The sequence below is a fragment of the Caenimonas sedimenti genome (assembly GCF_007833165.1).
Classification (GTDB): domain Bacteria; phylum Pseudomonadota; class Gammaproteobacteria; order Burkholderiales; family Burkholderiaceae_C; genus Ramlibacter; species Ramlibacter sedimenti.
The window spans coordinates 112,805-166,570 of record NZ_VOBQ01000018.1 but is presented as its reverse complement, the minus strand read 5'-3'; the positions used below and the strand labels follow the sequence as shown (position 1 = coordinate 166,570).

Sequence of the window (53,766 nt, the reverse complement as noted above, 5' to 3'; positions counted from 1 at the left end):
GAGCCGGCGCCGGGATCGGGGCCGGTGGCGGCAGGCCCGCCGGGCCCGGCGCGACGAAGCCCGCCGCCGTGATGGGCGTGAACAGGCTCGCGGGAGGCACCGCCGCCAGCACCCAGCCCGAAGGCGTGAGGTGCAGCAGCAGCGTGCTGTGCCCGCTGGCGAGCCGCGGCACATAGCCTGGCAGGGCCAGGCAGCGCTTCTCCCACGGCACCTGCACGACGGCCACGTTGTGGCCCACCTGCGCATTCATGGCGGGTGCATGGATGCGCATGTTCTTGCACAGGTTGGCTTCCTGCGCCACGTCGTCGAGCAAACGCTGGAAGCCGATCATCGAAGGGTCGAGCAGGCGCCGCAGCACGAGTACGTCGCCGTTTTCGACCGCCCGCAGGATCAGGTCGACCGCCGCCATGGCCGCAGCCACGGCATCGGACGCCGGCAATGGCGGTTGCGTGCCGCCGATCGGGCCGCGCGTGGCCGTCGCGCGCTGCCGCTCGCGCAGCCGCTCGTCGCGCGTGCGCGCCAACATCAGCTTGTCGTGCTCGATGGCGGCTTCGTTCGCCGTCGTGCGGAACAGCGGCGGCACGTCGGGCAGCAGGCGCGGCGCCGTCCCGCGCGCACGCGGCACGAACGCCGCGCGGCCGGGGCCCACGTCGACTTTGCCGCTGTCGTTCGCGAGCACCGTCCCGCCTTCGTTGACCTTGTCGTAGGTACCGGCCTCGGCACCGCCCGGGACAAAAACCGCTTCGTGGTCGGTTCCGCGGATGCCGATGGTGGCGGTCGCGGTGCGCACCGTGTAGCGCTGCGGGTTGTTGTGGCCGATCCAGCCGGTGATGGAACGGAAGGCGCCGGTGAGCAGGCGGAAGCTGGCCTGGTCGCGCGGGGTGCCATCCGCCACGTAGGCGTCGATGCGCAGCGAGGTGGCAGGCCGCACCGCGACCAGGCCGTTGTCGTCCATGTGGATGTGCAGCTCGCCGTCGGGCCCGGTCACCAGCGATTCGCCGGCCACCACGCGTTCGCCGGGTTGCGCCACGCGCAGACGGCCGTCGGGGGAAGAGACGCTGGCGCTGCCGCTGACGCGTTCGATGCGGCCGGCCGCGTGAGCCTGCAGGCAGAGCATGCAGGCGAGCCAGACGGGCGCGAACCGGAGTTGGGGTGGTGTTGTGTTCATGGTGTTCAGAACCGCACCGCGAGCTGCAGGCCCACGGTGCGTTCCATCAGTTCGAGGACAGGGTCTGCGCCGTCGCGCGTGCTGTAGCGCAGGTAGAACTTCAGCTGCGCGGCGTCGCCGGCGATCGGAACGGTGACGTCGGCTTGCACGGAGCGCGTGCGCACCGGCGCCGCGTCGGTGGCCTGTTGCAGCGTGCCGATCGCCGCCGCGAGCGAGAGGTTCGCCACACCCGGGCGGTCGGCGGAAACTTGCACCGCCACGTCGCGCGCCTCGGAGCGCAGGCCGAGCGCCATGCGCTGCACCTGCGAACGGCCGGAGAGGCCCACGGCTGCCGTCCAGGCGCCGGCCTCGGCCGCGGCCCAGTTGCGGCGCACGTTCCCCGTCCAGCCCTCGGTGGTGGAGTTGCCGGCAGGGTAGGACGAGTTCTCCACCACGGCGCGGCTGCGTGCCAGCTGGAAATTCCAGACCGGGCCGTAGTAGGTGATGCCCGCGCTGGTGGCTTCGTTGGCCTGGCGCTGGTCGCCGGCGGAGGTGGATTCCGAAACGGCGCGCTGCAGCGTCGCGCTCCAGCCGGGCCACTCGCTGCCGAAATTCACGGTGGCGTTCAGTGCCGCGGACCGCGTGCGGCTGACCACCGCCTGCATCAGTTCGGTCGCCAGCGTGCTGTTGCGCGACGTGCGCACATCGCCGCCCAGCGTGAGCCAGCTCACGACGGGCCAATCGAGCGCGACATACGCCTCTTCCACGCCCGGCGTGGCCCCCTGCGAGAGCGACGTGTAGCCCGGATCGATGTGGTGCGCGCCGAAGCGCAGCGCGGCGGTGCCCATGCGCCACGTCCCGTCGACCACACCCGCGTGGCCTTCGCGGTCACCGTGCACGTCGTCGTCGAGGCGGCTGGTGGCGGCTTCGCCCGTGAGCGTCAAGTCGCCTTTCGCGTACTGCAGCCCCAGCGTCGAATTGCGCGACACCGCGCGCGGCGCGCCGGCGGCCGCACTGTCGTTCGGCAGGCGCTCCTGCGCGTACTGCTGCGATGTCGCATGCACCTTCAAGGTTTCGCCGAGCGGCAGCTCCAGCTTGCCGCCATGCACCGTTCGTACCGGTTGCGTGCGCAGGACGGGTCGGCCCAAAGCCTCCCAGCTCTCCGCGACCCGGCCGGTGAAGCCCGACAGGGCGACGGGCCCCAGGTTGACCTGCCCCAGGGCGCCTCGGACGCCGAGCGCCGACGACAGGCGCGAGAAGTTCGGCGCGACGTCGCCCGCAGCGAACGACCAGGCCCCGGCGGTCCGGCCGACCTGCAGGTTGCCCAGCTGGTACGCGCTGCGCGGCAGCGCCGACCGGTCGTCGGTGTGCAGCGTGCGGAAGCCGAAGGCATCCACCGTGCCGTCGCCGTGCACCCAGCGCGCGTCGCCCTGGGTGCTCGCCTTGCCGAACGTGCCGTTCGACTGCGGCGACCCGGTGTAGCCGCTGCCGGAGCGCACGCGGGTGTCGTACGCGTCCGCGGTGGCGGCACCCGTCCAGGTGAGGCGCGTGCCATCGGCCTGTGGCGTGAGCACCGGCGTGGGTGAACCGGGCATCGCCGCCTGCCAGCCGCGGATCACTTCCTCATCGGACGCCGCCACCACCAGCGGCTGCGAATGTGCGGCCACTGGCAGGAGCGAGGCGCCAACCAGGTACGGAGCGCCGCGGCGGCAGCGGCGCCATAGGACATCGGCAAGGCGGGCTCTCACTTCGGCGGCGCGAGGTTGACCGAGCAGCCGAGGCGGTTCCAGCCTTCCGCGTAGTAGCTGGTGCCCCACGGGTTCTGCGGCAGCGCGCCGGTGACGCAGGCCACCTTGGGCTGCGGCTTCGGCACGCACTTGAGCACGCCGCCGGCATAGCTGCCGTCGAAGCCGGCCGGGCACACCGGGTCCACCGCGGTCACGCATTGCAACTGGCCGGTGCCGTCGTTGAAGCTGGCCTGCTTCCAGCCCGTCGGGCACGATGGATTGGGCTGGTAGCAATGCAGCTTGCCGGTCTGCAGGTTGCGGATGTCCTCCTTGTAGGGCGCCGGCGGGCACATGGGCACCATGCCGCCGATGACCAGGTTCGGAGCCACGACCATCGGGGGCATCGCGGGCTTCTCCTTGACGACGAGCGTCATCGCGGCCTGGCCGGTGCAACCCGGGGTGAGCGTGGGGCTCCCGATCGCCTGGATCTGGTAGGTGCCGGCCTTGGCCAGGGTCTTCGCGATGCTCGCGTTGCCGACGCCGGTGAGCGTGTTGTCGGAGGGTTCGCCGTTCCCGTAGACGAGGCGGATGCCGCACTGGCTGCCGGCGGCCAGGTTGATCGTGAAGGTGACCTGCTGGCCCGCGGTGGGGTTCGCCGGGCTGGCCGAGATGCCGGTGATGGTGGCGGCGTGGGCGCCGCCGGCGAGACAGGCGGCGAAGAGCAACGCGGCAATGCGCCGGGCGAGCGGGATGCGGTTCATGTGTTTTCCTTGAAGGGTTTGCGATGGAGCGAGGCGAATCTAAATTCCGGGTCCACGCGGGTCGCATGACCTAAGTCACTCGCCGGAACTAATCGACTACCGGATTCGCGGTATTCCGCGCTTGCCCTGCCGCTGCTTCAATGCAGCCCATGGACCTCACCCTCAATCCACGCGAGCACGCGCCGATCACGTTGCATGGCGGCACGGACCGGCCGCCCCGCCGCGAGCCGGCGATGCCGACCATCCTGGTGATCGACGACCACGAGCTGTTCCGCATGGGCCTGTGCATCGTGCTGAACGACGCGCGTTCCGAACCGGCCGCGTTGCTGGAAGCCGATTGCCTGCGTGCGGGCATGGCGCTCTATGCGGAGCGGGGCGCGGGCATCGACCTCGTGGTGCTCGACCTCAACCTGCCGGACGGCAAGGGCCTCTACGCGCTGGAAACCTTCCGCCGCGCGCACCCGGCCGCGCGCATCGTGGCGCTGACCGAGACCGTCGATGCGGCGGTCGCGGAGGAAGCACGCGCCCTCGGCGCCGAGGCCGTGCTGCACAAGGCATGCGGCGCCGACGCTTTCCGCGAACTCGCGGTCGCCGCGCGCCGGCCGCTGGCCGCTGCGCAGGACGGCTGGCCCGGTGCGATGCCGCCCGTGAGCGACTGCGTCAGCGCGCAGCTGCGCCTGACGCCGCGCCAGGTGAAGATCCTCGACCTCGTGCTGCAAGGCCACCCCAACCAGGAGATCGGCGCCGTGACCGGCCTGAAAACCGGGACGGTCAAGAACCACATCTCCTGGCTGCTCGTCGTGTTCGGAGTGCCCTCGCGGTCCCGGCTGATCAGCCTGTTCCGGTGAAGCGCCTCGCTTGCCTGGCGCTGCTGGGCGCGGCAACGCTGCCGGCGGTGGCGCAGCCGGTGCCGGGCGCGCCCGTGGCGCGGGTGGTCGGCGTGCGGTTGCAGGCGCAGAACGCGCCCAGCCTGGACGCGCTGACGACCGCCAGTTCCATCGTCGTGCTGGTCGACGGCATGCCGGGGGCTGACTGCGCGCTGGCCATCTCCAGCACCGCCGCGGTGGTGCAGCCCGCGCCGTTCCAGATCGGCAGCCAGGGCGGCTTCCCGGCGAGCCGCAAGCTCGGCACCTACCTCCGCGGCACGCACGAAGTGGTGGTGGCGCCGGCGCAGATCGGCGCGGTCCCGGCGTGCGCCGGGCTGCCGCGTTCGGTGACCATCAAGGTGCAGTAGCGCTCTCGGCCTCGGCTTCAGGCGCGCGCGCCTGGCCGGCGCGGACCGCCTGCAACGACGCGCGCGCGCGCCCATCCGGGGTGACGAAGGCGAACGCTCCGCCGAGCTGCCGCGCGCGGCTGTCGAGACTCGCCAGGCCCCGGTGTGCCAGCTGCAGGCCGGGCAGCGCGCCCTGGCCCGTGGCGACTGCGTCCGCGAGCCCGTTCTCCACGCACAGCTCGACGGCATCCGCATCGCAGCGCGTGCCCACGCGCAAGTGGCCCTTGTCGCCATGCTTCATCGCGTTGCCCAGCATCTCCTGCAGCGAGCGCAGCACGGCGAGGTTGCCCTTGGGCCCCAACCAGTGGCAATCGGCCAGGCCATCCACCGGCCAGTGCACGTCGCTGAAGATCGCCCGCAGGCTGGGCATGCTCTTGGCGCGGAAGTCGCCGAGCATGGCGTCCAGGCTCGCGGCATGCGGGTCGAACGAATCGATCACCAGCCGCAGGTCCGCCAGGCACTCGTCGAGCACGCGGCGAAGGTCATCGTGCCCGACGCCCGGTTTGAGCATCGCCGCGCGCGCGGCGATCAGGCGCGAGCCGATGCCGTCGTGGATGTCGCGCGTGAAGCGGTCGCGCTCCGCCAGCAGCGTCAGCTCCAGCTCGCGCGCGCGGCTGCGGCGGTACTGGTCTTCCAGCTCCAGCGTCTTCGCCGCGATGCGGTCGCCGAGTTCGGTGTTGAGCTTCTCCACCCGCTTCAGGCTGGCCACGTAGCGTTGCACCAGCAGCCCCGCGAGCGCCAGGATCATCAGCGGGCCGCCGAAGCGCAGCCAGAAGATGCCGTCGAAAGCCAGCACCCCCGCCACGACCAGGAAGTCGTGCAGCCCGAAGCACATCGCCGTCATGATGAGGGCGGCGAACAGGAACAGCGGCCGGTTGCCGTTGCGCCAGGCTTCGATGCCCAGGCGGATGTTGAAGTAGAACGCCGCGACAGTGAGCGGCAGGTAGATCCAGCGCAGCAGCGCCGCGGTGGAATCGGCCGGCGCCAACAGCAGCACGATGGCGCCCAGGCCGAAGTGCGCCAGCATCAGGTTCTCCAGCCGGCGCAGCCGCAAACCGCGCAGGCGCAAGGTGGCGATCACCTCGGCCAGCTGCGACCCATGCACCGACACGGCGGACAGCACCTCCGACTGGTAGAGCGTGAGGCCCAGCTCCGGCAGGAACAACTGGTGCACGCGCACGCTCCACATCCAGGCACACACGGCGAACCAGCCGATGAAGGCTTCGTTGCGCTTCATGAACCACATCCACGTGATCGCCATGGCGACCACCAGCACCAGCATCTCGAAGAAGCGCGGCAGCGAGGTCTGCCAGAACGTCCGGCGTTCGTACTTCTGCCGCGTCACTTCGCGCGGGCCGACGAACACGGCGGAAAGGCCGGCGCGCGAACGCGGCTCCGCGGTGAGGCGGAAGGTCACGGTGTTCGCGCCTTCGGCGAGCATCAGCGCGGGGATGGTGAAGAACTGCGGCTCGTTCCAGGTAGGCAGCACGGGCGTTTCCTTGCGGCCGATGGTGGTGGCCGGGATGCCGTTGACCATCACGTCGGCCACTCGGGAGAGGCGAGGAACGAAGACGCCGACGTCACCCTCGGACCGCGGCCAGTCGAAGCGCAGGTGGTAATCGGCCACGCCGCCGCGGCCCTGCGCGCGGCGGTTCCAGTTGTCGGGGAGCGGGACCTGGATGGGAGCGCCGGCTTCAACGAGTTCGGCGCCCCGGATCCAGACGCCCGGCCACGGTCCCGGCAGTTCGACTTGCGCAGCCGTGGACTGCGCCCAGCACAAAGCCAGAATGGTCAGTAGCGCGCGAAGGAAGCGCACGCCGCCCAGGTCAGAGGGCCAGCAGGCCCAGGCGGCCGGCTTCGTACACGGCTTCGGCGCGCGAGTTCACCGCGAGTTTGCGATAGATGTTCTTGACGTGCGTGCCCACGGTCATGGGCGACAGCGCCAGGATGTCGGCGGCTTCCTTCACCGAAAGGCCTTTCGCCACCACCTGCAGCACTTCGATCTCGCGGGTGGAGAGCACGGCTTTGGCCAGCGGCGCTTCCGGCACGGGCGCGGGCCGGAAGCGCTTCAGCAGGTGGCGCGCCATCAACGGGCTGATCGGCGAACCGCCGGCCACGATTTCCAGCACGGCCTGCCGGATCTCCTGCGCCGTGGCGTCCTTCAGCAGGTAGCCGGTGGCGCCGGCTTCGAGACTCTGCAGCACATGGCGTTCATCCGTGAACACCGTCACCACCATCACGTCCGTCGCCGGGCAATGGGCGCGCACATGGCGGATCACTTCCAGCCCGCTGCGGTCCGGCAGGCCCAGGTCGACCAGCAGGACGTCCACGCATTGCTGCTGCATGAGCACGAGGGCGCTGGCCGCGTCGTCCGCCGCGCCGACCAGCCGCAGTTCCGGCGAGGCAGTGACTGCGGCGCAGAGGTGCTCGCGATGAAACGCGTTATCGTCCACCACCGCGACAGTGATCGGTCCGTCGGCTTTGATCTTGGGCCCCTTGCAAGGTCATCGAATTCTAGGCAAAACGGTGGTTTATCTCCGTTTCGCAGGTATATTAATTGCAATGGACCAGATTGACAAGCAAATTGCCGCCCTGGTGCAGGCGGATGCCCGGCTCTCCAGTGCCCAGATCGGGGCCCAGACGGGCCTGTCGGTCTCGGCCGCCGGCGAGCGCCTGCGGCGCCTGGGCGCCTCCGGCGTGATCAAGGGGTGGCGCGCCGTGATCGACCCGGTGGCGGTGGACCTGCGCCTGTGCGCCTTCGTGCTGGTCGACGTGAAGTACGACGGCGAAACAGAAGCCAAGCTGGCCATCGCCGCGCTGCCCGAGGTGCAGGAGATCCATCACATCAGCGGTGCCCACTCCTACCTGGTGAAGATCCGCGTGACCGACACCGCGGCCCTGCAGCAACTGCTGCAGGACAAGATCAAGCCGCTGGGCGCGGTCATCCGGACGGAGAGCCTGATCGTGCTGGAGACGGTGAAAGAGACCAGCGAGATCGCGATCGCGAAGGAGTGATTGCGGCGGCGGCCTACCGCCAGGCCGCCCGCGCCCGCTGCCGCACCTGCAGCACCGGTGCCTGCGGCTGCGGTTGCCCCGCCGGCGACGCCACCGCCTCCGGCCACACGACCTGCTCGAACTGCGCCAGCATCGCATCGCTCACGAAGCGCGTGCGGCCGGCATACATGTGGCGGTCACCGCCGCCGGACTGCTGCGTGACGTAGAAGCGCTGCGGCACCATCAGGTGCAGGTGCTCCTTGGCGCGCGTCATCGCGACGTAGAGCAGGCGGCGCTCCTCCTCGATCTCGTCGGTGGTGCCGGTCGCCATGTCGCTGGGGATGCAGCCGTCCACGCAGTTGAGCACATGCACCGATTTCCACTCCTGGCCCTTGGCGCTGTGGATGGTGGAGAGGATCAGGTAGTCCTCGTCGCGCAGCGGCGGGCCGCTCTGGTCGCTGGTCACTTCGGGCGGGTCCAGCGTGAGTTCGGTGAGGAAACGTTCGCGCGAGCCGTAGGAAGCAGCCAGCCGGGCCAGTTGTTCGATGTCCATCTTGCGCACCTGCGCGTCGTCGTGCATGCGTTCGAGCTGCGGCAGGTACCAGCTCTTGGCGAGCTCCATGTCGGCCGGCCAGGCGAGTTCGCTGTCGTCCAGCTTGGCGAAGAGAGCGGCCAGTTCGCTCCAGCCGTCCTTCGCCTGCGCGGGCGGCTCGAACGATTGCAGCGCGGCCTGCGGGTCCGGCGCTTCGGCCATCGCGTCGAGCAGGCGCGTGGCCGTCGCCGCGCCGATGCCCGGCACGAGCTGGACGACCCGGAACCCGGCCATGCGGCCGCGCGGGTTCTGCGCGAAGCGCAGCACGGCCATCACGTCCTTCACATGCGCCGCCTCCAGGAACTTCAAGCCACCGAACTTGACGAAGGGGATGTTGCGCCGCGCGAGTTCGAGTTCGAGCCCGGCGCTGTGATGGCTGGCGCGGAACAGCACAGCCTGCTGCTTGAGCACGGTCCCGCCCTCGCGGCAGCGCAGCACTTCGTCGGCCACCCAGCGCGCCTGCTGCGCCTCGTCGGGCACCAGCACCAGTTGCGCCTGCTGGCTGGACGCCTTCTCGGTGTAGAGATTCTTGGCATGGCGTTCGCGCGCCGCGGCGATCACCGCGTTGCTCGCGTCCAGGATCGGTTGCGTGCTGCGGTAGTTGCGCTCCAGCGTGACCACGCGCGCCGGCTGCGCGAACTGGTGCGGGAAGTCGAGGATGTTGCGCACCGTGGCGCCGCGGAAGCTGTAGATGCTCTGCGCGTCGTCACCGACCACGGTCACCCCTTCGCCGGTCGGCTTGAGGCCCAGGATGATCTCCGCCTGCAGCTTGTTGGTGTCCTGGTATTCGTCCACCAGCAGGTGGTCGAAACGTGCGCCGATCTCGGCGGCCAGCGTGGGCTCGGCCATCATGTCGGCCCAGTACGCGAGCAGGTCATCGTAGTCCAGCACGTTCTGCTGCTCCTTCGCCTCGACGTAGGCGCCGAACAGCTTCTTCAGTTCGTCCTCCCACTGGCTGCACCAGGGGTAGACCTGCTGCAGCACCAGCGCCAGCGGGTCGCGCGTGTTCAGCACGCGCGAGTAGATGCCCAGGCAGGTGCCCTTGAGCGGAAAGCGCTTCTTCGTCTCCGAGAACCCGATATCGTGCCGCACCATCCCCATCAGGTCCTCGGCGTCGCCGCGATCGTGGATGGTGAAGTTGTCGTCGAGGCCGATGCGCGGCGCGTATTCGCGCAGCAGGCGCGCGCCGAGGCTGTGGAAGGTGCCGCTCCACGGCAGGTTGGGCAACGCGTTGCTGCCTTGCAGGCCCAGCGCCTGCTGGAGCACGCCGCCGACACGGCGCTCCATCTCCTGCGCGGCGCGGCGGCTGAAGGTGAGCAGCATCATCCGCTGCGCGTCCGCGCCGTGGCGGATCAGCGTGGCCACGCGGTGCGCCAGCGTGTTCGTCTTGCCCGAGCCCGCGCCCGCGATCACGAGCAGGGGGCGTTTGTCGCCCGCCGTGTCCCCGGTGCCGTGGGTGGCGGCTTCCCGCTGCTGCGGGTTGAGCGATGCGAGGGGGTCGGGGTGCTGCATGACTGTATATTAGTACAGTGGCCGAGAACATCCTCACCGGGTCCGCCTCCTGGACGGACAAGTCGCTCATCGCCTGTGGCCGCTTCTACCCGCCCGGCTGCAACACGGCCGAGGCGCGGCTGAAGTTCTACGCCACGCAGTTCCCGCTGGTGGAGGTGGACTCCAGCTTCTACGGGATGCCGACACCGGGCAATTCGCAGCTGTGGGTGGCGCGCACGCCGGACGACTTCACTTTCAACGTCAAGGCATTCCGCCTGTTCACCGGGCACACCGCCGCGCCGTCGGCCTTGCATCGCGACCTCCAGGATGCGCTGGGGCCGCAAGCGCCTGCGTCCCTGCGCTACCCGGATCTGCCAGCGGAAATCCGCGACGAACTGTGGCGCCGCTTCATCGAAGCGCTGGCTCCGCTACGCTCCGCCGGCAAGCTGGGCGCGGTGCACTTCCAGTTCTCGCCTTCGGTGACGCAGAGCGCTGCTGGCCACGGCCTCATCGAGCACTGCGCCGAACGCATGGCAGGGCACTTGCTGTCCGTGGAGTTCCGGCACCGGAGCTGGTTCAGCGACGAGGACAAGACCGACGCCACGCTGGCTCTCCTGCGCCGGTTGCAGCTGGTGCACACCGTCGTCGACGCGCCGCAGGGCTTCGCCAACACCGTGCCCGGCGTCTGGGACGTCACCAACCCCAACCTCGCGTTGGTGCGCCTGCACGGTCGCAACGCCGCGAAGTGGAACCACCGCGGCCCGGCGTCCTCCGGCCGCTTCGACTACTGGTATTCCGCCGACGAACTCGCCGCGATGGTCCCGGAAATCGAACACCTGGCGACCCAGGCGCGGCAGGTGCACGTGGTCTTCAACACCAACAACGAGAACCAGGGGCAGCTGCACGCCCGCATGTTGCGGGAACTGCTGCGGCATGGCCGCGGTCACACCGGCTAGACTGCCCCAACCCTGGAGTTTCCAACCCATGCAGAAGCGACGTTTCCTCTTCGCCGCGGCCGCCACGGCGCTGGTCGCCGGCGCCGTCCACGCGCAATTGAAGCCTTCTCCCGCCATCGCGCCGCGCGCCTCGCAGCCCGCCGCGCCGGCCGCTCCGTCCGCCGCTGCCGACGTGAAGAAGGATCCCGACAAGGAAAAAGCCGGCCAGAACGCAGCGCACGCCTGGCTGCTGCTGCTCGACCGGCGAGACTGGGGCACGGCCTGGGATTCGTCCAGCGCCGTGTTCCGCCAGAACGTGCCCTTGTCTTCGTGGATGGACAACATCCCGAAGGCGCGAGCCCCTTTCGGCAACCTCGTCGAGCGTGAGCCCGCCGAGGCGATCTACAAGACGACGCTGCCCGGCCGCCCCAACGGCGACTACGTCAGCGTCCTGTTCCAGAGCAAGTTCGACAAGAAGCCGGGCGTGCAGGAAACGGTGACGACGGTCCTCGAGCCGGACGGCCGCTGGCGCGTCACGGGGTACACCTATACGGAGAAGTAGTCACCGGAAATTGCCGCGATCCGTCATTCCCGCGCAGGCGGGAATGACGTGTTCCAACAGAGAAGAATCAGCTCTTGCCGGCGCCCATGGCGGCGGAGTTCTTGCCGGACTGCGGCAGCTTCTGCGCCTGCGCCAGGTGCTCGCGCAGCGTCGGCAGCGTCTTGTCGACGAAGGCCTTCAGCTGGGCGTCCTTCACATCCTTGCTGGCCTTCTCGAACAGCTTGATGTCCTTCTCGTGGGCCTTGATGCCCACTTCGCGCATGAACTCCTTGTCGAATTCGGCGCCGTTCTTCTTGCCGAGGTCCTCGACGTCCTTGCGCTTGCCGCGGGGCGGCGCGGCGGGCAGCTCGACGCCCTTGGCGTTCGCGATCTGCATCAGCTCGTTGTTCGCGGCCGTGTGGTGATCGACCAGCATGCTGGCGAAGCTCTTCACCTGGGCGTCGGTCGCCTTCGATGCCGCGAGCTGCGCGGCCTGCACCTCGAACATCCCGCTTTCCGCCGCGTTTTCGATGAACTTGCGGTCGCCGCGGGCGATCTTGTCGTCCTTGCGCGTCTCCGCATTGCGGGTGCCCGCGCCCGGCTGCGCCATGGGCGCGGACTGGCCGCCCGTCGCCGACGTGCCGGTGCCGGGTGTGGCGGTCTGGGCCTGGGCGCCAAGCGCGAGCGCGAAGGCCGAAAGAATCAATGCTTTTTTCATGAGATCACTCCCTTTGTTGTGATGGATGGAAATTGGGGCCGGCGGCCCATGCGGCGCCGCCGGCCGGAACGCTATTTCTTCGTGCTGGACGACGAAGCGCTGCTGCCCGTGCCCGAGCTGCCGCTGGCTCCCGAACTGCCGGTGCCGCTGCTGCCGCCCGTTCCACTGGAGCCGCCCATGCCCGAGCTTCCGCTGCTGGAGCCCCCGCTCATGGTGCTGCCGGCGCTGCCCATGCCGCTCGACCCGGCCAGGCTGCTGGATCCGCTCTGGCCGGTGCTGCCGTAATTGCCCGAAGACGACGAGTCGCTGTTCTGGCCCTGGCCGCCGCTGCGGCTGCTGCGCCAGCTGGTGAAATCGTCGCTGAACTTGCGGAACCGTTCCTGCCGCCACGACTGGTAGTCGTTGTCCAGGTTGCGGATCTGCTCTTCGCGCCACTGGTGGTAGTCGGGGTCGTGGTGGCCCTGCTGGCCATGGCTGCCGCCGCTCGAACCATAGCCCTGGTTCTGCTGGCCGCCGCCGAAGTTGCCTTGCGGGCTGCCGTAGCCGTAACCACCACCTTGCTGGCCATAGCCGCCGCCGTAGCCCTGGCCACCCGAGCCGTAACCCTGGCTGCCGTAGCTCTGGCCATGACCCTGGTTCTGCTGCGAACCGTAGCCTTGGCCGTAGCCGCCTTGGCCGCCTTGACCGCCTTGGCCATAGCCCCCTTGGCCGCCCTGGCCGTACCCTTGGCTCCCGCCGTAGCCCTGGCTGCCGCCACCGAACGACTGGCCGTAGCTCTGGCCGCCCTGGCTGCCGTAGCTGCCGCTGCCGTAGCTCCCGCCCTGGCCTCCCTGGCCTCCCTGGCCACTCTGGCCGCCATACCGGCTCCAGTCGCCCTGGGACGATGGGCCGCCCCAGCTGCCCTGGCCGCCCTGGCCACCGTAGCCCTGGCCACCATAGCCCTGCCCGCCGCTGACGTAGCCCTGCTGGCCGTAGCCCTGCCCGCCGCCGCCGAAGCCGGACGACTGCATGCCGCCGGCATTGCGGCCCTGGCCGCCGAACTCGCCGCCGCCCCAGTCCGAACCGCCACCGCTGCCGCCCCGGCCATAGCCGTGGCTTTCACCGCCGTAGCCGCCAAAGCCCGAGGATTGCTGCGAGCCGAACTCCGAGCCGGAGCGTTGCCCGTAGCCCTGGCCCGAACCGCCGCCCTGGGAACTGCTGCCCCAGTTGCCGCCTTGCTGGCCGCCGCCGCGCGATTCGCCGCCGACGCCCTGGCCACGATCCTGCTGCTGCTGTTCGCCGCCCCAGCGTCCTTGCTGACGTTCGCGGTCTTCGTCGTCTCGAGATGCCATGTGCTGTTCTCCTTGGTGAAAAGTCTCTCAATCGAAACGACCTTAGGAGTGCACCGTGTAGGTGGTTGTCAGACAAAAACCACTCGCATGTAGGACTACCCGTCCGTTTCGAAACGAATCGCTTCCAGGGTTCACCTGTGCTTTGCATGCAGCACCGCTGCACTTCACGTTGCACGCACACCATGGACCAGTCCCCCAAGCAAAAGGAGAGAAGCATGAGCAGGAACAAGAGCTGGTTCATCGGTGCGGCGGGTGCCGTCGCCGCAGCTGCCGCGTTGCTGAGTACGCCGGCGGTGGCTGGCACGTCCGTCTATGTGCAGATCGCGCCGGCGCAGTACGGGCATGGCTATTACGGCCACAGTGGTGGTTATGGCGGGGGCCAGTGGGTCCCGCAATCCGTCTGGTCGGGCCACCCCGGCTACCAGGGGTCATACGGCTACCAGGGCCGGCGCGGCCGTGACCAGGACCGCGACGGCATTCCCGACCGCTATGACCGCGACCGCGACAACGACGGCCGAGTCAACTGGCACGATCGCGACCGTGACGGCGACGGTGTGCCGAACCACCGCGACCGCGCCCCGGACAACCGCCGCCGCTACTGACCGGCTGGCCGCGCGGCGGACGCGATGCTAATGCGACGGGTGGGCGAGCCCGCTGACGAGCGAGACCAGGGCAATGCCCACCAGCAGCCAGGCGACCTGCGCCACGGTCTCGCGCGCCCCGAGCCGCTTCTGCAGCTGCGGGATCAGGTCGGCCAGCGCGACATAGATGAAGCTGCTGCTGGCGGCGACCAGGAAATACGGCAGGTAGTCGACCAGTTCAGCGACCAGCCACCAGCCGGCCAGGCCGCCCAGCGGCGTGACGGCACCGGCGAGCGACACCTTGACCAGCGCGGCGCGGCGGCTGCGGCTGGTCTGGCGCAGCACCACGAGATCGCCGATGTGGTGCGGCACTTCGTGGGCGAGCACGGCCAGCGCTGCGACGGCGCCCAGCCGCCAGTCGGCGGTGAAGGCCGACGCGATCAGGATGCCGTCGCCGAAGCAGTGCACGCTGTCGCCGGTGAGCACGGCCCAGCCGCCGGAGCGGGGCCCCTCGTCAGCGTGGTGGTGGTGATGGCCCTCGACGTGATCGTGCGCATGTGTGTCTTCATGCGCCCCGTGGTGATGCTCGTGCCCGTGGTGCCAGAGTTCGGCCTTGTCGAGCAGGAAGAAGAACACGAGCCCGACCAGGAGGGCGATGAACAGGGGCTTGGCACCGGCCTGGCTCTCCATGGCCTCTGGCAGCAGATGCATGAAGGCGGTGGCGAGCAGCGCCCCCGCGGCCAGGCTCAATAGGTGCTGCTCGCCCGGCCCGCGGCCCGACGCCGGGTCGGCGCGCAGCCAGCCGACGCGCATGAGGCCGGCCGCCAGCCACACGCTGCCGATGCCGGCGGCGAACGTGGCGAACAGGATGCTGAGCAGGGTCACCAACAGCGACTTCAGGCGGCGCCGTTCGCCTTGAACCAGGCCAGCGCGCGTTTCCACCCGTCTTCGGCCGGGCCTTGGCGGAAGGTGGGGCGGTAATCCGCATGGAAGGCGTGCGGGGCGTCCGGATAGATCACGAATTGCGATGCCCGGGCGGCAGGTGAACCGCTCGCCAGGGCCGCCTTCATCTTGTCGACAGTGTCCAGGGGGATGCCGGTATCGGCCGAGCCGTAAAGGCCGAGCACCGGTGCCTTGAGACTGCCCGCGATGTCCACGGGATGGCGCGGCGTCAGGTCGGAGGCCGCGCCCACCAGGCGGCCATACCAGGCCACGCCGGCCTTCACCGGGCCATGCGCCGCATAGAGCCAGGTGATGCGGCCGCCCCAGCAGAATCCGGTGATGGCCGACTTGCGGACATTGCCGCCATTGGCGGCCGCCCATTTCAGGGCACCGTCCAGGTCGGCCATCACTTGCGCGTCCGGCACGCGGGACACCACTTCCGCCATCAGCCGCGCCATCTCGCCGTAGGAGCTGGGATCGCCCTGGCGGGCGTACAGCTCGGGCGCGATCGCCAGGTACCCCGCCTTGGCGAAGCGCCGCGCCGTGTCGGCGATGTATTCATGGACGCCGAAGATCTCCTGGATGACCAGCACCACCGGCAGGCCCGTCCTGCCAGCCGGCGCGGCGCGGTAGGCCGGCACCTTGAAGCCGTTCACCTCGTAGGTGAACTCACCCACCGTCAGGCCGTCGGCCGGGGTGCGGATGGCCGTCTGCGCCAAGGCCGTGCCGGCCGCGGCGGTGTAGCCGGCGCCCAGGGCGGCTTTCAGCGCGGTGCGGCGCGTGGCGCCGCCCGAGGTGGAGGCGCCCGGCAGCAGCGAGTCGAATTCGGTCCTCAGGTCGTCGCGAAGCATGTGGATCTCTTTGGCGTGAAAGAAACAGGAACGGCGGAGTCTAGGACAATCCGCTTTTCCATACCCGAAGCCACCCAAGGAGCGTCCATGCCCACCATCCGTGTCGACATGTTCGAAGGCCGCACGCCGGAACAGAAACGCAATCTCGTCAAGGCCCTCACGCAGGCCTGCGTGGACACGCTCGGCAGCAAGCCGGAGTCGGTCGACGTCCTGCTGTTCGACGTGAAGCCCGGCGACTGGGCCACCGGGGGCGAACTGTGGTCCGAGAAGAAGAAGGCCGGATGATGCGCGGCGCCCTGCTTCTCGCATCGACCCTGGCACTGGCGCTCTCAGCCTGTGCGCCGCCGCCGCGGCAGCAGCAGGAGCAATTCAGCCAGGTGCCGCCACCGCCCGCCGCGCCGGGCGGTTGCAACGCCGAAGGCGCCCAGTTCGCCGTCGGCCAGCCGTACGGCGAAGCGCTCGCCGACCAGGTGCGCCGCCGCAGCGGTGCCACCGTGCTGCGCACGATCCGGCCGGGGCAGATCGTCACCATGGAATTCAGCAGCGAGCGGGTGACGCTGGACCTGGATGGCGGCGGGCGGGTGACGCGGGTGCGCTGCGGCTGAAGTCCCCCTTTCCAAGCTGGATCACGTTCCAGGTGATTTCCATCCGATGAGCATCCCGTTGACATCTGCTTACATGCGTGGCATCGTCAAACACGATCAACAGCGGAACGGAGCGTCGTCTGGAGAGTGCACGCATCTCGACGGAGGGACTGCGCGGCTCGAGTCGCATCGCCCTCGTGCGTGACGCGGCGTACGACCTGTTCAACCTGGAGGCCGATCTCGACGGCGCCGAGCCGGAACGGGTTTACGCCGACCTGCGCCTGCGCCGTGGCCCGGCCGTGAGCATGGTGGAAGTCTGCACGTCGTGGAGCATCGTCCGGCGCACGCGCGCGCGCGCTTCGGCCTCGCCCACCGACCACCTCCTCCTCTATCGCATCGCAGAGGGCGGCAGTACGTTCCGCAACGCGCGGGGGGAACAGTTCCTCACCCGGCCCGGCAGCATCGTCGTGGGGTCCCAGGCCTCGGCCTATACGGCCGCACCAGCGCCCGGCCGCCACTGGAAGTTCCGCACCTTGCGGATCGATGCCGGCCGCCTGCCCCAGGTGGTCGACCGGGTGCGGCGCACCGGCTTCCAGCTGTTACCGGAGGCCGGGCAGATCGCGGCGCTCGCCTCCGAATACCTGGCAGGGCTCGAGGGGCGACTGGCGGCGATGTCGCCAGACGAGCTCGATCCGGCGCTGCAGGCGCTCGACACGCTGCTCGCGGCGTCGCTGGGCGCGCCGGCGGACGTCCTGGAAGACGCGGGCCGGGCCGTACACGCCGCTCGTATCGCCTCGGCGCGCGGCTACATCGAACGCCTGGTCTCGAATCCGCACCTCACGCCCGAGCACGTGGGGCGCCATCTCGGTATTTCGGCGCGGCAGGTGCACCGCATCTTCGCGCGCGAGGGGCTGAGCGTCACGCTGGAAATCCGGCGGCTGCGGGTGGCGCGCGCGCAGGCGATGCTGATGCGCGAGCCCGCCCGTTCGGTGACGGACATCGCGTTGGCCTGTGGCTTCGATTCGCTCGCCACGTTCTATCGCTCGTTCCGCGCCGTGGCCGGCATGACGGCCACGGAGTGGCGCTGCGAAGGCACGGCTTGAACGATCGGGGTCGCGTCGCGCGACATCCGTCCTCTCAGATCCGGACATCTCCACCTGCGAGCTGGCACCCGGGCCGGCGCACGGCAAGAATGGGATCGCCTTCGCTCCGGAGGCGACGCACAAGGAGAGCCATGATCCATTTCACCCGCACCTCGTCCATCGCACCCGGCAAGATGGCCGACGCGATGACCTTCGCCGCGGAAATGGTCGAGTACATCGGCACCGCCCACGGCCAGAAGATGACATTGATGGTCCCGGTGGGAGGCAATCCGCACCGGGTCTGCTGGTACAGCGCCTACGACAACCTGGGCGAGATGGAGAAAAGCCAGGTGAAGCTGCTGGCCGATCCCAAGTACCTCGCGCTGCTGGGCAAGGCGGCCACGCTGTTCATCGCCGGCTCCGCGAACGACGAAATGTGGCGCGACCTGTGAGCCGCATGCGCCGTACCGCCGCCCGCGTGCTGCTCGCGGGCTGCGCCGGCCTGCTGGCACTGCCCGCCACCACGCAGGAATCCGACTTCCCCGCGTGGGCCTATCCGCTGACGCCGCTGCCGTTGCCGCAACGCGTGGCGGACGACGGCACGGTGTTCCGGGTACCGGGCAGCGACAAGGGCTTCACGCGCGACCAGTCGCGCGACCCTTTCGCGCCGCCGGACTGGCACCCCGCCGACCACCCCGCGATGCCTCCCATCGTGGCGCAGGGTCGCAAGCCGGCACTGTGGGCCTGCGGCATGTGCCACCGGCCCAACGGCGGCGGCGGCCCGGAGAACGCCAACATCTCCGGCCTCCCGGCCGACTACATCGTGCAGCAGATCCAGGAGATGGCGAGCGGCGCGCGGAGCAGCGCCGTGCCCACCAACCGGCTGGCGCACACGCTGAAGCAGAACGTGGTGAAGAACGTCACGCCTGAGGAGCTGAAGGCGGCCGCGGCGTACTTCGAAAAGACCAGGCCGGCCCAAGTGATGGTGGTGGCCGAAACCGCCATGATCCCGAAGCTGAAGGCGACGCCCTTTTTTCTCACCTCGGCGGGCGACGGCACGCAGGAGCCGCTGGGCAACCGCATCATCGAGTACCCCGAAGACTACGAACGCTTCTCGGTCCTGCGCGACGAGCGCGTGAAGTTCGTCGTGCACGTGCCGCCGGGCAGCATCCAGAAGGGTGAAGAGCTGGTGCGCGGCATGAAGGGCAACAAGGCGTTGGCCTGCATGAATTGCCATGGCGAAAAGCTGCAGGGCATGGCCGCCTTCCCGCCCATCGCGGGCCGCTCGCCGGCCTACATGGTCCGGCAGATGTGGGATTTCAAGCAGGGCGCGCGCAATGGTGCGATGGCTGCGGTGATGAAGCCCGTGGTGGCGGAGTTGAGCGGGACGGACATGCTGAACATCGCGGCGTATCTGGCGACATTGAAACCGTGAATGCGTCCAGTAGCTCTACTGGGTCCTGTTGCGCCACGGTTTAGCGCGGCTGTTGCCCCGTCACGAAGTCGTTCCCCCCATGGCGGTCGACCCCGCTCACCAGCCACAGCGGCCGCCGCGCGAAGTTCACCGCCACGCCGGTCTTGCCGTCCACCGGGCGCAGTGAGCGGTCGAAGAGGGACGTCGAAGGCATGTAGCGCAGCGCGACGCCGGTGCGGCGGCGGCTCGAGGTGTTCGGCCGCGCGCCGTGGATCATGTACACGTCGTGCAGCGACATCTCGCCAGCTTCGAGTTCGACGTCGGCGGCCTGGTATTCGTCGAACGTGCCGGGCGCCAGCCGCTGCTGCAGCGTGAGGTCGGCGCGGTCCTCGTGCAGGTGCTCGTGCAGCAACTTCGCGCGATGCGACCCGGGGATCACCCGCAGGCAGCCGTTGTCGATTTTCGAGTCTTCCAGCGCCACCCACACCGTGCAGGTGGCCAGCGGGCGGATCGGCCAGTAGTGCCCGTCCTGGTGCCAGGGCGTCTCGTAGCCTTCCAGCGGCGGCTTGCAGAACACGTGGCAACCCCAGAGGATGACGTCGGGGCCGAGAATGCCGCCGACCAGTTCGACGATCCCGGGGTCGCGTGCGAGTTCGAGGAAGGCCGCGCTGCCATGCACGCCCTCCCCGTTGTCGCCTTCGATGTGGGCCGAGACCAGTTTCTCGGGGCGCACGCCGGGGTTGCGGCGGATCAGTTCGTCGAGCGCGTCGCGCATTTCGTCCACGCGCTCCGGCGGCAGGCGCCAGGCCGGCTTCACCCAGCCTTCGGCCGCGTACCGTTCGATCTCTGCTTGGGCCAGCACAGCCATGCTCAAGCCATCCAGTGCGTGTGGAACTTGCCGGCGCGATCGATGCGCTGGTACTTGTGCGCGCCGAAGTAGTCGCGCTGCGCCTGCAGCAGGTTGGCCGGCAGGCGCGCCGACCGGTAGCCGTCGTAGTACGACAGCGCGCTCATGAAAGCGGGCACGGCCACCCCGTTGCGGGCCGCCTCGGCCACGACCTCGCGCAGGTCCTGCTGGCAGCCGGCCATCAGTGCCGCGAAGTGCGGAGCGACCAGCAGGTTGGCCGGTACATCGTCGCCGGCGTAGGCCGAACGGATGTCCTCCAGCAGGCGTGCCCGGATGATGCAGCCCGCGCGCCAGACCGACGCAATGCTGCCCAGGGACAGCGACCACTGGTGTTCGCGGTCACCGGCCTGCAGCAGCGCGAAGCCCTGCGCATAGGCGCACACCTTGGCCGCCAGGAGCGCGCGACGGATCTGTTCGACCACCGCGGCGCGCTCGCCGGCGGCGCGCACCGCCGGGCCGGTGAGCACCTGCGCCGCGATGATCCGCTCCTCCTTGACGGCGCTCACCGTGCGGGCGAACACGGCGTCCGCGATCGTGGGCGCCGTCACGCCCAGGTCCAGCGCCGCCTGGCTGGCCCACTTGCCGGTGCCCTTCTGTTCCGCCGTGTCCAGGATCAGGTCGACCAGCGGCAACCCCGACTCATCGTCGATGCGCGCCAGGATGTCGGCCGTGATGGCGATCAGGTAGCTGCCCAGTTCGCCGCGGTTCCATTCCGCGAAGACCGCGCTCATCTCCGCGGGCGTCATTCCGAGCAGCTCCCGCATCAGCCAGTAGGCCTCGCAGATCGTCTGCATGTCGGCGTATTCGATGCCGTTGTGGACCATCTTGACGAAGTGGCCGGCGCCGCCCGGGCCCATCCATTCGCAGCAGGGTTGGCCGTCGTCGGCCTTCGCGGCGATCGATTGCAGCAGGGGCCGGATCAGCGGCCAGGCCTGCGCGTCGCCGCCGGGCATGAGCGCCGGACCGCGCAGGGCGCCCTCTTCGCCGCCGCTGACGCCTGTTCCCACGTACAGGATGCCGGAGCCTTGCAGCGCCAGCATCCGCCGCTGCGTGTCGGTGAACAAGGTGTTGCCACCGTCGATGACGACGTCGCCCGGCGCGAGCAGCGGCCGCAGGTCGGCCAGCACGGCGTCGATGGCGTTGCCGGCGGGCACCATCACGAGGATGCGTCGCGGCAGCTTCAACTGCCCGGCCAGCTCCGCGAGCGACCCCGCCGTGACCGCCCGCTTGCCCTCCGTGCGGCGCGCGAAGCTGGCCCGCTTGTTCTCGTCGAGGTCGAAGCCGCAGACCGAATGGCCGTTGCGCTCGAAGTTGAGGGCGAGGTTCTCGCCCATGACGCCGAGGCCGATGATGGCGATGTCGTGGGATGGCATGGCTTGTCTTCCTGCTTTAGCGACGGATTGTGAACCGGGGCGGCCGCACCGCGCACTCGTGACGGCCCGCCGACCTCCCGTACAGTGGAAGCCATGCCCGAAACGACGATCACCACCAAGGCCTACAAGCTCTTCCCGTCCCCGCGCAACCGCGACCGGGAAATCTTCGCGCACCAGGAGTTCGTGCTGCATCCGTAGGCGCTCATCGATCCGCCCAGCTATGGTCCGAAGGGCAGGTGGAGCCTGTTCGCCGCGCACCGCCTGGCGGACGGCAGGAACGGCCAGCTGGTGACGTTCGAGCTGGAGGCGGACGCGGCGAATTTCAGGGCGCGCTTCGTCCCCGACTGAAGCGTAGACTGCCGCCATGCAAGCAGCCTTCTACGAAAAGGTGGGCCCGGCCCGCGAGGTCCTGCAGCTCGGCGCCCTGCCCGAGCCGCAGCCCGGCGCCGGTGAAGTTCGCGTGCGGATCGAGTGGTCGGGCGTCAATCCGTCGGACGTGAAATCGCGCCTGGGCCTGCGCAGCAAGGAGCTGCCTTTCCCGCGGATCATCCCGCACAGCGACGGGGCCGGCGTGATCGACGCGGTGGGCGATGGGGTTGCCAAGGTGCGGATCGGCCAACGCGTCTGGACCTGGAACGCCGCCTGGGGCCGGCCGCACGGCACGGCCTGCGAATCGGTTTGCCTGCCGCAGGCGCAGGCCGTGCTTCTGCCAACCGGTGTCGAGGGCGCCGCCGGTGCCTGCCTGGGCATCCCGGCGCTCACCGCCCTGCACGCCGTGCTGATGGACGGAGGCGTCGCGGGCAAGACGGTGCTGGTGGCCGGTGGTGCCGGCGCGGTTGGCCACTACGCCGTGCAGATGGCGGGCCGCCTGGGTGCCGCGCGCGTGATCGCCACGGTCAGCACGCCGGAGAAAGCGGTGCTGGCGCGCGAGGCGGGGGCGGACGAAGTCGTGTTCTACCAGACCGAGCCACTCGCCGAACGCGTGCTCGCCCTGACCGGCGGCCTCGGCGTCGATCGCATCATCGAGCTGGATTTCGCGGCCAACGCGGAGGCCGACCTGAAGATGCTGCGTCCGGGCGGCGAATGCGTGGTCTACGGGAGCGGCTCTCCCACCATGCAGTTGCCCTTTTTCCCGCTGATCGCGCGCAACCTGCAGCTGAAGTTCTTCATCGTCTACCACCTGGCACCGGGCGACCGCGAACGCGCCGTCACCACGCTCACCCGCATGCTTGAGCGCGGGGCGCTGCAGCACAACATCGCGGCCCGGCTGCCGCTGGCCGAGATCGCCGCAGCGCACGAACTGGTGGAGTCCGGGCGCGCCGCGGGCAACGTCGTTCTGCAATTGCCCGGCTAGAATGGCCGCAGCGGGGCCTTCGGCAGACGCCCCGTGCACCAGAGGCCGCTGCCTCCAAGTTCTGCGTCTCTTTTGGGCCTGACCCATGAAGGAGCGCGATCTTGCAACATTCCCCCCTCGCCCTGCTCTACCCCGGTGATCGCGCCACGCGCGACCGCTCCGAGCCCGCCGAAAGCCGGTTCGCCGAATTGTTCCAGGCCTTCGCGGCCGCCGGCATCGAGGCCGCCCCAGCGGTCTATCACGACGATTTTGCCGATGAAGTGGAAGCCCAGTTGCAGGCTGCTCGCCTCGTGCTGGTCTGGTGCAATCCGGTCGAGGGCGGACGCCGCCGCGACCGGCTCGACGCCATGCTGCGGCGCCTGGCGGCCCGCGGGGTCACCGTCAGCGCGCACCCCGACGCCATCCTCAAGCTCGGAACCAAGGACGTGCTGGTCGAGACGCGCCAGCTGCCCTTCGGCAGCGACGTGTACCGGATCGGCAGCCTGGCCCAACTCGAAGAGGAACTGCCGCGCCGGCTCGCCAGCGGGCCGCGCGTGCTCAAGCAGCACCGGGGCCAGAGCGGCGCCGGCATCTGGCGGATCGAGGCCGTCGACCCCGCGGCGCCATGGACGGCCCTTCGCGTGCGCCACGCGCAGCGTGGCAGCAGCGAGGAGACGATGACCCCCACGGCCTTGCGCGTGACGCTCGCGCCCTATTTCGAGCCGGCGAATGGCGGCCACATGATCGACCAGGCCTGGCAGCCGCGGCTGGTGGAGGGGATGGTGCGGGCCTACCTGGTGGGCGACCGCGTCGCCGGCTTCGGGCACCAGGCGGTCAACGCACTGTTTCCGGCGCGGCCGGGGGAAGTGGCGCCCACGCCGGGCCCCAGGCTGTACCACGATGCGGAGCTGGCCCAGTTCCAGGGCTTGCGGAAGCGGCTCGAAAGCGGTTGGATCGAGATGCTGCGGTCTTGCGTGGGACTGCCGCACGAGCAGCTGCCCCTGCTCTGGGATTGCGATTTCCTGCTGGGCGAATCCAGGGAGGACGCGGAGGAGCGCTTCGTGCTGTGCGAGATCAACGTCAGCAGCGTGGCGCCCTTTCCTCCTGCGGCCGTCCAGCCGTTGGTGCGGGCCGTCCAGTCGCGGCTTGACCCAGGCCGCATTTAGCGAGCCCGGGTCAAGTCGGCGTCAAGTCTGCTGGAGCTTAAGGACGGACCGAAATCTCGTTGCGCACCGAGCGGACGCCATTGACGCTGCGCGCCACGGTTTCGGCGGTGCTGCGTTCGTTCGAATTCTTGGCGAACCCGGACAGCATCACGGTGCCGTTGAGCGTTTCCACGCCGATGCTGGATGCGTCGACCGCGGTGTTGCCGACGAACTTGGCCTTCACCGCGGTGGTGATGGCGGTGTCATCGATGTAGGCACCGACGGTTTCCTGGCCGCGGGTCACGGCACAGCCGGACAGCGTCAGGAAGGAAGCGGTGAGCAGGACGATGGCGATGGAATGCTTGTTCATGATTGGACTTTCGAAAGGTGGTTGAAGCGGATGGGGTGCGGATCAGGCGCGCGGCTCGCCACGCGAATTGACGCGCACGGTGCGGCCCGGGTCGGACGCCATCTGCACGCGGTGCTCCTGGCCGCGAAACTCGTAGACCACGTCCCAGTAGGCCGGCGTGGCCTGGGCGGGATTGCTGTCGCAGCGGCGCACTTCCTGCGAGCTGACTTGTTGCTGGTCCGAGGTGCGGCCGTATTGCGCGCCCAGTGCCGCGCCGCCGACGGCGCCGCCCACGGTGGCGATCTTCTTGCCGCTGCCGCCGCCGACCTGGTGGCCGAGGATGCCGCCCACGATCGCGCCGATGGCGGCGCCGGGGACATTGACGTTGGACGAGGGTTGTTGCACGACCTGCTCGCGTTCGACCCAGCAGCGCTGGGCCGGCGTGCCGAGCACGGCGCGCGCGGACCGCACGTCGGCCTCATGCATGCGCTCGTTGCCGCGGCGGCGGAAATCCTGCGCCACGACCGGCATCGGTGCGTAAGCACTGTCGGCGACCTGGACGCTGGCGGCCAGCGGGCGGGCCGACGAGATGCGGTCGTTCATGCCCATCGCGGAGAGCGACGGGTACTGCCCGGGGCGCAGCACGACGCAGCGGCCCTGGAAGCGCGCGTCGCCGCAGGCTTCCCAGCGCTGGCCCACCACGATGACGGACGAGATGCGGTCGTTGAAACCACCGCGCTCGGCGTTGCGGACGGGGGCCTGCGTCGAATACGAGCGCCCCTGGAAGTTTTCGTTCTCGTAGAACGTGACTTGCGCGGCGGCCTGCGCGGCGAATGCGATGCTGCTCAGGGCGAGCAGCGTGCGGATCGTTGTCTTCATGGTGGGACCTCGTTGTGTGTGTGTGGCTGGAGAGTAGGCAGGGCGCCATGCAGCGTCGGTGCGCCACCGCACGCAGCCGCGAAGACGGCCCCTTGTCCTACGCTTTGCGCCCGGGGCGCACAATGGGCCGGATGCCCGCGCCCCACGCCACCACCCAGAACCACCTGCTGGCGGCCCTGCCCCTGGCGGAATACGCGCGGATCGAAGCGGGGCTCGAACTGGTGCGGATGCCACTGGGGGAAGTCCTGAGCGAATCCGGCGGGCGGATGGCCCACGCCTACTTCCCCACGACCTGCATCGTTTCCCTGCTCTATGTGCTGGAAGACGGCGCGTCGGCCGAGATCGGCGTCGTGGGCAATGAAGGCATCGTCGGCATCTCGCTCTTCATGGGCGGCGACACCACGCCCAGCCGGGCCGTGGTTCGCAGCGCCGGGCACGCCTATCGGCTGCCGGTTGGCCTGCTGCAGCAGGAGTTCTACCGGATGGGCGCCTCCATGCGCCTGCTGCTGCGGTACACCCAGTCCCTGATGACGCAGATGACGCAGACGGCCGTCTGCAACCGGCACCATTCCGTGGAGCAGCAGCTGTGCCGCGCGCTGCTCCTCAGTCTCGACCGCATGGACAGCGACTCGCTGACGATGACGCAGGAACTGATCGCCCGGATGCTGGGCGTGCGCCGGGAGGGCGTGACGGAGGCGGCCGGCAACCTGCAGCGCGCCGGGCTGATCCGCTACCGGCGGGGCCACATCGACGTGCTCGACCGTTCCGGCCTGGAAAGCGCGGTCTGCGAGTGCTACGGCGTGGTTTGGCGCGAATACGGGCGGCTGATGTCGGACGTCCCCCGGGAAGCGGTGCCCCTGCCGTAGTGCGGCTTTTGGCGTTGCGTGCGGCAGCGCACATACGGCGGACCGGCGCCCTGTTAGCGTCGGCCGATGCCCGCAACAACAAGCAATTCTCCCGCCGGGAATGACCCCTTCATCTCCGACGGCGTTGCCCCGGAGCGCGCCCTGGCCCTCGTGAAGGCGGTGGCGCTGCAGAACGCCATCCTGACCAGTGCCACCTTTTCCATCATCGCGACGGACGAAGCCGGCATCATCCAGCTGTTCAACATCGGGGCCGAGCGCATGCTGGGCTACGCCGCCGATGAAGTGGTGAACCGCATCAGCCCGAGCGACATCCACGATCCGCAGGAAGTGAAGGAGCGCGCCGAGGCGCTGACCCTCGAGCTCGGCACCATCATCGCGCCCGGCTTCGAGGCACTGGCCTTCAAGGCTTCGCGCGGCATCGAGGACATCTACGAGCTCACCTACATCTGCAAGGACGGCAGCCGGTTCCCGGCGATCGTCTCGATCACGGCACTGCGGGACGACGCCAGGAACATCATCGGCTACCTGCTGATCGGTGCCGACAATTCGGCGCGCAAGCGTGTCGAATCGGAGTTGAAGAAGGCGATGGCCGTTGCCGAACAGGCCAATCGCGCCAAATCGGACTTCCTCTCCAGCATGAGCCACGAGCTGCGCACGCCGCTGAATGCCATCCTGGGATTCGCCCAGTTGCTCGAAACCGGTGCGCCCGCGCCCACGCCCACGCAGAAACGCAACATCGAGCAGATCCTCAAGGCGGGCTGGTACCTGCTGGAGCTGATCAACGAGGTGCTGGACCTCGCCCTCATCGAGTCGGGCCGGCTCACCCTGTCGAACGAGCCGGTGTCGCTGGCGGAGGTGATCACCGAGTGCCGCGCGATGATCGAGCCGCAGGCCCGCTCGCGCGGGATCGGCATGACGTTCCCGCAGTTCCCCGTCCCGCGCTTCATCACCGCGGACCGCACCCGGGTGAAGCAGGTGCTGATCAACCTGCTGTTCAATGCGGTCAAGTACAACCGCCCCCAGGGCAGCGTCGTCGTCGAGGCGGCCGCCGTGTCGAATTCGACGATCCGGATCAGCGTGCGGGACACGGGGATCGGCCTGCCGCCGGAACACATCGACCAGCTGTTCCAGCCCTTCAACCGCCTCGGCAAGGAAGCGAGTGCCGAAGAAGGCTCGGGCATCGGCCTGGTGGTGACGAAACGCCTGGTCGACCTCATGGGCGGGACCATCGGAGTCGTCAGCACCCTGGGCCAGGGCAGCGTCTTCTGGGTGGAATTCAGGACGGCTTCCGCGCCGCAGTTCTCGACGCAGCCGGCCTACCCCGAGTCCACCGCGCGCCCGAAGGTCCCCGAAGGCACTCCCCTGCGTACGCTGCTGTACGTCGAAGACAATCCGGCCAACCTCGAGCTGGTCGGGCAGCTCATCGGCCGCCGCGCCGACCTGAACATGCTGAGTGCCGCGGATGGCACGCTGGGCATCGAATATGCCCGCGCGTGCCTGCCCGAGGTGATCCTGATGGACATCAACCTGCCGGGCATGAGCGGCATCGAAGCGATGCAGATCCTGCGCGCCGATCCCGTCACCGCGCACATCCCGATCATCGCGCTGAGCGCCAACGCCGTTCCACGCGACATCGAAAAGGCGCTGGAAGCGGGCTTCTTCAACTACATCACCAAGCCGATCAAGGTCAGCGAATTCATGGACGCGCTGGACGTGGCCCTGGCGTTCTCGCGCAAGACCAGCGGCAATGCCTCCCATGTCTGACCCCACCTCCGCCACCATGTCCACCACCATCCCCGACACGCTCGCGGCCCGCATCCTGATCGTGGACGACCAGGAGGCCAATGTCAGCCTGCTGGAACAGACGCTGGAGCAGGCGGGCTACACGAACGTGAGTTCGACCATGAACTCCATGGAAGTCTGCGCCTTGCACCGCAAGAACAGCTACGACCTGATCCTGCTGGACCTGCAGATGCCGGGGATGGACGGCTTCCAGGTGATCGAGGGCCTGAAGACCAACGACAAGGACGCCTACCTGCCGGTGCTCGTCATCACCGCGCAGCCCGGGCACAAGTTGCGTGCCCTGCATGCGGGCGTGCGGGATTTCATCAGCAAGCCGTTCGACCTGGTCGAAGTCAGGATGCGCATCCGCAACATGCTGGAAGTGCGGCTGCTCTACAAGCGCCTGGAGAACTACAGCCAGGTCCTGGAGGCCGCGGTGCAGGAACGGACGGCCGAGTTGCGCGAGAGCGAAGCGCGGTACCGCAGCCTGACCGAGCTGGCCTCGGACTGGTACTGGGAGCAGGACGAACGGGGCAATTTCACCAAGGTCTCCGGCCCCGTGCTGGAGATGCTGGGCATCCGGGTGGAGGGGTTCGCCCCGGACGCGCAGGCCGCGCCGGTGGAAGGCTGGAACCAGGCCGAGCGGGCCGCGTTGCAGGCCGCCATCGAAGCGAGGCAGCCGTTCCTCGACTTCGTGTTCACCCGGACCGAGGCCGACGGGAGCTTGCAGAAATTCCAGGTCAGCGGGGAGCCCATGTTCGGCCCCGCCTGCCAGTTCCTGGGCTACCGCGGCATCGGCGTGGCCGTGCGGGCGCGATCATGACCGTGCCCGCATGCGAAGCCGCCGCATTGCGGATCGAAAACGAGTCGTTGCGGCTGGAACTGGCGCGGGTGACTGCCGCCGGCCGCGATGCGCACCTGCGGCAGCTGTCCTTCCTGGCGACCATCGCCCACGAATTGCGCAATCCGCTCATGCCCTTGCGGCTGGCCGCGCTGATGCTGGACGGTGCGCGCAACGACGACGTTGCCTATGCGAAGCACCAGGCCACGATCAAGGGCCAGGTCGCGCAGATCACCCGGTTGATCGGCGACCTGCTGGAAGGCAGCAGCATCGGTGCCGGCAAGTTCCGGCTGGAACGCAAGCTGCTCGACGTCGGCACCGTGCTCGACCGGGTGGCCGAGACCTGCCAGCTTTCGATGGACACGCGCCACCAGCACTTCTCGGTCAAACGCGACCCGGGCGCCCTGATGGTGCTGGGCGATGCGGCGCGGCTGACCCAGGTGTTCGGCAACCTGCTGGAGAACTCCTCCCGGTACACGCCCGAAGGGGGAGAGATCTCGCTTTCGGCAGCGACGGTCGGGGACTGCGTCGTCATCGCGGTCAAGGACAACGGCATCGGCATCACGGCGCAGGCGCTGCCGCACGTCTTCGACATCTTCGTGCGCGATGCCCGCGCGACGATGGTCAACGAGATCGGCCTCGGCGTCGGGCTCTCGGTCGTGCGCGAACTGGTCAAGGCGCACGAGGGCGGTGTCGTCGCCCACTGCGCGGGCGAAGATGCCGGCAGCGAATTCATCGTGCGGCTTCCGATCGCATTGGCGAATACCCGGCTCTCCGCCGTCGTCCAGTAGATGCCCCTGGAGAATCTGGGAAACTCCCCGTTTTCCTTCAGGACATTCGACATGGGCGCGCAGTGGAAAGCAAAGGGCAAGGCGCAGGCCGCCGACGCCAGGGGCAAGTTGTTCGGGCGGCTGGTCAAGGACATCATGGTCGCCGCGCGCAATGGCGCCGACCCCGCGAGCAATTCACGGTTGCGCCTCGTGGTGGAGCAGGCGCGCAAGGCTTCCATGCCCAAGGACACCCTGGACCGCGCCATCAAGAAGGGCGCCGGCCTCACGGGCGAGGCCGTGAACTTCGAACACGTGATCTATGAGGGTTTCGCGCCGCACCGCGTGCCGCTGATGGTGGAGTGCCTGACGGACAACGTGAACCGCACGGCGCCGGAGATGCGGGTGCTGTTCCGCAAGGGGCAACTCGGGACCTCGGGTTCCGTCGCCTGGGACTTCGATCACGTCGGCATGATCGAGGCCGAGCCCGCGCAGGCGGGTGCGGATCCCGAACTGGCCGCCATCGAAGCCGGCGCGCAGGAATTCGAGCCGGGCGAAGACGAGGGCACGACGCTGTTCCTGACCGACGCCACCGATCTCGACCTGGTCAGCCGCGCCCTGCCGGCGCACGGGTTCACGGTGCTGTCCGCCAAGCTGGGCTACAAGGCCAGGAATCCGGTCGACCCGGCCAGCCTGTCGGCGCCGGAACTGCAGGAAGTGGAAGCATTCCTGGCCGCCATCGACGCCCACGACGACGTGCAGAACGTGTTCGTGGGGCTGGCGGGTTGACGTCGGCGGCGGACGCCGCGGCCCATGTGAAGCGCATGTAGCAGGCTTGTAGCGCCGGCCGTCTGAGCCCTGGCGTCCCGGTGACAATCCGGCCATGACAAGCGCCACGCCCGCCCCGGCCGAAACCGTGCTGGTGGTCGACGACGATCCGGAGATCCGGCAGCTGCTGCACCAGTACCTGGAAGCGAGCGGCCTGCATCCGTTGCTGGCGGCCGGCGGCGCGGAAATGCGCGCTCGCTTCCAGGAGCATCGCATCGACCTGGTGGTGCTCGACGTCATGCTTCCGCACGAGGGCGGCCTGGACTTGCTGCGCTGGTTGCGCGAGCACACCCGCGTCCCCGTCATCATGGTGACGGCCCTGAACTCGGCCATCGACCGCGTGGTGGGCCTCGAAATCGGCGCGGATGATTACGTCAGCAAGCCGTTCGAACCGCGTGAGCTGGTCGCGCGGATCCGTGCGGTGCTGCGCCGCGCGCCGGCGCAGCCCGTGAGCGCGCCGGGTTCGGAACTGCCCGGCAAGCTGCGGTTCGGCGACTGGCGGCTGGACACCGAATCGCGCGAACTGCGGCACGACGACGGGGTGATGGTGCCGCTCGCGGCGGCGGAATACCGGCTGCTTTCGGTCTTCCTGCAGCACCCGCGCACCGTGCTGCCGCGCGAGCGGCTCGTCGAGCTGGCGCACCGGCGGGAGCTCCAGCCGAACGACCGCTCGATCGACCTGCAGGTGTACCGCTTGCGGCAACGGTTGCGGGATGCGGGCGAAGGCCGGCTGCTCAAGACCATGCGCAACAGCGGCTATGTGCTGGACGCCGACGTGCAGGCGGTGCCGCCGGATGCTTGAACGCTTGCGCCGGGCCTGGGCCCGCGTGCCGCTGCGGGCGCGCCTGCTCCTGCTGCTGGTCGCGGGCCTGTTGTCGGCGCAGGCGGCCAGCTTGTGGTGGGCGCTGTCGGACCGCGCGGCCAGTGCGCGCCAGGCGGCCCTGGTGCTGCAGGTGCAGCGCGCCGCGGACCTGGTGGCCGTCATCGACGCCGTCCCGCCGGGCCAGCGGGCGGCGGTCGCAGCCGCGCTGCCCTACCCGTTGCTGCGGCTCAACCCGGTGCCGCAGCCCGAGGCCGCGCCACCCGAAGTCCTGGCCGTGGCACGGGGCGTGTGGGCCCGGCGGCTTCCGGGCCGTCCGGTTTCCGTCGTCGCCACGCGCGGCCCGCTGCAGCGGGCGCGCCCGCCAGGCCGCACCCACGGGCTCAGGATCGTGCTGGGAACGAGCCTGGGCGACGGGCAGCTGGTGCAGGCGGAGGTCGAAGTCGGCCAGTCGCGCTTCCGCACGGAGGGCCTGCTGGGACCCTTCGTGCTGCTGGGCGTCGTGACCTCGCTGCTGGTCGTGCTGGCGATGCGCCTGGTGCTGCGTCCGCTGGAGCAGCTGGCCGTGGGCGCGGAAGCCCTGGGCACCGGGCTGGACGCCACGCCGCTGCCGGAAGCGGGCCCGCCGGAAGTGCGCCGAGCGGCGGAGGTCCTGAACCGGCTGCACGCGCGGCTGAAGGAGCACGTGCAAGGCCGCGTGCAGTCGCTGGCCGCGATCTCGCACGACCTGCGCACCCCGATCACCCGGCTGCGCCTGCGCGCCGAGCTGCTCCCCGACCCCGAGAGCCGCACGTCCTTCGCACGCGACCTGCGCCAGCTCGAGGAGATGGTGCAGGGCACGCTGGACTACCTGCGGGGCATCGGCGAGGCGGCGCCGCTGGAGCCGGTCGACCTCGACGGATTGCTGGCGCAGGCCGTGGAGGACGTGGAGGCGCTGGGCGCGGCGGTCCCGCACCCCGAGCCGACCGGGCTGATCGTGCAGGCGCACGCGCCCGCCTTGCGGCGCGCCCTGGTGAACCTGCTGCGCAACGCCGTCGTGCATGCGGCCGCGCCGGAGCTGGCGGTGGAGGCGGCAGGCGGCGTGGTGCGCATCCACGTGATGGACCGCGGCCCGGGCATCCCCGAATCCGAGATCGCACGCGTGCTGCGGCCGTTCGAGCAGCTGGACCCCTCGCGCGGCACCTCCCCAGGTGCGGGCCTGGGCCTGTCCATCGCGAGCGAAGTGGCGCTCCGGCACGGCGGCCGGCTCGTGATCCGCAACCGGGACGGCGGCGGCCTTTGTGCCACGCTGGAACTGGCCCCGGCCTGAGTCGGCGGCGCGGGCCGGGTCGCTCGACCCGCTTCACCCGTTCGAAACATGCCGGACAACGCACCGGCCGCCCAAGCTGGAAGAATCAGCCCCCATGACACCTTCCGCCCTTGCCCTCAACCGCTTCGGCCTCGGCGCCCGGCCGGACGACGCGCCGCCGGCCGATCCGCAACGCTGGCTGCTGTCGCAACTCGAGGCTTACGAGCCGCTGCCGGCCGCCTGGAAGCCGCTGCGGCGCACGCCCGCGCTGGTGGACGTCTGGAACACGATGCAGCGCTCGGTGCGGCAGGCGCCCGAAGGCCAGCGCAGCGGCATCCGCGAGGCCTACCTGCGGGAAGGCCGCACGGACTACGTGGCGGCGGTGGGCGCGCGCACCGCCAGCGCATTGCAGACGGCCACGCCCTTCGTCGAGCGGCTGGTGCATTTCTGGTCGAACCACTTCGCCGTGTCCGTCGACAAGCCGCTGATCATCGGCGTGGCCGGCAGCATGGAGGCCGATGCGATCCGCCCCCACGTGCTCGGCCGCTTCGAAGACCTGCTCCTGGCCGCCGTGCGGCACCCGGCCATGCTGCTGTTCCTGGACCAGGCCCAATCGATCGGCCCGCGCAGCCCCATGGGCGCGCGTTCCGAAGAGCGGCAGCAACGCGCGCGCGGCCTCAACGAGAACCTGGCTCGCGAGATCATGGAACTGCACACGCTGGGCGTTCGCAGCGGCTACACGCAGGAAGACGTGACGGAGTTCGCTCGCGCGCTCACCGGCTGGACGCTGCCGGGGGACGCCGGCGCCGCGACCGGCGCGACGTTCCGCTTCGTGCCGGCACTGCACGAGCCCGGGGCGCGCACGGTCCTCGGCCGCGTCTACGCCGAAGGCGGCGAGGAGCAGGCCAAAGCCGTGATCCGCGACCTGGTCGCCGCGCCGGCGACCGCGCAGCACATCGCACGCAAACTGGCCCGCCACTTCGTCGCCGACGAGCCGCCGGCGGCACTGGTGCAGAAGCTGGCGGACACCTTCACCCGGACCGGCGGCGATCTGCCCAGCGTCTACCGGGAGCTCATCGCATCGCCGCTGGCCTGGCAGCCCGCCAGCGCGAAATTCAAGTCCCCCTGGGACTGGACGATTTCCAGCCTGCGCGCGCTCGGCCGCAGCACGGTCCCGCCGGCGCGCGCGGCCGCCCTGATGACCCAGCTGGGACAACCGGTGTGGCGACCGGGCTCGCCGGCGGGCTACAACGACCTGGCCGCTACGTGGGCCGCGCCCGATGCTTTGATGCGCCGGGTCGAAGTCGCGCAAGGCCTGGTCCAGGAGGCAGGCGCCGGCATCGACGCGCGCAGCCTCGCGCCCCGTGTGCTGCCCGGCGCGTTGAGCGAGGCCACCGCGAGCGCCATTGCCCGCGCCGAAAGTAGCGGCACCGCGCTCGCGCTGTTGCTGGTTTCCCCCGAGTTCCTGAGGAGATAAGGAAATGAGCCTGGACCGACGCAGCTTTCTCGGCGCCGCCACGCTGCTGGGCGCACCACGCGTGCTGTTCGCGCAGGCCGCGACCGAGCGGCGCTTCATCTTCATCATCCAGCGCGGGGCGGCCGATGGCCTGAACATCGTCATCCCCTACGCGGAGCCTGCCTATGCGGGCCAGCGGGGCGCGCTGGCGATCGACGCGTCGGCGGCCTTGAAGCTGGACGGCACGTTCGCCCTGCATCCCGAGCTGCCCAAGCTGCGTGAGCTCTATGGCGCGGGGGAGGCCACCTTCCTGCATGCGGTGGCATCGCCCTACCGCGACCGCTCGCACTTCGACGGCCAGAACGTGCTGGAAACCGGCGGCAAAGCGCCGTACCAGTTGAAGGATGGCTGGATGAACCGCCTGCTGGGGCTGCTGCCCCGCAGCGGCAAGGATGCGATCGCCTTCTCGTCCGCGGTGCCCGTGGCGTTGCAGGGCGCGGCGCCGGTCACCACCTATGCGCAGTCCACCCTGCCGCAGGCCAACGAGGACCTGCTGATGCGCGTCGAGCAGCTCTACGCGCGTGATGCGCAGCTGCAGCCGCTCTGGACCTCCGCGCTCGAGGCCCGCGGCATGGCGGGCGGGGGCATGGGCGGCGGCGGGCGGCAGGACGGCGCAGCCCTCGGGCGCATCGCCGCGGGTTTCCTGGCACGCGCGGACGGGCCGCGCATCGCCATGATCGAGACCAGCGGCTGGGACACGCACAGCGGGCAGAACGCGCGCCTCGCCTTCCAGCTGCGGGGGCTCGATGGCCTGGTCGGCGCGCTGCGCGAGGGGATGGGCGACGCCTGGAAGCAGACCGTCGTCGTCGTGGCCACGGAGTTCGGCCGTACCGTCGCCGCGAACGGCACCGGCGGGACCGACCATGGCACGGCCTCCGCGGCCATGGTGCTTGGCGGCGCCGTGCACGGCGGCCGGATCCTGGCCGACTGGCCAGGGCTCGCGCCGCCCAACCTGTTCGAAGGGCGCGACCTGAAGCCGACCCTGGGGCTCGACGCCTTGCTCGCGTCCGCCTGCGCCGAGACCTTCAGGCTCGACCCGGAACGCGTGCTGCGTGCGCTGTTCCCCGAGGCCGTGCGCGGCAAGCCGGTGGCGGGGCTCCTGCGGGCTTAGCGCCCTGCTGCGTCAGGCTTGCCGCCGGGCTGAACGGATCACCATCCAGCCGAGCACCGCCAGAACGACCCCCGAGGCCTGGAACAGGAGGTCGTAAGTCAGGGGCGAAGGCGCGTATTCGTTGACATGGTGGATGCCGAGCAGAAGATGGTCGATCGCCCCCTCGACGAAGTTGAACAGCCCCCAGCCCAGCAGCCACGCGCCCCAGAACGTGCCCGCGGACCAGGAGACGTCGCGCCGGCCGCCGGCGCGAACCAGCATCCACAGGCCCAGCATCGTCATGGCCCAGACGGAGGCGTGAAAGATGCCGTCCCACAACATGTTGACCTTGGCGTCGACCAGGTTGGTGGGCGGCAGCCAGCCGGACAGCATGTTGTGCCACTGCAGGATCTGGTGGAACACGATGCCGTCCACAAACCCGCCCAGGCCGGCCCCCATCAGGATGCCGGCTGCCAGCAGTGGCCTGCGGTTACCGGACATGGGCATCGTCATGCCTCGACTCCGTGGTTCGATAGAGCCAGGTCGCCAGGAGGACGAGCAGGGCGACCGGCAACACCACCAACATCAGCCGCAGTGTGAAGTGGGAGTCGAACACCGAGGCGAAAACCATGGTCCGGCACGGCGAACAGGCCAGTGCCGGCCAGGGGCTGGCGAGCAGCAGGAGCAGCAGCACGATGCGTTGCGATGGCATGGACCCATCCTAGTCACTCACTGCACACCGGATCCGCTGGACAACAGAAAAATGGAAGCCTTCTTACGCCGAGCTGGCGCCAGCTGCCTATTCGCGTTCGATTTCCAGGTAGACCCGGCTGGCATTGCCGGGGTGCAGTTCCGCCGCATTGACCAGGCGGTCGAAGGGGCTCACGTCGAAGCTCCTGATCGCCTCGGAGATCTCCGTGTTCGCGTCGACGGCCTTCTTCATGTGCGCCCGAAGATTTCGCAGGTAGGCCAGGGTGTGCTGGCGGGCGAGCGCGAGGTCCGTCACACGGCCATGGCCGGGGACGATCCGGGCCGGCGCAAGTTGCTCCACGACAGCGAACGCCTCCAGCCAGCTGCGCGTGCTGCTAACGGGCAAGACGGCCAGCATCCGGTCGACGTAGACGATGTCCCCCGCGAAAAGCACGCGCGATTGCGGCAGCCAGACCATCAGGTCGCCCGGCGTGTGCCCGCCGCCACGATGGCGGAATTGCACTTCGACGCCATCCAGCTCCACACGGGCATCCGCCGTGCCGATCAAGCGCGTCGGCAGGGCCGGCACCGTTCCGTCCGCTTTGGCGCCGAGCAAGGCACGCAGCGCGGCCAGCTGATCGCCACCACGGGAGCGCATGTCCGGCACCGCGGCCGCATGCGCGATGAGCTCCGCGCCGCGCCCGGCGAAGTAGCCGTTGCCCAGCCAGCGGTGGTCCTGGCCACCGGTGTTCACCACCCAGCGCACCGGCTTGGCCGTGACCACGCGGACGGCTTCCTCGATCTGGCGCGCCGTTTCCTGGGTGGCCCCGCTGTCGATCAGGATCGCGCCGGTGCGCGTGAGGACCAGCCCGATGTTGGCGTTCAATCCCTCGTTGGCGGCTGTCCTCGGGCCGATGTCACCGATGTGGGCATAGACGCCGTCGGCCACGGGCTGGAAGCGGATGTCGACGGCGCCCGCGCCCGCCGGACCCACCAGCAGGATCGCCAGCAGCGCCTTCGTCCAGGTCTTCAGGATGTTCATGCGCGCCGACCTTAGCCGGTCGTGGACACGCCGTCTATAATCCGCCGCATCGGGGGAATGAGCAGACCCCCCGCCGCCAAGATGCGCAATGCATCCAAGCGCTGCTCCTGATCATGGGCGTTGCCCAGTTAGGAGTCATGGCTTGTCTCGGAACAGCTGGTACGCAGCCACCACCAGAACAACTACGGCGGCGCCGTCAATCGCCTCAACGCCATCGACATGCAGCTGTCGGCCCTGGACCAGGATTCCAGATCAACGGCCTGAAGCGCGAACAACTCGTCGCCACCAACTCGATGCAGGGCCTGAATGCGCGGTTCCTGGTGGGCGGCACGGGTTGCCGCTCGTCGACAAGCCACCCGGGCGCAAGTGCCGGTGCTGGTGATGCAGGTCCGGCGCATGCGGATGTGCATGCAGGGTGGGCCGGTGCACATGAGGATGACTGTGCGCGCCGGCGGGCATCGGGTCATGCCGGTGGTCGTGGTGCCCGTCGTCGTGCGTGTGGGCGTGTTCGTGCGACATGTGGTGATGCTGGTGCTCGTGCGCATGCCGTTCCAGGAGATGCAGGAACACGCCTGCGGCCATCAGGAAGCCGGCCGCGGCCATCATCCAGCCACCGCTGCGATCACCCAGCGCAACCGCGCCCAGCGCGCCGATGAAGGGTGCGCAGGCGAACACAGAGCCGGTGCGCGCCGCGCCGAAACTGCGCTGCGCCAGCAGGTAGAAGCGCAGCGACAAGCCGTAGCCGGTCGCGCCGATGGCCAGCAGGCCCAGGGCCGCGCCCGCCGCCGGCAGGGGCTCGGCCACGGCCACCGCCAGGGCGGTTGTGGCGGCTGTTCCCAAGGCGGACTTGGCCATCACGACCTGCCCAGGGTCCCGGTCGGCCAACGCGCGGGACGCCGTGTTGTCGGCGCCCCAGGCCGCCGTGGCGACCAGCACCGCCAGCAGGCCCCCGATCTGCCCGCTGCCGGCGGTCGCCTGCTCGAATGCCAGCAGCGCGCCACCACCCAACAGCAGCAGCATGGCGGCCCAGACGCGGCGATCCATGGTTTCGCCGTACAGCAACCATGCCAGCAGTGCCGTGAACAGCGCCTCGAGCGTGAGCATGAGGGAGGCGCCGGCGCCGCTCGCCCGCTGCAATCCCCAGGCGAGCGCCACCGGGCCCACGACCGCACCGAGGAACGCGACCACGGCCAGGCGCGGCGCATCGGCTCGCGTGAGCCGGGCCTCGCGCTCGGTGCCCCGCCGCAACGTGGCGCCGACCACGGCCGCTCCTGCGTAGAGCAACGCGGCCGTGGTGAACGGACCGAGGCCTTTGCCCAGCAGTTGCACCAACGGCGTCGACAGACCGAACAGGCCGGCGGCCAGCAGTGCCAGGAGGCCGCCCGATGCGGCCGGGCCGATGCTGCCCGTTGGCGCCTTCATCGGATCACTTCCAGGTGAAGTTCGTCGCCAGCACGGATGGCGATGGCGATGCAGTTCATGTCTGCTTCTACCTGATGTTGTCCCGGCTCGGGCTCAGGGGTGGAAATTTCCATGCCTTCATGTCGATGCCCCTCAGTCAGCCCTCTCCTACAGCTGCACAGGCAAACGGCGCTTGGACCCATGAGCTGGATCGCATACGCTCGATGCGCAACGAAAGCGCTCGTGAAACCAGATTCGCCCTCCGGACCGGAGGCACCCGCCCCTGCGCCGAAAGACCAGCGCTCCGGCGAAGGCGCCGGGTCGGCCATGGAGCGCATGCTCGACCTGGAACGCGCGCGGGCTGACGAATTGCCCTTGGCGAGCGTGGTGGACCCTGCATCGGCCCCATCCTCCGATGCGCCGGGCACTCAGCGGCCACGCTGAATCGCGAACATCAGGTCTTCCGGGTGCAGCAGCGCCTGGCAAAGCCGCCTCGCCGTTTCGTATTGATGCAGCGTGGCCCGCAGGCGCGGCTCCGCGCGCAACGCTTCCCAGACCGGCAGCAGGTCGCCGGCATCTCGTGTGCGGGCAAAGGCAAGACTCGCGGGCTCGCGCAGCAACACCGCCTTGCTGGCCGCCGACAGGGGTGGCAGCGTCTGGGCCGGTGCCGGGCTGAAATACACCACGCGCGGCGGCAAGGCCCGCTCCTTCAAGGGTGCAAGCTCCCGCAGCGACGCACCTGAAATGGCGACGGGTCCATCCGCCGATGAGAACAGGTAGCTGGCGCCGCCATCGGCCTGCGCGAAGGCCAGCAAGCCCCGGTGCAGGCGCGAGAAATCCGAAAGCGCGGACGCGGGCGAGGCCTTGACCTCGCCGAGCAGCACAATGCGCCCGCCCCCGGGGCCCGGCTCGATCAGCGCCACGTCCCACTCGTCTTTCGCCTTGCGCCGTTCGCCTGGGAATCCGCGTGGTGTCTTGAGTCCGCGCGCCAACTCCAACCCGACGTGGCCCCGCCGTTGCAGCACAAGGGCGATCGTCGCCAACGCGGCCACCGTCTGCGCCTCGGCGGAGTCACCGGCTTGCGCGGCCGCGCGGCCCTGCATGGCTGCTGCTTCGGTGCCGCCCGCGGGTCCGTGCGCACGCAGGAGCATCGTGTACTGGCTGACCGCGGGCAAGGCGCGAAGTGCGTCGCGCCGGGCGAGGCGATGCAAAGCCGGATGCTGAGCGACGGCTGTGTCGATGCGGCCGGCCATGCTGAGCAGGTCTTGCCAGCGACCGGCCCTGGCGAGCAGGTGAAGCGCTTCCAACCGCTGCCTCTCATTCGTTTCCGCACGCGGCAGCTTGCCGGGATGTGCGCATGCATCGACCAGGCGCCGGACGGTCCGGGCGTCCCTGGCCGCCTGAACTCGCAGGGCCGCGTATTCCTGCACCGACGCATCGCCGCCGCGCAGCAGCAACGCCTGGAACGCGCTGTCACCGGTGCCTGGATCCGCAGCCCGCGCGATCAGTGCGGCGAGCGCATCGATGAAGATTTCGCGCGCGCCGGGATGGTCGCCCAGGCGGAGGCTTTCGATCGCGAACGCGAGGGCGACATCGGCAGGAGCCGAGCGCGCGCCGGCGAGATCGGCGGGCAACGGCGCGGCCCGGTGCCGGCGCGGCGTGGCGGCAAGGGCGGCTGCAAGGTCCTCCATGGCGCAGCTGTCAGCGGCGGCTGAGCCCCGGCAGACCCGGCCGGAATTGCGGCCGCTTCCTACAGGCCGGCCGGGTGTTCCGGCCTAGATTGATTCGATCTGTTCGAAAGGAGACCGCCATGCCCGACGCCAAAGACAACATGAAACAGACGGGGGACACCCGCTTGCCGGAAGTGGAATCCGACTTCGATGCCCAGGAGGGCTCGACCGACGCCGTCGGCACGGAAGGCACGCCTTCGAACCGTGGCAGGGCCGCGGAGCTCGGGCAGGAAGGCAAGCCCGGGCGCGGGATCAACCAGGCCGGCTTCATCAAGGACCGCGACGCGCCCACCAGCGACAGCTACGGCAACACCCGCGATTCAGGCGAGACTTGAGCGGCTGCGGCCCCTGTCTTGCTATTGCCTTGGGTCATCGAGGCCTCCTGGATGGTGCGACCAGACGATTGTCCGGCGCCCATGAATCGCAGGAGTCGGCATGTGCAGGGGAATGTTGTCGGTTGCGGTTGATGAGGCTCGTGCATGTGGGCATCATCGCGCCCACAAGCCGAGGACGGCGACCACGCACACGTGGGAAAATGGCACATGCCGTTGCCTTGCCCCGAGACGCCTGCGCTGGTTCATACGTCCTTCTACAAGTTCACGCCATTGCCGCAGCCGCAAGTTGCAGCTGCGATGCTGCGCGAGCTGGTGGCGGAGCAAGCCGCGGGTGGGCTGGCTGGCAGCATTCTGGTTGCCGCTGAAGGGATCAACGGCATGCTGGCCGGGTCCCCGGCCGCCGTGGAGCGCTTTGAACAAGCGCTCCAGCGCGAGCCAGCCTTCACCGCAATGGCGTTCAAGCACAGTGCATGCGTCACCAGGCCCTTCGGCAAGGTGAGAGTGCAGGTCAAGAAGGAGATCGTTCCACTGGGGATCGAAGGGGTGGATGCTGCGCGCGCGACCGGCATCCAGGTCAGCCCGGTGGATTGGGGGAACCTGATCAAGCAGCCGGACGTGGTGCTGCTGGACAACCGGAACAGTTTCGAATACCGGCTGGGCCACTTCGAAGGGGCCATCGATCCGCAGGTGACGAATTTTCGCGACTTTCCCGATTTCGTGCGCACCCATGCCGCGGCATGGAAAGCCGGAGGCCAACGGGTGGCGATGTATTGCACCGGCGGCATCCGCTGCGAGAAGACCACCGCCTGGATGCTGGATCTGGGGTTGGTCGCCTACCAGCTGGAGGGCGGCATCCTCAACTACTTCCAGCAGGTGAAGGACCCCGGACTGGCCTGGAAAGGGGAGTGCTTCGTGTTCGACAACCGGGTTGCGCTGAACGCGAGCTTGCAGGAAACCGCGACCACGCTCGAAGATGTGTACCAGGGTGAGCACGACGGCCCGTGGCGGCTGCAACGTGCCCTTCGGCTCGCCGCAGCCGTCGCCGGGTAGCCATGCTGCCGATGCGCGATGGCGTCACGGCCAGCCAGGTGGCCCTGCCCGCGGGCCACTGGCCGTGCATCCTCGACTTCCTGGTGGAAAGGTTCCCCGGCGTCCGCGCGGCCGACTGGGTTGATCGCATTCAGGCGGGTGACGTGGTGGACGCATCTGGCCGCGCGGTCGCGGCGCGGCAGGCGTATGTTCCGCATGGGAAGCTCTACTACTACCGCACCGTCGCCGACGAGTCGCCCAATGCCGCGCAGGCCACCGTGCTGTTCGAGGACGAGCATCTCGTTGTGGCCGACAAGCCGCATTTTCTGCCGGTGACGCCGTCCGGCCCCTACCTGCAGGAAACGCTGCTGATCCGGTTGCGCCGCCAGCTCGGCCTGGCGGCGTTGACGCCTTTGCACCGGATCGACCGCGAGACTGCTGGCGTCGTGCTGTTCGCCAAGCAGCCGGCATTCCGCGGCGCCTACCAGACCCTCTTCGCCGGCCGCAAAGTCATGAAGCAGTACCAGGCTCTCGCGTCCAGCGACACGCGCTTGCAGTTCCCGTTGCACCGCACCAGCACCCTGCTCGCCAGCGATCACTTCATGCAGATGCGTGAGGCCGATGCGCGAGATGGCGCGAAGCCCAACGCACACACCGAAATCGAGCTGATGGAAACACGCGGACCGTGGGCCCGCTACCGCCTGCGCCCATCCACCGGCAAGCGCCACCAGTTGCGGGTGCACATGGCGGCACTCGGACTGCCCATCCTGGGCGACCGCATCTACCCCAACCTGCTCGGGCGAGGTGAAGACGAAACCACCAACCCGCTGAGACTACTCGCCGCCAGCGTTGCGTTCCGCGACCCGATCAGCGGGGAAGAACGCTGCTTTGCCAGCCGTCGGCAGTTGCGCTTTCCCGGGCCGGGTTGAAGGGTGACTCGCGGGGATCCACTCCTCCTGCATCCCGGCCAGGGCGCGGCGATGAACACAGAGGACGTCGCGGCAATTCACGATGCCGAACACCATGTGGACCGCAAAGCTGGCGACGGCGTGTCGTGGGCGAGCGTGCGAACGCACTCCCGCAGGAGGGCTGCCCCATCGACTTCCAGGTCGAGATGCGATCCTCCTGCAAGTCGCGTGTACTGGCACGCAGGGGCCGGGTGATACTGTGCGTCATGAAACACGTGACGCTTCCCTGTGGCGAAACGGTCGCGGCCCTCGGCCAGGGCACGTGGCGCATCGGCGACGACCCGGCCCGCCGGCGGGAAGAAATCGACTGCCTGCGGCGCGGGATCGACCTGGGCCTGACGCTCATCGATACCGCCGAAATGTATGGGGACGGCCTTTCGGAGGCGCTGGTCGGCGAGGCGATCGAAGGCCGGCGCGATGAGGTCTTCATCGTCAGCAAGGTCTATCCGCACAACGCGTCGCGCCGCTCGATGCAGGCCTCATGCGACAACAGCCTCAAGCGCTTGCGCGTCGAAGCGATCGACCTGTACCTGCTGCACTGGCCCGGCAACGTTCCGCTGGCGGAAACGGTGGAAGCCTTCGAAACGCTCCGGCGTGCCGGCAAGATCCGCCACTGGGGCGTGAGCAATCTCGACACCGCGCTGATGCGCGAGCTGCACGATGTTCCCGCCGGCCCGGCGGTGCAGACCGACCAGGTTCTCTACAACCTCGGCCGGCGCGGCATCGAATGGGACCTGCTGCCATGGCTTCACCAGCGCCACATCCCCGTGATGGCCTACTCGCCGCTTGAAGAGGGCCGGCTGCTGCGGCACCGCGGGCTGGTGCAGTTCGCAAAGAGCCATGGCATGACGCCAGCGCAAGTGGCCATCGCGTGGCTGCTGGCGCGGGACGGGGTGATCGCGATTCCCAAGACCGGAAGCCGCGAGCGGCTCGGGGACAATGCCCTGGCGCTGGAGCATCCGCTGACGATGGGCCAGGTACAGGAACTCGATGCGCTCTTTCCGCCGCCGAAAGGACCTGTGCCCCTCGAGATGATCTGAGGTCGCGACTTGCTCCGCGGCAAGCCCGCGGCTCATCTAAGGCTCGGTGGGCGCCATCACCTTGTCGGGCGTCATCGGCAGTTCGCGGATCCGGCGGCCGGTGGCGTGCCAGATCGCATTGGAAATCGCGGCGGCGACGCCAAGCCCGCCGATCTCGCCCACGCCCTTGGCGCCCAGGCGGCTGACGATGCGGTCGTCTTCCGGCACGAAGATGACCTCCAGTTCGTGGATGTCCGCATTCACCGGAACATGGTAGTTCGCCAGGTCCACCGTCACGAAGCGGCCGAGTGCCTGGTCGATCAAGGTGGCCTCGTGCAGCGCCTGCCCGATGCCCCAGACGATGCCGCCCAGCACCTGGCTGCGCGCCGTGAGCTCGTTGATGATGCGGCCGCACGCCGCCGCGCTCACCACCCGCGTGACCCGCACGGTGCCCATCGCTTCGTCCACCCGCACCTCGCAGAACACCGCCGAGTGCACGGCGCGCTCGTAGCGTCCCTGTTCATCCTCGTCGGGCTCGAGGTGGAAGCTCGCCTCGAGTTGGTCCACGCCCGAGGTCAGCAGTACTTCCTGCACGGACAGCCCGTTGCCGTCCTGCTGGCGCAGCCGCAGCTGGCCGCCGGCAAATTCCACCTCTGAAAGCTTGCTGTCCACCAGCGGGGACGCAGGGATGGCCCGCGCGAGCTGCCACGCCTTCTTGCGCAGCTTCTCGCAGGCGCCGTCCACCGCCGAGCCCACGCTGGCCACGTGCGACGAGCCGCCCTCGGTCGGCGCCCGCGGCAGCCGCGTGTCGGCGATGTGCACCCGCACGTCCTGCAGGCGCACGCCAAGCGCGGCCGCCGCCACTTGCGCCAGCACCGTATACGTCCTCGTGCCGATGTCGCTGGCCGCCGTTTCCACGTCGACGTGGCCATCGGCGTGCCACACCACCCGCGCTTGTGCTTCCTGCTGCTCGGCGATCCACTGGCCGCTGGCCATGCCCCAGCCCACCAGTTCGTGGCCCTCGCGCGTGCTGCGGGGCCGCGGGTTGCGTTTTGACCAGCCGAATCGTTTCGCCGCCCGTTCGTAGCACTCGCGCAGCTTCTTGCTCGAATACGGCTTGTCGCCAGAAGGCGCGCGCTCCGCGTCGTTGGCCAGGCGCAGCGCCAGCGGGTCCATGCCCAGCGCGTGCGCCAGTTCGTCCATGGCCACCTCCAGCGGGAACAGGCCGCTGGCCGCCCCGGGCGCGCGCATGTCCAGCGGCGTCGGCAGGTCCAGCGGCAGCAGGCGGTAGTCGCCGCGCAGGTTGTCGCAGCGGTAAAGCGTGCCCGACCAGCGCGTGACCATCTCCGTGAAGTCCTCCACGCGCGAGGTTTCGCCCACCGCCTCGTGGATCAGCGCCGTGAGCTTGCCGTCGCGTCGGGCGCCCAGGCGTAGGCGCTGCCAGAGCTCGGGCCGGTGTCCGAAGGTGAACATCTGCTGCCGGGTCAGCACGTCCGCCCCGGTTGATCAGACTCGATCCATTGGGCATCATCCCCCGATGAACCTCATCTGGAAACGCCGCCCATGACCGCCGGCACCGACCCCAGCGGCAGCACGGAAGCGGCGCCGGTCTCGAAGGCAGCGACACACCCGGTGGTGAGGGTCGCCTACCTCACCCGCGTCCTGACGTACCCCGGGTACCTGCTGGTCGTCATGTTGCACCTCTACCCGGACGGCATCACGCCGTTCCGGCTGGCGGTGGCGGCGGCCTACACCCTCGTCTGGCCGCACATCGGCTACTTCCTGGCCCGCCGCAGCCGTTCGCAGAAAACCGCCGAATTGCGCAACCTGATGCTCGATGCCCTGTTCATCGGCCTGTGGCTGCCCGCGCTCAAGTTCAGCCTCTGGCCGAGCATGGCGCTGGTACTGGGCGTGCTTTCCGGTAGCCTGAGCGTCGGTGGCCCCGCGCATGCGGCGCGGGGCGTCGGCCTGCTCGTGCTCGGGGCCCTGGGGTCCGGCGCATTCATCGGGTTCGAGCTGGAACCGGACGCGCGCCTCAGTGTTTCGCTCCTGAGCAGCACCGTGCTGTTCGGCTACATGACCACCTTCGCGTTCCTGTCGCATCAGCAAGCAAAACGCGTGCTGCATGGCCTGATCCAGATCCGCCAGCAGAACGGGGAGATCACCGAGAAAAGCCGCCTGCTCGAGCAGCGCGGCGCCGAACTGAAAGCGGCGAAGGACGCCGCGGAAGCGGCCAACCGCGAACTGAGCGAAACGCTCGCGCAACAGCGGATCGTGGTGGCGCAGAATGCGTTGCTCATTCGCGAGATCGAAGAAGCGAATGTCCAGCTCGAGTCGGCGAGTCAGCACAAGAGCGACTTCCTGGCGAACATGAGCCACGAGATCCGCACCCCGATGAACGCGATCCTCGGGATGACCTACCTGGCCCTCAAGACCGACCTTGACGCCCGCCAGCGTGACTATCTCGGCAAGGTGCAGCAGTCCGGCCAGCACCTCCTGGCCATCATCAACGACATCCTCGACCTGTCCAAGGTCGAGGCGGGACGGCTCGAACTGGAGACGGCCCCGTTCCGGCTCGAACAGCTGCTCACCAAGGTGGCCGACCTCGTGAGTGACAAGGCCAGCGCGAAGCGTCTGGAATTGCTGTTCGACGTCGCGCCGGACGTGCCCGGGGCCCTGTGCGGCGACGCCCTGCGGCTCTCGCAGATGCTGATCAACTACGTCAGCAACGCCGTCAAGTTCACGGAGCAGGGCGAGATCGACCTGGTGGTGCGCCTCGTGCGGCGCTTCGATGACGGCAGCGACGATGTCCTGCTGCGGTTCGAGGTGCGCGACACCGGCATCGGCCTCAGCCCCGAGCAGATCGGCAAGCTGTTCCAGAGTTTCCAGCAGGCCGATGTCTCCACGACCCGCAAGTACGGCGGCACCGGGCTGGGCCTGGCGCTCACCAAGATCCTGGCCCAGCAAATGGGAGGCGAAGTGGGCGTCGAGAGCATGCTGGGCGAAGGCTCCCGCTTCTGGTTCACGGCCCGCCTGGCCGTCGGGGCCCACAGCGCACGCGCGCCGCACCCCGGAATCGACGTGCGCGAGCGGCGCATCCTCGTCGTGGACGATCTGCATTCCGCGCGCGTCGTGTTGCACGACATGCTGGCCGCCATGCACTTCCAGGTCGATGTGGCCGACAGCGGCGAGGCTGCTTTGGCGTCCGTGGCGCGCGCGGATGCCGCGGGTGCCGGCTACGACATCGTCCTGCTCGACTGGAAGATGCCGGGCCTCGACGGGATCGAGACCGCCCGGCGGCTTCAATCGCTGGAACTGGCCCATCGGCCCCGGATGGCCATGCTCACGGCCTATGGCCGCGAGGAAGCGGCCGCCCAGGCGCGCCAGGCCGGCATCCTGACCTTGCTGAGCAAGCCAGTGGCGCCGTCACCGCTGTTCGACGCCATGATCGATTTGCTCGGCGGCGTTGCGAATCCCGGCCAGGAGGTCCCCCAGGTGCGGGCTGAAGATTTGCGCGCGATCGAGGGCGCGCGCATCCTGCTGGCCGAAGACAATGCCCTGAACCAGCAGGTGGCCGGTGAGATGCTGCGCGATGCCGGGCTGGTCGTCGACATCGCCGACAACGGCCGCATCGCGTGCAGCATGCTCCAGGCGGCCGGCGAGCCCTATGACCTGATCCTCATGGACATGCAGATGCCGGTGATGGATGGGCTGGCGGCCACCCGGATCATCCGCGCCGATCCGCGCTGGAACGCCGTCCCCATCGTGGGCCTGACGGCGAACGCCATGATCGAGAGCCGCCAGCAATGCATGCAGGCGGGGATGGTCGATTTCGTCACCAAGCCCATCGAGCCGGACGTGCTGTTTCGTGTCCTGCTGCAATGGATCGCGCCGCGGCGGGACGCGCGCACGGCCGGGAGGGAAGCGGCCGTGCCGGACGCCCAGGAGGGGCTGCCGTCCGCGATCCCTGGCCTCGACCAGGCCGTGGGATTGCGCCGCGTGCTGGGCATTCCGCAACGCTACAACAGCATGTTGCGCAGTTTCGCCGCCTCCCAGGGCGATGCCGTGACCGCCACCCGCAAGGCGCTGCGCGCCGGCGACGTGGCAACCGCATCCAGGTTGATCCATACTCTGAAGGGCCTGGCCGGCAACATCGCCGCCGGTGAGCTCCAGCAGGCCGCCGCCGCACTCGAACCCGCCCTTCCCACCGATGACGACCACCGCGACACGCTGCTCACCACACTCGATACGCTCCTGGCTCGCCAGATTGCCGCGATCCAGGCAGCGCTGCCGTCGGCCGCACCGGCCGGCGCCCCGACCGGATGGGACCCGCACCGGCTCGAGACGGTCTGCCAGCAGTTGCGCGTGCTGCTGGCGGCGGACGACGGCAACGCGGAGCGTGTCGTGGGCCAGAACACAACGCTGCTTGCCGCCGCTTTTCCGGATCACTTCGCTGAATTGCAGGACGCGGTGAACCAGTTCGACGCGCCGCGCGGACTCGCCGTGCTGAACGCCGCCATGGCCGACTCGAAGCTGGGAGCCTAGATGCAAGACACCCCGACGTCCAGGCGGCCGCTGGTGCTCGTCATCGACGACACGCCGCAGAACCTTTCGCTGATGCGCGACCTGCTCGATGCGCACTACACCGTCAAGCTGGCGCCCTCGGGCGCGCGAGGGCTGGAAATCGCGGCGGCGACACCGCCGGACCTGATCCTGCTGGACGTGATGATGCCGGACATGGACGGCTATGAAGTGTGCCGGCGCCTCAAGGCGGCGCCCGCCAGCGCCGACATTCCGGTCATCTTCGTCACGGCGATGACGGAGACCGAGAACGAGGAAGAGGGCCTAGCCCTGGGCGCCGTCGACTACATCACGAAGCCGATCTGCGCGCCCATCGTCCTGGCGCGCGTGCGCAGCCAACTGGCCCTGAAGGCCGCGGCCGACCTGCTGCGGAGCAGGAACGCGCTGCTCGCCGCTTCCAACGCGCGCGTCCAGGAGCTTCTGTACAACATCCTGCCCGTCGAGGTGGCCGACGAACTCTCGGCGTCCGGCGAGGTCAAGCCGGTCCGTCACGAATCCGCTTCGGTGCTGTTCACGGATTTCAGCGGTTTCACGCAGACGGCGTCGACGATGCCGGCGAACCGGATGGTCGCCGAACTGAACGACATCTTCGCGGCCTTCGACGACATCTGCGACGAACTGGGCGTGGAGAAGATCAAGACCATCGGCGACGCCTACATGGCAGCGGCCGGCCTGCCCAAGCCCTGCGACGACCACGCCCAGCGCTGCGTGCACGCCGGATTGCGCATGGCCGCGTACATGGCCATGCGGAATGAAAGCGCGGCCTTCAAATGGGATCTGCGCATCGGCATCCACTCGGGGCCGGTCGTCTCGGGCGTGGTCGGCAAGCGCAAATATGCTTTCGACATCTGGGGCGACTCGGTGAACCTCGCCGCGCGCATGGAAAGCGCCGGGGAGGTCGGCCGCGTCAACATCTCCGCCTACACCTACGACCTCGTGCGGGCCACGTTCAACTGCGAATACCGGGGCAAGCTCGACGCCAAGGGGAAAGGGCTGGTCGGGATGTACTTCGCCGATTCGGTCGCCGAACCCGCGCGGTGATCGACCGGAGGTCGCGCGCCCGCGCCTGAATCACCGGGTTGCCACTCCTGGCTCACTGAGCGGCCTGGATCTCCGTCACCGTGAACTTGCCGTCCTGGCTCGTCGCCGCGAAGCGGATCTTGTCGCCGGCCTTCACCTGGTCCAGCATGGCCGCGTCTTTCACGCCGAACACCATCGTCATCGGAGGCATGTCGAGGCTCTTGATCTCGCCGTGCTTCAAGGTGATCTTTCCCGCCGACTTGTCGACCTTGCGGACTTCGGCGTCGGTGAGCTGCACCTGCGCGGACTGCGCGGGTGCCGGCGTCGCTGGTTGCGCGATGGACGGGCCAGCGGCGAAGCACATGGCGGCTGCCAGGATGGTCAGGAGAGAATTTTTCATGGAGGACTCCTTGGATTGACGAACCCGGATCACTTGGCGGGCGAGACTTTGATCTTCCCGACCATGCCGGCCTGGTAGTGGCCGGCGATGAGGCAGGCGAAGTCGAACTCGCCGGGCCGATTGAAGTTCCACACGAGGGACCCCTGCTTGCCGGCGGCAACGTGGGCCATGTAGGGCTCATCGTGCTCCATGCCCGGGAACCTGGCCATCAGCGCGGCGTGCTCGTCGAGGGTTTTCTTGTCGCCGATGACCATTTCATGCAAGACCTTGCCCTTGTTGCGCACGACGAACTTGACCGTCTCGCCCTGCCTCACCTCGATGTTCGAGGGCGTGAAGCGCATGTCGTCGCTCATCGCGATCTCGATCGTGCGCCGGGCCGCCTTCGCGTTCCCGGCAATGCCCCAGGGCATCTGCTCCTTCCTGGTTGCGGCCGCGTTCCTGCTGGCGGCGTCCTTCTCGTGCGCCACGGCGCCGGCACCGATCGTTCCGATCGCTGCCGCCAGCAACAGATGTCTGACGAATCTCATGCGCGCCTCCTGGTGGTGTTCATGATTTCTCCTTGTTCAATGGCCACTGTGACCGGACGCGGGTTTGCGGACACGCACTTCGACCCCCTTCGCCGCGGGCGCCGCCGCCGCGGAAGGGGTGACAGAACTCGCACGCGCGGGTGTGGGCAGCTGACCCGTGAACTCATAGGCGACAGTGCCGGCCGGGTGCTTGAACCACCCCGGGTCCGAGTAGTCGCCGCGCTTCTGTTCGCGCCGAACCTTCACGGTGGTGAACATGCCGCCCATCTCGATGCCACCGAAGGGGCCTTGGCCGGTCATCATGGGAGCCGTGTTGTCGGGCAGTGCCATTTCCATCTCGCCCATGTCGGCCATGCCCCGCTCCCCCATGACCATGTAGTCGGGCACGAGCTTGGCGATCTTCCTGGCGACATCCCGGTGGTCCACGCCGATCATCGTCGGCACGTCGTGGCCCATGGCATTCATGGTGTGGTGCGACTTGTGGCAGTGGAACGCCCAGTCCCCCTCCTCGTCGGCCAGGAACTCGAGTTGCCGCATCTGCCCCACGGCGACGTCGGCGGAGACTTCCGGCCAGCGCGAGCCCTTGGGCGTGGGGCCACCGTCGGTGCCCGTCACGAAGAACTCGTGGCCGTGGATGTGCATGGGATGATTGGTCATCGTGAGGTTCCCCACCCTGATGCGCACCTTGTCCCCGTGCCGCACGTTCATCGAGTCGATGCCCGGGAAGATCCTGCTGTTGAAGGTCCACAGATTGAAGTCGAGCATCGTCATGATCTTGGGCGTGTAGGACCCCGGCTCGATGTCGTAGGCGTTGAGCAGGAACACGAAGTCGCGGTCGACCTCCTCGATGAGCGGGTGCTTGGCCTTCGGGTGCGTGACCCAGAAGCCCATCATCCCCATCGCCATCTGCGTCATCTCGTCCGCGTGCGGGTGATACATGAAGGTACCAGGCCGGCGAGCCGTGAACTCGTAGACGAAGGTCTTGCCAGGCTGGATCGACTTCTGCGTGAGCCCGCTGACGCCGTCCATCCCATTGGGGAGCCGCTGCCCGTGCCAGTGGATGCTGGTGTGCTCGGGAAGCTTGTTGGTGACGAAGACACGCACGCGGTCACCCTCGACCACTTCCATGGTGGGGCCCGGGGACTGGCCGTTGTAACCCCACAGGTGCGCCTTGAAACCCGGCGCCATCTCGCGGACGACGGGTTCGGCCACCAGGTGGAATTCCTTCACTCCTTGATTCATGCGCCAGGGCGCGGTCCACCCGTTGAGCGTCACGACCGGGTTGTAGGCGCGGCCCGTGTTCGGCACGAGGGGGGCCGCGGTGTCGGGCCTGGTCTGAAGGACGGGCTCGGGCAACGCGGCCATGGCCACCTTGTTCACGCTCGTCGCGCTCACCGCCCCAGCGATCGCGCCCATGCCCGTGAGAAAACGTCTTCTGCTGTTCTGGTTCATGGGTTTCTCCCTCAATGGCCCGCCTCGGGGGAGGCGGCGCCTCCCGCCGAGGTGGCGCTCGCGGCCGCGCCCGCGACGGGCCGGCCGATCAATGTGGCGGAGAGCGAAGCGTCGGCGAGCCAGAAGTCGCGCTGCGCCTCGATGGCGGAGATCACGCCCGACACCTGGTCACGAGCGTCGGCAAGGAGTTCGAAGACGCCGATCAGCATCCCGTTGTAGCGAAGCACGTTCTCCTCGGAAATGGTCTTGCGCAGCGGCACCATCTCGTCGCGCTGGTGCTTCGCCTGGTCGAAGGCGGTGCGATACGCCGAATAGCTCTCGCGCGCCTGCGAGCTCGCGGCGCGCGTGACGGCCTCATAGCGGTTCGCGGCCGCGAGGCTCCTCGCATCGAGCGCGGCGCTTCGAGTCGATCCCCAGTCGAAAACCGGCAGGCGCAACTCCAGCTCCCAGCCCCTCGTGGTCGATCTCCCTCCATTGCCCTCGAAGCGCGTGTCGCGCCTGGCCCCGAGCTCCACGTCCAGAAGGCTCGACGCCAGGTCGACGCCACGGGAGCGCCCGGCAGCTTCGAGCTCGAGGCGTGCCAGGCGCGCGTCCAGGCGCTGGGACGCCAAAGCCTTCGAGACCTCCTCGGGCCCCTTCGGAGCCTTGGGCAAGTCCGGCAGCCGCTCGGGCAGCTTCAAGTCGCGGGCCTGCGCGCCGGTCAGGCCCAGTTGCCTCGCAAGCGCCTCGCGCGAAGACACCGCGGCCTGGCGCGCCGTCGCGAGCCGCGACGTGGCGTCCGCGTAGAACAAGTGCTGGCGGGCCGCCTGCAGCCTGGTGAAGTTGCCCACCTGCTGCATGCGCCGCGCGAGCTCCGCGCTCGCCTCGGCCGCCTCTTTCACCTGGACGGCGTAGACCTCGACCTCGCGAGCCGCCACGGCCCGCACCCAGGCCTGCCTCGCGTTCGCCGCCTGGTCGACGATGGCCCCGGCCATCCTGATGCGCGCCTGCTCGGATTGGATCTGGGAGACGCGCGCACGCTGCGGCAAAGTGATCAGCTCGAAGAGGCCGACGGAGAGCAGGCGCCCGAGCTCGAGGTCGGCGCCTTCGCGCAGGCGTTCGAACGAAAAGGCGACGCCTCCCGGGAGCCCCCGCTGCCTGGCCTGCGCAAGCTCCCCCCAGCTGTCGGCGAGAGCGGCCTGGAACGCCGGGCTGTTGGCAAGGGCCAGCTGGGTGGCCCCGTCAGCGGTGAGCGGCTTTGATAGCAGTTCTGAGGCGAGCCTGGCGGCCTCCTCACGCTGTGTGACATCGCGTTGAAGCTCGGCTTTCGCGCGGCCGGAAACAGGACCGGCCAGCGCATTGGCTTCGCTGACGGCTGCTTCCATGTCTGGCGCGGCGCAGCCGGCCAGGGCGACGGCGACCCCGGCCGCGGCTAGCTTGAAGGTCCGCTTCATCGTTGATGTCCCTGGTGGGGGTTGCCAGGCTTCGACGGAGACGGCGCAGCACCCGATGGGCTCTGTCCGGCCGTCGGCGCCGGCTGCGCGCCGTGGATCTCGCGGGCGTATGCGCGCCAACCACCGATCTCGCGGACGGTGTCGTTCGACTTGCGCCAGTCCTGGACTTCGCCTGCTTCGAAGGGACGGTAGCCGTCAAAGGCCGACTGGTAGCCCGGCGCGTCGGCTGGCGCAGGCTGCGCCCCCAAGGGAATGCTCGCGGCAGCGATGGCCGCGGCCGCCAAAATGGTTCTCGTTCTATCTCTCATGGAGCCTCGCGTGATTCGTTGCGCGCGCCTGCGTCGCGCGGAGCGCGAGCAGGGTCGGGTCGGAAAAATGCGGCGGCACGCCCGGCACCAGACCGGGCGGCGCGCGGGGCTCAGCCGCGAGGCGGCTTGTCTGGGAGGGTCAGCGCCCGCGTGGAGACGCGGGCATGTGGTTGCGTCGGCGCCGCAGAGGGTGCGGGCGACGCGAGCGGGAGCGAGTCGAATCCACCGACGGCCTGCGCTTGGGAGCACGAGGCGCAGACCGGGCATGAGTGGCTCTGCATCGAGCCATCGTCTCCGGAATGGCTGGACGATGCGTCCGAGGCGGGCGCGGCGTGCTCATGGAGGCTGTGGTCGGCGCCGTGGCCGTGCGAGGCGTGGTCGAGGCCCCCCATCTCGGGCGCTGCATGGTGCCCTGGATGGGACGCGGCCTGCGCCATTCGCTGCGCCGCCTGCGACCCGCAAAACAGCATCGACGCAGCCGCCATCCCCTGCAGGGGAAGCGCGGCCATGAGGAGGCATGCAATGAAAAGGCGGAGGCGCACCATTGAACTTCGCATGCTAGCGCTCCGGGGATGGCTTGGCAACCTCGGCGGCATGAGGAACCCGTGCGCGCGTCGCACCCTCAGTGCGCCTTCTCCCAGTTCGGCCCCACCCCGATCTCCGCCAGCAGCGGCACGCGCAGCTCCGCCACGCCCGCCATCAGGCGCGGGATCTCGGTCCGCACCCACTCGACTTCATCCCCGGGCACCTCGAACACCAGTTCATCGTGCACCTGCATGATCATCTTCGTCTTGCGCTGCTGCTGGTCCAGCACGTCCTGCACCTTGACCATCGAGAGCTTGATCAGGTCGGCCGCCGTGCCCTGCATGGGCGCGTTGATGGCCTGGCGCTCGGCGCCGCCGCGGCGCGGGCCGTTCGGTGAATTGATCTCGGGCAGGTAGAGGCGGCGGCCGAACACGGTTTCCACGTAGCCGCGCGCCTTGGCCGACAGCCGCGTCTCATCCATGTAGGTCTTCACGCCCGGATAGCGCTCGAAATAGCGCTGGATGTAGCTCTTGGCCGCCGCGCTCTCGATGCCCAGGT

The 53,766-nt window shown here is 69.0% G+C and carries 54 protein-coding genes and 1 pseudogene (1 of these 55 running past the window's edge); 29 read left to right on the top strand and 26 right to left on the bottom strand.

Going from position 1 to position 53,766, the window contains the following annotated elements:
* The 3 genes from FN976_RS22410 to FN976_RS22400 form a co-directional block, all read right to left on the bottom strand.
* The coding region (locus FN976_RS22410) for a FecR family protein (protein ID WP_145895291.1) at positions 1-1,168 on the bottom strand (1,168 nt) is incomplete at its 3' end.
* 5 nt (positions 1,169-1,173) lie between these two features.
* Positions 1,174-2,814, bottom strand: a complete 1,641-nt coding sequence (locus FN976_RS22405; RefSeq protein WP_145895290.1) for a hypothetical protein — start codon at positions 2,812-2,814, stop codon at positions 1,174-1,176.
* A 77-nt stretch (positions 2,815-2,891) separates the two neighbouring features.
* Positions 2,892-3,635 (bottom strand): hypothetical protein, encoded by a 744-nt coding sequence (locus tag FN976_RS22400; protein ID WP_145895289.1) that lies wholly within the window; start codon positions 3,633-3,635, stop codon positions 2,892-2,894.
* A 149-nt stretch (positions 3,636-3,784) separates the two neighbouring features.
* On the opposite strand from FN976_RS22400, the gene FN976_RS22395 reads away from it, so the two are divergent.
* On the top strand, positions 3,785-4,483 hold the full coding sequence (locus FN976_RS22395) for a response regulator (RefSeq protein WP_186511099.1): 699 nt from the start codon (positions 3,785-3,787) through the stop codon (positions 4,481-4,483).
* Positions 4,480-4,869 (top strand): hypothetical protein, encoded by a 390-nt coding sequence (locus FN976_RS22390; RefSeq protein ID WP_145895287.1) that lies wholly within the window; start codon positions 4,480-4,482, stop codon positions 4,867-4,869. Before FN976_RS22395 ends, FN976_RS22390 begins: the two co-directional genes overlap by 4 nt.
* Here the strand turns inward: FN976_RS22390 and FN976_RS22385 are convergent.
* Together FN976_RS22385 and FN976_RS22380 are read right to left on the bottom strand one after the other, a co-directional pair.
* Positions 4,856-6,724 (bottom strand): sensor histidine kinase, encoded by a 1,869-nt coding sequence (locus tag FN976_RS22385; protein WP_145895286.1) that lies wholly within the window; start codon positions 6,722-6,724, stop codon positions 4,856-4,858. The two genes, FN976_RS22390 and FN976_RS22385, sit on opposite strands and share 14 nt — an antisense overlap.
* Positions 6,725-6,734: 10 nt before the next feature.
* Entirely contained in the window at positions 6,735-7,364 is a 630-nt protein-coding gene (locus FN976_RS22380) for a response regulator (RefSeq protein WP_255440718.1), read from the bottom strand.
* 106 nt (positions 7,365-7,470) lie between these two features.
* Between FN976_RS22380 and FN976_RS22375 the strand changes: the two genes are divergently transcribed.
* Positions 7,471-7,923, top strand: coding sequence for an Lrp/AsnC family transcriptional regulator (locus tag FN976_RS22375; RefSeq protein ID WP_145895284.1), 453 nt, complete (start codon positions 7,471-7,473; stop codon positions 7,921-7,923).
* 13 nt (positions 7,924-7,936) lie between these two features.
* Here the strand turns inward: FN976_RS22375 and FN976_RS22370 are convergent, their stop codons facing one another.
* Positions 7,937-10,006 (bottom strand): ATP-dependent helicase, encoded by a 2,070-nt coding sequence (locus FN976_RS22370; protein WP_145895283.1) that lies wholly within the window; start codon positions 10,004-10,006, stop codon positions 7,937-7,939.
* A gap of 17 nt (positions 10,007-10,023) precedes the next feature.
* Between FN976_RS22370 and FN976_RS22365 the strand changes: the two genes are divergently transcribed.
* On the top strand, positions 10,024-10,941 hold the full coding sequence (locus FN976_RS22365) for a DUF72 domain-containing protein (protein WP_145895282.1): 918 nt from the start codon (positions 10,024-10,026) through the stop codon (positions 10,939-10,941).
* A gap of 28 nt (positions 10,942-10,969) precedes the next feature.
* Positions 10,970-11,482, top strand: a complete 513-nt coding sequence (locus FN976_RS22360; RefSeq protein WP_186511097.1) for a DUF4019 domain-containing protein — start codon at positions 10,970-10,972, stop codon at positions 11,480-11,482.
* 67 nt (positions 11,483-11,549) lie between these two features.
* Here FN976_RS22360 and FN976_RS22355 read toward each other — a convergent pair whose 3' ends face one another.
* Both FN976_RS22355 and FN976_RS22350 read right to left on the bottom strand, forming a co-directional pair.
* Positions 11,550-12,179: a DUF4142 domain-containing protein gene (locus FN976_RS22355; protein WP_145895280.1), complete on the bottom strand. Its 630-nt coding sequence runs from the start codon at positions 12,177-12,179 to the stop codon at positions 11,550-11,552.
* Between the two features lie 71 nt (positions 12,180-12,250).
* Positions 12,251-13,510, bottom strand: a complete 1,260-nt coding sequence (locus FN976_RS22350) for a hypothetical protein (RefSeq protein WP_145895279.1) — start codon at positions 13,508-13,510, stop codon at positions 12,251-12,253.
* A 215-nt stretch (positions 13,511-13,725) separates the two neighbouring features.
* On the opposite strand from FN976_RS22350, the gene FN976_RS22345 reads away from it, so the two are divergent.
* Positions 13,726-14,112: a hypothetical protein gene (locus FN976_RS22345; protein WP_145895278.1), complete on the top strand. Its 387-nt coding sequence runs from the start codon at positions 13,726-13,728 to the stop codon at positions 14,110-14,112.
* Between the two features lie 27 nt (positions 14,113-14,139).
* Here FN976_RS22345 and FN976_RS22340 read toward each other — a convergent pair whose 3' ends face one another.
* Together FN976_RS22340 and FN976_RS22335 are read right to left on the bottom strand one after the other, a co-directional pair.
* On the bottom strand, positions 14,140-14,976 hold the full coding sequence (locus FN976_RS22340; protein WP_145895304.1) for a ZIP family metal transporter: 837 nt from the start codon (positions 14,974-14,976) through the stop codon (positions 14,140-14,142).
* Positions 14,977-14,987: 11 nt separating this feature from the next.
* Positions 14,988-15,884, bottom strand: a complete 897-nt coding sequence (locus FN976_RS22335) for a dienelactone hydrolase family protein (RefSeq protein ID WP_145895277.1) — start codon at positions 15,882-15,884, stop codon at positions 14,988-14,990.
* On the opposite strand from FN976_RS22335, the gene FN976_RS22330 reads away from it, so the two are divergent.
* The 5 genes from FN976_RS22330 to FN976_RS22310 all read left to right on the top strand — a co-directional run bounded on the left by FN976_RS22330 (position 15,885) and on the right by FN976_RS22310 (position 18,985).
* Positions 15,885-16,169, top strand: coding sequence for a 4-oxalocrotonate tautomerase (locus tag FN976_RS22330; RefSeq protein WP_489885985.1), 285 nt, complete (start codon positions 15,885-15,887; stop codon positions 16,167-16,169). It abuts the gene before it with no gap.
* A complete protein-coding gene (locus tag FN976_RS22325; RefSeq protein WP_145895275.1) occupies positions 16,166-16,489 on the top strand; it encodes an I78 family peptidase inhibitor in 324 nt (107 codons plus the stop codon). Before FN976_RS22330 ends, FN976_RS22325 begins: the two co-directional genes overlap by 4 nt.
* A gap of 77 nt (positions 16,490-16,566) precedes the next feature.
* A complete protein-coding gene (locus tag FN976_RS22320) occupies positions 16,567-17,571 on the top strand; it encodes a helix-turn-helix domain-containing protein (protein ID WP_145895274.1) in 1,005 nt (334 codons plus the stop codon).
* A 131-nt stretch (positions 17,572-17,702) separates the two neighbouring features.
* The gene (locus FN976_RS22315) at positions 17,703-18,002 is read left to right on the top strand and encodes an NIPSNAP family protein (RefSeq protein ID WP_145895273.1); all 300 of its coding nucleotides are present in this window, start codon (positions 17,703-17,705) and stop codon (positions 18,000-18,002) included.
* Between the two features lie 5 nt (positions 18,003-18,007).
* Positions 18,008-18,985 carry a c-type cytochrome gene (locus FN976_RS22310; RefSeq protein ID WP_145895272.1) on the top strand — a complete coding sequence of 326 codons (978 nt, stop codon included), beginning with the start codon at positions 18,008-18,010 and terminating at the stop codon, positions 18,983-18,985.
* 40 nt (positions 18,986-19,025) lie between these two features.
* Here the strand turns inward: FN976_RS22310 and FN976_RS22305 are convergent, their stop codons facing one another.
* Together FN976_RS22305 and gndA are read right to left on the bottom strand one after the other, a co-directional pair.
* Positions 19,026-19,832, bottom strand: coding sequence for a phytanoyl-CoA dioxygenase family protein (locus FN976_RS22305; RefSeq protein ID WP_145895271.1), 807 nt, complete (start codon positions 19,830-19,832; stop codon positions 19,026-19,028).
* A gap of 2 nt (positions 19,833-19,834) precedes the next feature.
* Positions 19,835-21,244 (bottom strand): NADP-dependent phosphogluconate dehydrogenase, encoded by a 1,410-nt coding sequence (gene gndA, locus FN976_RS22300; RefSeq protein ID WP_145895270.1) that lies wholly within the window; start codon positions 21,242-21,244, stop codon positions 19,835-19,837.
* A 93-nt stretch (positions 21,245-21,337) separates the two neighbouring features.
* Between gndA and FN976_RS22295 the strand changes: the two are divergent.
* The 3 genes and pseudogenes from FN976_RS22295 to FN976_RS22285 all read left to right on the top strand — a co-directional run bounded on the left by FN976_RS22295 (position 21,338) and on the right by FN976_RS22285 (position 23,743).
* Positions 21,338-21,592: pseudogene (locus FN976_RS22295) on the top strand (hypothetical protein).
* Between the two features lie 16 nt (positions 21,593-21,608).
* A complete protein-coding gene (locus FN976_RS22290) occupies positions 21,609-22,598 on the top strand; it encodes an NADPH:quinone reductase (RefSeq protein WP_145895269.1) in 990 nt (329 codons plus the stop codon).
* Between the two features lie 101 nt (positions 22,599-22,699).
* On the top strand, positions 22,700-23,743 hold the full coding sequence (locus FN976_RS22285; RefSeq protein ID WP_255440717.1) for a Cj0069 family protein: 1,044 nt from the start codon (positions 22,700-22,702) through the stop codon (positions 23,741-23,743).
* Between the two features lie 37 nt (positions 23,744-23,780).
* Here the strand turns inward: FN976_RS22285 and FN976_RS22280 are convergent, their stop codons facing one another.
* Together FN976_RS22280 and FN976_RS22275 are read right to left on the bottom strand one after the other, a co-directional pair.
* Entirely contained in the window at positions 23,781-24,092 is a 312-nt protein-coding gene (locus FN976_RS22280; RefSeq protein WP_145895267.1) for a BON domain-containing protein, read from the bottom strand.
* Positions 24,093-24,134: 42 nt separating this feature from the next.
* A complete protein-coding gene (locus tag FN976_RS22275) occupies positions 24,135-24,950 on the bottom strand; it encodes a beta/gamma crystallin-related protein (RefSeq protein ID WP_145895266.1) in 816 nt (271 codons plus the stop codon).
* 131 nt (positions 24,951-25,081) lie between these two features.
* Between FN976_RS22275 and FN976_RS22270 the strand changes: the two genes are divergently transcribed.
* The 9 genes from FN976_RS22270 (at position 25,082) to FN976_RS22230 (ending at position 34,769) form a co-directional block, all read left to right on the top strand.
* Complete coding sequence (locus FN976_RS22270; RefSeq protein WP_145895265.1) at positions 25,082-25,816, top strand: Crp/Fnr family transcriptional regulator; 735 nt, start codon at positions 25,082-25,084, stop codon at positions 25,814-25,816.
* Positions 25,817-25,882: 66 nt separating this feature from the next.
* Positions 25,883-27,580: a PAS domain-containing hybrid sensor histidine kinase/response regulator gene (locus FN976_RS22265; RefSeq protein WP_145895264.1), complete on the top strand. Its 1,698-nt coding sequence runs from the start codon at positions 25,883-25,885 to the stop codon at positions 27,578-27,580.
* A 16-nt stretch (positions 27,581-27,596) separates the two neighbouring features.
* Positions 27,597-28,421: a response regulator gene (locus FN976_RS22260; protein ID WP_145895303.1), complete on the top strand. Its 825-nt coding sequence runs from the start codon at positions 27,597-27,599 to the stop codon at positions 28,419-28,421.
* Positions 28,418-29,230, top strand: coding sequence for a sensor histidine kinase (locus tag FN976_RS22255; protein ID WP_145895263.1), 813 nt, complete (start codon positions 28,418-28,420; stop codon positions 29,228-29,230). The genes FN976_RS22260 and FN976_RS22255 overlap by 4 nt, the downstream gene beginning before the upstream one ends.
* Positions 29,231-29,281: 51 nt before the next feature.
* A complete protein-coding gene (locus FN976_RS22250; protein WP_145895262.1) occupies positions 29,282-29,995 on the top strand; it encodes a YebC/PmpR family DNA-binding transcriptional regulator in 714 nt (237 codons plus the stop codon).
* 94 nt (positions 29,996-30,089) lie between these two features.
* The gene (locus FN976_RS22245) at positions 30,090-30,836 is read left to right on the top strand and encodes a response regulator (RefSeq protein ID WP_145895261.1); all 747 of its coding nucleotides are present in this window, start codon (positions 30,090-30,092) and stop codon (positions 30,834-30,836) included.
* A complete protein-coding gene (locus FN976_RS22240; RefSeq protein WP_145895260.1) occupies positions 30,829-32,163 on the top strand; it encodes a sensor histidine kinase in 1,335 nt (444 codons plus the stop codon). The genes FN976_RS22245 and FN976_RS22240 overlap by 8 nt, the downstream gene beginning before the upstream one ends.
* A gap of 76 nt (positions 32,164-32,239) precedes the next feature.
* Positions 32,240-33,619 (top strand): DUF1800 domain-containing protein, encoded by a 1,380-nt coding sequence (locus tag FN976_RS22235; RefSeq protein WP_432417887.1) that lies wholly within the window; start codon positions 32,240-32,242, stop codon positions 33,617-33,619.
* A gap of 4 nt (positions 33,620-33,623) precedes the next feature.
* Positions 33,624-34,769, top strand: a complete 1,146-nt coding sequence (locus FN976_RS22230) for a DUF1501 domain-containing protein (protein ID WP_145895258.1) — start codon at positions 33,624-33,626, stop codon at positions 34,767-34,769.
* Between the two features lie 12 nt (positions 34,770-34,781).
* Here the strand turns inward: FN976_RS22230 and FN976_RS22225 are convergent, their stop codons facing one another.
* The 5 genes from FN976_RS22225 to FN976_RS22200 form a co-directional block, all read right to left on the bottom strand.
* On the bottom strand, positions 34,782-35,261 hold the full coding sequence (locus FN976_RS22225; protein ID WP_222432866.1) for a DUF2243 domain-containing protein: 480 nt from the start codon (positions 35,259-35,261) through the stop codon (positions 34,782-34,784).
* A complete protein-coding gene (locus tag FN976_RS22220) occupies positions 35,239-35,460 on the bottom strand; it encodes a hypothetical protein (protein ID WP_145895257.1) in 222 nt (73 codons plus the stop codon). The genes FN976_RS22225 and FN976_RS22220 overlap by 23 nt, the downstream gene beginning before the upstream one ends.
* A gap of 87 nt (positions 35,461-35,547) precedes the next feature.
* Positions 35,548-36,480, bottom strand: a complete 933-nt coding sequence (locus FN976_RS22215) for an MBL fold metallo-hydrolase (RefSeq protein WP_145895256.1) — start codon at positions 36,478-36,480, stop codon at positions 35,548-35,550.
* A gap of 252 nt (positions 36,481-36,732) precedes the next feature.
* Positions 36,733-37,902, bottom strand: coding sequence for a DMT family transporter (locus tag FN976_RS22205; protein ID WP_145895255.1), 1,170 nt, complete (start codon positions 37,900-37,902; stop codon positions 36,733-36,735).
* 407 nt (positions 37,903-38,309) lie between these two features.
* Positions 38,310-39,572 (bottom strand): hypothetical protein, encoded by a 1,263-nt coding sequence (locus tag FN976_RS22200; RefSeq protein ID WP_145895254.1) that lies wholly within the window; start codon positions 39,570-39,572, stop codon positions 38,310-38,312.
* Between the two features lie 119 nt (positions 39,573-39,691).
* Between FN976_RS22200 and FN976_RS22195 the strand changes: the two genes are divergently transcribed.
* From FN976_RS22195 to FN976_RS22180, 4 genes are all read left to right on the top strand, one after another.
* Positions 39,692-39,946 carry a hypothetical protein gene (locus FN976_RS22195; protein WP_145895253.1) on the top strand — a complete coding sequence of 85 codons (255 nt, stop codon included), beginning with the start codon at positions 39,692-39,694 and terminating at the stop codon, positions 39,944-39,946.
* Between the two features lie 207 nt (positions 39,947-40,153).
* The gene (trhO, locus tag FN976_RS22190; protein WP_186511095.1) at positions 40,154-40,996 is read left to right on the top strand and encodes an oxygen-dependent tRNA uridine(34) hydroxylase TrhO; all 843 of its coding nucleotides are present in this window, start codon (positions 40,154-40,156) and stop codon (positions 40,994-40,996) included.
* A 2-nt stretch (positions 40,997-40,998) separates the two neighbouring features.
* The gene (locus FN976_RS22185) at positions 40,999-41,904 is read left to right on the top strand and encodes a pseudouridine synthase (RefSeq protein ID WP_255440713.1); all 906 of its coding nucleotides are present in this window, start codon (positions 40,999-41,001) and stop codon (positions 41,902-41,904) included.
* A 245-nt stretch (positions 41,905-42,149) separates the two neighbouring features.
* Positions 42,150-42,983 (top strand): aldo/keto reductase, encoded by an 834-nt coding sequence (locus tag FN976_RS22180; RefSeq protein ID WP_145895251.1) that lies wholly within the window; start codon positions 42,150-42,152, stop codon positions 42,981-42,983.
* A gap of 36 nt (positions 42,984-43,019) precedes the next feature.
* Here FN976_RS22180 and FN976_RS22175 read toward each other — a convergent pair whose 3' ends face one another.
* Entirely contained in the window at positions 43,020-44,453 is a 1,434-nt protein-coding gene (locus FN976_RS22175) for a xanthine dehydrogenase family protein molybdopterin-binding subunit (protein WP_255440712.1), read from the bottom strand.
* 72 nt (positions 44,454-44,525) lie between these two features.
* On the opposite strand from FN976_RS22175, the gene FN976_RS22170 reads away from it, so the two are divergent.
* The gene (locus tag FN976_RS22170) at positions 44,526-47,507 is read left to right on the top strand and encodes a response regulator (RefSeq protein WP_145895250.1); all 2,982 of its coding nucleotides are present in this window, start codon (positions 44,526-44,528) and stop codon (positions 47,505-47,507) included.
* Complete coding sequence (locus tag FN976_RS29655; protein ID WP_145895249.1) at positions 47,508-48,584, top strand: adenylate/guanylate cyclase domain-containing protein; 1,077 nt, start codon at positions 47,508-47,510, stop codon at positions 48,582-48,584.
* Positions 48,585-48,636: 52 nt separating this feature from the next.
* On the opposite strand, the gene FN976_RS22160 is transcribed toward FN976_RS29655, so the two are convergent.
* The 6 genes from FN976_RS22160 to polA form a co-directional block, all read right to left on the bottom strand.
* Positions 48,637-48,963 (bottom strand): copper-binding protein, encoded by a 327-nt coding sequence (locus FN976_RS22160; RefSeq protein WP_145895248.1) that lies wholly within the window; start codon positions 48,961-48,963, stop codon positions 48,637-48,639.
* A 29-nt stretch (positions 48,964-48,992) separates the two neighbouring features.
* Complete coding sequence (locus FN976_RS22155; protein ID WP_145895247.1) at positions 48,993-49,490, bottom strand: cupredoxin domain-containing protein; 498 nt, start codon at positions 49,488-49,490, stop codon at positions 48,993-48,995.
* Positions 49,491-49,526: 36 nt separating this feature from the next.
* On the bottom strand, positions 49,527-50,942 hold the full coding sequence (locus tag FN976_RS22150) for a multicopper oxidase family protein (RefSeq protein WP_145895246.1): 1,416 nt from the start codon (positions 50,940-50,942) through the stop codon (positions 49,527-49,529).
* An 11-nt stretch (positions 50,943-50,953) separates the two neighbouring features.
* Entirely contained in the window at positions 50,954-52,375 is a 1,422-nt protein-coding gene (locus FN976_RS22145; protein WP_145895245.1) for a TolC family protein, read from the bottom strand.
* A complete protein-coding gene (locus FN976_RS22140; protein WP_186511093.1) occupies positions 52,372-52,659 on the bottom strand; it encodes a hypothetical protein in 288 nt (95 codons plus the stop codon). The genes FN976_RS22145 and FN976_RS22140 overlap by 4 nt, the downstream gene beginning before the upstream one ends.
* 646 nt (positions 52,660-53,305) lie before the next feature.
* A protein-coding gene (gene polA, locus FN976_RS22135; protein WP_432417885.1) for a DNA polymerase I crosses the window boundary here: on the bottom strand, positions 53,306-53,766 show its 3' portion. It continues 2,368 nt past the right edge of the window; the window shows 461 of its 2,829 coding nt (coding positions 2,369-2,829); its start codon lies beyond the right edge, outside the window; its stop codon occupies positions 53,306-53,308.

Excerpts from the sequence above, each read along its gene's own strand:
- FN976_RS22400 (WP_145895289.1), bottom strand. The coding sequence starts at position 3,635 with ATGAACCGCATCCCGCTCGCCCGGCGCATTGCCGCGTTGCTCTTCGCC.
- FN976_RS22395 (WP_186511099.1), top strand. The coding sequence starts at position 3,785 with ATGGACCTCACCCTCAATCCACGCGAGCACGCGCCGATCACGTTGCAT.
- FN976_RS22375 (WP_145895284.1), top strand. The coding sequence starts at position 7,471 with ATGGACCAGATTGACAAGCAAATTGCCGCCCTGGTGCAGGCGGATGCC.
- FN976_RS22370 (WP_145895283.1), bottom strand. The coding sequence starts at position 10,006 with ATGCAGCACCCCGACCCCCTCGCATCGCTCAACCCGCAGCAGCGGGAA.
- FN976_RS22360 (WP_186511097.1), top strand. The coding sequence starts at position 10,970 with ATGCAGAAGCGACGTTTCCTCTTCGCCGCGGCCGCCACGGCGCTGGTC.
- FN976_RS22355 (WP_145895280.1), bottom strand. The coding sequence starts at position 12,179 with ATGAAAAAAGCATTGATTCTTTCGGCCTTCGCGCTCGCGCTTGGCGCC.
- FN976_RS22350 (WP_145895279.1), bottom strand. The coding sequence starts at position 13,510 with ATGGCATCTCGAGACGACGAAGACCGCGAACGTCAGCAAGGACGCTGG.
- FN976_RS22345 (WP_145895278.1), top strand. The coding sequence starts at position 13,726 with ATGAGCAGGAACAAGAGCTGGTTCATCGGTGCGGCGGGTGCCGTCGCC.
- FN976_RS22335 (WP_145895277.1), bottom strand. The coding sequence starts at position 15,884 with ATGCTTCGCGACGACCTGAGGACCGAATTCGACTCGCTGCTGCCGGGC.
- FN976_RS22325 (WP_145895275.1), top strand. The coding sequence starts at position 16,166 with ATGATGCGCGGCGCCCTGCTTCTCGCATCGACCCTGGCACTGGCGCTC.
- FN976_RS22315 (WP_145895273.1), top strand. The coding sequence starts at position 17,703 with ATGATCCATTTCACCCGCACCTCGTCCATCGCACCCGGCAAGATGGCC.
- FN976_RS22310 (WP_145895272.1), top strand. The coding sequence starts at position 18,008 with ATGCGCCGTACCGCCGCCCGCGTGCTGCTCGCGGGCTGCGCCGGCCTG.
- FN976_RS22305 (WP_145895271.1), bottom strand. The coding sequence starts at position 19,832 with ATGGCTGTGCTGGCCCAAGCAGAGATCGAACGGTACGCGGCCGAAGGC.
- gndA (WP_145895270.1), bottom strand. The coding sequence starts at position 21,244 with ATGCCATCCCACGACATCGCCATCATCGGCCTCGGCGTCATGGGCGAG.
- FN976_RS22290 (WP_145895269.1), top strand. The coding sequence starts at position 21,609 with ATGCAAGCAGCCTTCTACGAAAAGGTGGGCCCGGCCCGCGAGGTCCTG.
- FN976_RS22280 (WP_145895267.1), bottom strand. The coding sequence starts at position 24,092 with ATGAACAAGCATTCCATCGCCATCGTCCTGCTCACCGCTTCCTTCCTG.
- FN976_RS22275 (WP_145895266.1), bottom strand. The coding sequence starts at position 24,950 with ATGAAGACAACGATCCGCACGCTGCTCGCCCTGAGCAGCATCGCATTC.
- FN976_RS22270 (WP_145895265.1), top strand. The coding sequence starts at position 25,082 with ATGCCCGCGCCCCACGCCACCACCCAGAACCACCTGCTGGCGGCCCTG.
- FN976_RS22265 (WP_145895264.1), top strand. The coding sequence starts at position 25,883 with ATGCCCGCAACAACAAGCAATTCTCCCGCCGGGAATGACCCCTTCATC.
- FN976_RS22260 (WP_145895303.1), top strand. The coding sequence starts at position 27,597 with ATGTCCACCACCATCCCCGACACGCTCGCGGCCCGCATCCTGATCGTG.
- FN976_RS22255 (WP_145895263.1), top strand. The coding sequence starts at position 28,418 with ATGACCGTGCCCGCATGCGAAGCCGCCGCATTGCGGATCGAAAACGAG.
- FN976_RS22250 (WP_145895262.1), top strand. The coding sequence starts at position 29,282 with ATGGGCGCGCAGTGGAAAGCAAAGGGCAAGGCGCAGGCCGCCGACGCC.
- FN976_RS22245 (WP_145895261.1), top strand. The coding sequence starts at position 30,090 with ATGACAAGCGCCACGCCCGCCCCGGCCGAAACCGTGCTGGTGGTCGAC.
- FN976_RS22240 (WP_145895260.1), top strand. The coding sequence starts at position 30,829 with ATGCTTGAACGCTTGCGCCGGGCCTGGGCCCGCGTGCCGCTGCGGGCG.
- FN976_RS22230 (WP_145895258.1), top strand. The coding sequence starts at position 33,624 with ATGAGCCTGGACCGACGCAGCTTTCTCGGCGCCGCCACGCTGCTGGGC.
- FN976_RS22225 (WP_222432866.1), bottom strand. The coding sequence starts at position 35,261 with ATGACGATGCCCATGTCCGGTAACCGCAGGCCACTGCTGGCAGCCGGC.
- FN976_RS22220 (WP_145895257.1), bottom strand. The coding sequence starts at position 35,460 with ATGCCATCGCAACGCATCGTGCTGCTGCTCCTGCTGCTCGCCAGCCCC.
- FN976_RS22215 (WP_145895256.1), bottom strand. The coding sequence starts at position 36,480 with ATGAACATCCTGAAGACCTGGACGAAGGCGCTGCTGGCGATCCTGCTG.
- FN976_RS22205 (WP_145895255.1), bottom strand. The coding sequence starts at position 37,902 with ATGAAGGCGCCAACGGGCAGCATCGGCCCGGCCGCATCGGGCGGCCTC.
- FN976_RS22200 (WP_145895254.1), bottom strand. The coding sequence starts at position 39,572 with ATGGAGGACCTTGCAGCCGCCCTTGCCGCCACGCCGCGCCGGCACCGG.
- FN976_RS22195 (WP_145895253.1), top strand. The coding sequence starts at position 39,692 with ATGCCCGACGCCAAAGACAACATGAAACAGACGGGGGACACCCGCTTG.
- trhO (WP_186511095.1), top strand. The coding sequence starts at position 40,154 with ATGCCGTTGCCTTGCCCCGAGACGCCTGCGCTGGTTCATACGTCCTTC.
- FN976_RS22185 (WP_255440713.1), top strand. The coding sequence starts at position 40,999 with ATGCTGCCGATGCGCGATGGCGTCACGGCCAGCCAGGTGGCCCTGCCC.
- FN976_RS22180 (WP_145895251.1), top strand. The coding sequence starts at position 42,150 with ATGAAACACGTGACGCTTCCCTGTGGCGAAACGGTCGCGGCCCTCGGC.
- FN976_RS22170 (WP_145895250.1), top strand. The coding sequence starts at position 44,526 with ATGACCGCCGGCACCGACCCCAGCGGCAGCACGGAAGCGGCGCCGGTC.
- FN976_RS29655 (WP_145895249.1), top strand. The coding sequence starts at position 47,508 with ATGCAAGACACCCCGACGTCCAGGCGGCCGCTGGTGCTCGTCATCGAC.
- FN976_RS22160 (WP_145895248.1), bottom strand. The coding sequence starts at position 48,963 with ATGAAAAATTCTCTCCTGACCATCCTGGCAGCCGCCATGTGCTTCGCC.
- FN976_RS22155 (WP_145895247.1), bottom strand. The coding sequence starts at position 49,490 with ATGAGATTCGTCAGACATCTGTTGCTGGCGGCAGCGATCGGAACGATC.
- FN976_RS22150 (WP_145895246.1), bottom strand. The coding sequence starts at position 50,942 with ATGAACCAGAACAGCAGAAGACGTTTTCTCACGGGCATGGGCGCGATC.
- FN976_RS22145 (WP_145895245.1), bottom strand. The coding sequence starts at position 52,375 with ATGAAGCGGACCTTCAAGCTAGCCGCGGCCGGGGTCGCCGTCGCCCTG.